This window comes from Cytophagales bacterium (assembly GCA_033344775.1).
Classification (GTDB): domain Bacteria; phylum Bacteroidota; class Bacteroidia; order Cytophagales; family Cyclobacteriaceae; genus JAWPMT01.
The window spans coordinates 346028-403698 of the sequence record JAWPMT010000007.1 but is presented as its reverse complement, the minus strand read 5'-3'; the positions used below and the strand labels follow the sequence as shown (position 1 = coordinate 403698).

General features: G+C 44.2%; 45 protein-coding genes (2 of these 45 running past the window's edge). 17 read left to right on the top strand and 28 right to left on the bottom strand.

The features are described 5' to 3' along the window. Positions 1-688, bottom strand: the 5' portion of a protein-coding gene (locus R8G66_33740; protein ID MDW3197389.1) for a patatin-like phospholipase family protein. Its footprint begins 260 nt before the window's first position; 688 of the gene's 948 nt are visible here — the first part of the coding sequence; its start codon is at positions 686-688; its stop codon lies beyond the left edge, outside the window. Positions 689-928: 240 nt separating this feature from the next. Here R8G66_33740 and R8G66_33735 point away from each other — a divergent pair, with 240 nt between their 5' ends. Continuing rightward, positions 929-1570 (top strand): DUF4412 domain-containing protein, encoded by a 642-nt coding sequence (locus R8G66_33735; protein MDW3197388.1) that lies wholly within the window; start codon positions 929-931, stop codon positions 1568-1570. A 15-nt stretch (positions 1571-1585) separates the two neighbouring features. Here the strand turns inward: R8G66_33735 and R8G66_33730 are convergent, their stop codons facing one another. Next, positions 1586-4495 (bottom strand): FAD-linked oxidase C-terminal domain-containing protein, encoded by a 2910-nt coding sequence (locus R8G66_33730; protein MDW3197387.1) that lies wholly within the window; start codon positions 4493-4495, stop codon positions 1586-1588. A gap of 3 nt (positions 4496-4498) precedes the next feature. Next, complete coding sequence (locus R8G66_33725; protein ID MDW3197386.1) at positions 4499-6511, bottom strand: alpha amylase C-terminal domain-containing protein; 2013 nt, start codon at positions 6509-6511, stop codon at positions 4499-4501. A 264-nt stretch (positions 6512-6775) separates the two neighbouring features. Between R8G66_33725 and R8G66_33720 the strand changes: the two genes are divergently transcribed. Genes R8G66_33720 through R8G66_33705 form a run of 4 tightly spaced genes read left to right on the top strand, consistent with a single transcriptional unit; the run spans position 6776 to position 9813 of the window. Beyond that, the gene (locus tag R8G66_33720; protein MDW3197385.1) at positions 6776-7300 is read left to right on the top strand and encodes a sigma-70 family RNA polymerase sigma factor; all 525 of its coding nucleotides are present in this window, start codon (positions 6776-6778) and stop codon (positions 7298-7300) included. Between the two features lie 3 nt (positions 7301-7303). After that, positions 7304-8101, top strand: coding sequence for a HEAT repeat domain-containing protein (locus R8G66_33715; protein ID MDW3197384.1), 798 nt, complete (start codon positions 7304-7306; stop codon positions 8099-8101). Positions 8102-8125: 24 nt separating this feature from the next. Then, on the top strand, positions 8126-8980 hold the full coding sequence (locus R8G66_33710) for a DUF4097 family beta strand repeat-containing protein (protein ID MDW3197383.1): 855 nt from the start codon (positions 8126-8128) through the stop codon (positions 8978-8980). Between the two features lie 8 nt (positions 8981-8988). After that, complete coding sequence (locus tag R8G66_33705; GenBank protein ID MDW3197382.1) at positions 8989-9813, top strand: DUF4097 family beta strand repeat-containing protein; 825 nt, start codon at positions 8989-8991, stop codon at positions 9811-9813. Positions 9814-9874: 61 nt separating this feature from the next. Here R8G66_33705 and R8G66_33700 read toward each other — a convergent pair whose 3' ends face one another. Beyond that, positions 9875-10465 carry a DinB family protein gene (locus R8G66_33700; protein MDW3197381.1) on the bottom strand — a complete coding sequence of 197 codons (591 nt, stop codon included), beginning with the start codon at positions 10463-10465 and terminating at the stop codon, positions 9875-9877. A 242-nt stretch (positions 10466-10707) separates the two neighbouring features. Between R8G66_33700 and R8G66_33695 the strand changes: the two genes are divergently transcribed. Continuing rightward, positions 10708-11568, top strand: a complete 861-nt coding sequence (locus tag R8G66_33695; GenBank protein ID MDW3197380.1) for a LytTR family DNA-binding domain-containing protein — start codon at positions 10708-10710, stop codon at positions 11566-11568. 537 nt (positions 11569-12105) lie between these two features. Further along, positions 12106-14040: a molecular chaperone DnaK gene (gene dnaK / locus R8G66_33690; GenBank protein MDW3197379.1), complete on the top strand. Its 1935-nt coding sequence runs from the start codon at positions 12106-12108 to the stop codon at positions 14038-14040. Positions 14041-14128: 88 nt separating this feature from the next. On the opposite strand, the gene R8G66_33685 is transcribed toward dnaK, so the two are convergent. Next, positions 14129-15277, bottom strand: a complete 1149-nt coding sequence (locus tag R8G66_33685; protein MDW3197378.1) for a hypothetical protein — start codon at positions 15275-15277, stop codon at positions 14129-14131. A 163-nt stretch (positions 15278-15440) separates the two neighbouring features. On the opposite strand from R8G66_33685, the gene R8G66_33680 reads away from it, so the two are divergent. The 5 genes from R8G66_33680 to R8G66_33660 all read left to right on the top strand — a co-directional run bounded on the left by R8G66_33680 (position 15441) and on the right by R8G66_33660 (position 23124). After that, positions 15441-15683 carry a hypothetical protein gene (locus tag R8G66_33680; GenBank protein MDW3197377.1) on the top strand — a complete coding sequence of 81 codons (243 nt, stop codon included), beginning with the start codon at positions 15441-15443 and terminating at the stop codon, positions 15681-15683. Between the two features lie 202 nt (positions 15684-15885). Continuing rightward, entirely contained in the window at positions 15886-19590 is a 3705-nt protein-coding gene (locus R8G66_33675) for a zinc-dependent metalloprotease family protein (GenBank protein MDW3197376.1), read from the top strand. 72 nt (positions 19591-19662) lie between these two features. Beyond that, on the top strand, positions 19663-20091 hold the full coding sequence (locus R8G66_33670) for a hypothetical protein (protein MDW3197375.1): 429 nt from the start codon (positions 19663-19665) through the stop codon (positions 20089-20091). Positions 20092-20155: 64 nt separating this feature from the next. Continuing rightward, positions 20156-20494: a helix-turn-helix transcriptional regulator gene (locus tag R8G66_33665; protein ID MDW3197374.1), complete on the top strand. Its 339-nt coding sequence runs from the start codon at positions 20156-20158 to the stop codon at positions 20492-20494. Next, positions 20491-23124, top strand: coding sequence for an ABC transporter permease (locus tag R8G66_33660; protein MDW3197373.1), 2634 nt, complete (start codon positions 20491-20493; stop codon positions 23122-23124). Before R8G66_33665 ends, R8G66_33660 begins: the two co-directional genes overlap by 4 nt. 50 nt (positions 23125-23174) lie before the next feature. On the opposite strand, the gene R8G66_33655 is transcribed toward R8G66_33660, so the two are convergent. From R8G66_33655 to R8G66_33600, 12 genes are all read right to left on the bottom strand, one after another. Then, the gene (locus tag R8G66_33655; protein ID MDW3197372.1) at positions 23175-23336 is read right to left on the bottom strand and encodes a hypothetical protein; all 162 of its coding nucleotides are present in this window, start codon (positions 23334-23336) and stop codon (positions 23175-23177) included. A 73-nt stretch (positions 23337-23409) separates the two neighbouring features. Beyond that, the gene (locus R8G66_33650) at positions 23410-23877 is read right to left on the bottom strand and encodes a hypothetical protein (GenBank protein ID MDW3197371.1); all 468 of its coding nucleotides are present in this window, start codon (positions 23875-23877) and stop codon (positions 23410-23412) included. A gap of 10 nt (positions 23878-23887) precedes the next feature. Then, a complete protein-coding gene (locus tag R8G66_33645; GenBank protein MDW3197370.1) occupies positions 23888-25573 on the bottom strand; it encodes a hypothetical protein in 1686 nt (561 codons plus the stop codon). After that, on the bottom strand, positions 25570-27816 hold the full coding sequence (locus tag R8G66_33640; protein MDW3197369.1) for a hypothetical protein: 2247 nt from the start codon (positions 27814-27816) through the stop codon (positions 25570-25572). The genes R8G66_33645 and R8G66_33640 overlap by 4 nt, the downstream gene beginning before the upstream one ends. Next, a complete protein-coding gene (locus R8G66_33635; GenBank protein MDW3197368.1) occupies positions 27813-28973 on the bottom strand; it encodes a BatA domain-containing protein in 1161 nt (386 codons plus the stop codon). Before R8G66_33635 ends, R8G66_33640 begins: the two co-directional genes overlap by 4 nt. Before the next feature lie 2 nt (positions 28974-28975). Continuing rightward, positions 28976-29848, bottom strand: coding sequence for a DUF58 domain-containing protein (locus R8G66_33630; GenBank protein MDW3197367.1), 873 nt, complete (start codon positions 29846-29848; stop codon positions 28976-28978). A 3-nt stretch (positions 29849-29851) separates the two neighbouring features. Continuing rightward, positions 29852-30829 carry a MoxR family ATPase gene (locus R8G66_33625; GenBank protein ID MDW3197366.1) on the bottom strand — a complete coding sequence of 326 codons (978 nt, stop codon included), beginning with the start codon at positions 30827-30829 and terminating at the stop codon, positions 29852-29854. Between the two features lie 9 nt (positions 30830-30838). Then, positions 30839-32341 carry a glycosyltransferase family 39 protein gene (locus tag R8G66_33620; GenBank protein ID MDW3197365.1) on the bottom strand — a complete coding sequence of 501 codons (1503 nt, stop codon included), beginning with the start codon at positions 32339-32341 and terminating at the stop codon, positions 30839-30841. Positions 32342-32371: 30 nt separating this feature from the next. Next, positions 32372-32617, bottom strand: coding sequence for a hypothetical protein (locus tag R8G66_33615; GenBank protein ID MDW3197364.1), 246 nt, complete (start codon positions 32615-32617; stop codon positions 32372-32374). Between the two features lie 98 nt (positions 32618-32715). Next, the gene (locus R8G66_33610) at positions 32716-33345 is read right to left on the bottom strand and encodes a DUF4159 domain-containing protein (GenBank protein ID MDW3197363.1); all 630 of its coding nucleotides are present in this window, start codon (positions 33343-33345) and stop codon (positions 32716-32718) included. Positions 33346-33406: 61 nt separating this feature from the next. Beyond that, on the bottom strand, positions 33407-34723 hold the full coding sequence (locus tag R8G66_33605; protein ID MDW3197362.1) for a TldD/PmbA family protein: 1317 nt from the start codon (positions 34721-34723) through the stop codon (positions 33407-33409). A 20-nt stretch (positions 34724-34743) separates the two neighbouring features. Beyond that, positions 34744-36387 carry a TldD/PmbA family protein gene (locus tag R8G66_33600; protein MDW3197361.1) on the bottom strand — a complete coding sequence of 548 codons (1644 nt, stop codon included), beginning with the start codon at positions 36385-36387 and terminating at the stop codon, positions 34744-34746. Positions 36388-36857: 470 nt separating this feature from the next. Between R8G66_33600 and R8G66_33595 the strand changes: the two genes are divergently transcribed. Then, positions 36858-38069, top strand: a complete 1212-nt coding sequence (locus R8G66_33595; GenBank protein MDW3197360.1) for a TCR/Tet family MFS transporter — start codon at positions 36858-36860, stop codon at positions 38067-38069. Between the two features lie 4 nt (positions 38070-38073). On the opposite strand, the gene R8G66_33590 is transcribed toward R8G66_33595, so the two are convergent. Further along, complete coding sequence (locus R8G66_33590) at positions 38074-39138, bottom strand: carboxypeptidase-like regulatory domain-containing protein (GenBank protein MDW3197359.1); 1065 nt, start codon at positions 39136-39138, stop codon at positions 38074-38076. 233 nt (positions 39139-39371) lie between these two features. On the opposite strand from R8G66_33590, the gene R8G66_33585 reads away from it, so the two are divergent. Next, complete coding sequence (locus R8G66_33585; protein MDW3197358.1) at positions 39372-41735, top strand: FtsX-like permease family protein; 2364 nt, start codon at positions 39372-39374, stop codon at positions 41733-41735. Positions 41736-41797: 62 nt separating this feature from the next. On the opposite strand, the gene R8G66_33580 is transcribed toward R8G66_33585, so the two are convergent. From R8G66_33580 to R8G66_33570, 3 genes are all read right to left on the bottom strand, one after another. After that, positions 41798-42643 carry a hypothetical protein gene (locus tag R8G66_33580; GenBank protein MDW3197357.1) on the bottom strand — a complete coding sequence of 282 codons (846 nt, stop codon included), beginning with the start codon at positions 42641-42643 and terminating at the stop codon, positions 41798-41800. 112 nt (positions 42644-42755) lie between these two features. Next, positions 42756-43463: a response regulator gene (locus R8G66_33575; protein MDW3197356.1), complete on the bottom strand. Its 708-nt coding sequence runs from the start codon at positions 43461-43463 to the stop codon at positions 42756-42758. Positions 43464-43722: 259 nt separating this feature from the next. Continuing rightward, on the bottom strand, positions 43723-44739 hold the full coding sequence (locus R8G66_33570) for a hypothetical protein (GenBank protein MDW3197355.1): 1017 nt from the start codon (positions 44737-44739) through the stop codon (positions 43723-43725). Positions 44740-44853: 114 nt separating this feature from the next. Between R8G66_33570 and mnmD the strand changes: the two genes are divergently transcribed. Further along, positions 44854-45531: a tRNA (5-methylaminomethyl-2-thiouridine)(34)-methyltransferase MnmD gene (mnmD, locus tag R8G66_33565; protein ID MDW3197354.1), complete on the top strand. Its 678-nt coding sequence runs from the start codon at positions 44854-44856 to the stop codon at positions 45529-45531. Between the two features lie 76 nt (positions 45532-45607). On the opposite strand, the gene R8G66_33560 is transcribed toward mnmD, so the two are convergent. After that, on the bottom strand, positions 45608-46714 hold the full coding sequence (locus R8G66_33560; protein ID MDW3197353.1) for a DUF4249 family protein: 1107 nt from the start codon (positions 46712-46714) through the stop codon (positions 45608-45610). 7 nt (positions 46715-46721) lie between these two features. Beyond that, positions 46722-49148, bottom strand: coding sequence for a TonB-dependent receptor (locus R8G66_33555; GenBank protein ID MDW3197352.1), 2427 nt, complete (start codon positions 49146-49148; stop codon positions 46722-46724). 433 nt (positions 49149-49581) lie between these two features. Here R8G66_33555 and R8G66_33550 point away from each other — a divergent pair, with 433 nt between their 5' ends. After that, positions 49582-52326, top strand: a complete 2745-nt coding sequence (locus R8G66_33550; protein ID MDW3197351.1) for a response regulator — start codon at positions 49582-49584, stop codon at positions 52324-52326. Between the two features lie 120 nt (positions 52327-52446). Here the strand turns inward: R8G66_33550 and R8G66_33545 are convergent, their stop codons facing one another. The 4 genes from R8G66_33545 to rimO form a co-directional block, all read right to left on the bottom strand. After that, positions 52447-53436, bottom strand: coding sequence for a YpdA family putative bacillithiol disulfide reductase (locus R8G66_33545; protein ID MDW3197350.1), 990 nt, complete (start codon positions 53434-53436; stop codon positions 52447-52449). Further along, positions 53429-54013: a 5-formyltetrahydrofolate cyclo-ligase gene (locus tag R8G66_33540; GenBank protein ID MDW3197349.1), complete on the bottom strand. Its 585-nt coding sequence runs from the start codon at positions 54011-54013 to the stop codon at positions 53429-53431. Before R8G66_33540 ends, R8G66_33545 begins: the two co-directional genes overlap by 8 nt. Then, the gene (gene bshC / locus R8G66_33535) at positions 54001-55557 is read right to left on the bottom strand and encodes a bacillithiol biosynthesis cysteine-adding enzyme BshC (protein ID MDW3197348.1); all 1557 of its coding nucleotides are present in this window, start codon (positions 55555-55557) and stop codon (positions 54001-54003) included. The genes R8G66_33540 and bshC overlap by 13 nt, the downstream gene beginning before the upstream one ends. An 89-nt stretch (positions 55558-55646) precedes the next feature. Beyond that, positions 55647-56960 (bottom strand): 30S ribosomal protein S12 methylthiotransferase RimO, encoded by a 1314-nt coding sequence (gene rimO, locus R8G66_33530; GenBank protein ID MDW3197347.1) that lies wholly within the window; start codon positions 56958-56960, stop codon positions 55647-55649. 356 nt (positions 56961-57316) lie between these two features. On the opposite strand from rimO, the gene R8G66_33525 reads away from it, so the two are divergent. After that, positions 57317-57646, top strand: coding sequence for a hypothetical protein (locus R8G66_33525; GenBank protein ID MDW3197346.1), 330 nt, complete (start codon positions 57317-57319; stop codon positions 57644-57646). Here the strand turns inward: R8G66_33525 and R8G66_33520 are convergent. Next, on the bottom strand, positions 57639-57671 hold the 3' end of the coding sequence (locus R8G66_33520; GenBank protein MDW3197345.1) for a 1-(5-phosphoribosyl)-5-[(5-phosphoribosylamino)methylideneamino] imidazole-4-carboxamide isomerase. Its footprint extends 687 nt past the window's final position; the window shows 33 of its 720 coding nt (coding positions 688-720); the start codon falls outside the window, past its right edge; its stop codon occupies positions 57639-57641. The genes R8G66_33525 and R8G66_33520 overlap by 8 nt on opposite strands.

The window sequence follows — 57671 nt, the reverse complement described above, 5'->3', positions numbered from 1 at the left end:
TCTTGTAGCCGTGCTGTTCATTAGCCGGAAAAAACTTATCCCATGTAGCCTTAACCAATTGCAGCTGATCCAGATAAGCTTTGGACGGAGGTGTTTGACCTTTCGGTTTCTTATAGGGTTGAGGTCCGTTTACGTCGCAAATCACCAACAGGTCTTTCTTCCTGCGCTTTACGAATTCTACTGGAATAGGCGTCATCACTCCTCCATCTACCAGGATTCGGCCTTTTCTTTGGGATGGAGTAATCACCGTGGGTACCGATGCCGAAGCCTTAATGGCACGATACATGCTTCCTTTTTTAAAAACCACTTCTTTACCCTTGTGCATATCCGTGGCTAATGCGACAAAAGGAATGCGCATGTCTTGAATATCCACATCAGGAATAATCGTTTCCAGGGTCTTAAACACCTTTCTTCCCCTCACAAATCCGTAAGGACTTATTGTGAAGTCCATTAACTTCAACACACTCCAGGGGTCCAACTTCAACGCCCATTGCTTATAGACATCCAATTGGCCACAAGCGTAAAATGCACCAACTAATGCTCCCATGCTTGAACCGGCAATGGAGGTGATTTCATATCCGCGCGCTTCTAGTTCTTCTATCACTGCAATATGAGCGAGCCCTCTCGCTCCTCCGCTGGAAAGTACCAGCGCTACGGTTTTCTTATTGTCTTGATCAGCAATTTGCATTTTAAGGCCTGTATTTCTCAGTTATTAGTTACGTGAGGAAATCGTTGTAGTTAAGATATTTATTGTGAAGATCATAATCCCAAAAGATGGAAGGTTTCATTCAAAAGTCCAGTCAATCATTAACCGACATGGGGAAATGCAAGTTGCATCAAACAATAAACAGTATTGATTGCTGTTTTCTTACAACAGTTTAAAGCGATTACACGAAACTGGTATATTGCGGTTCAAATTATCACTGCCATGATGAAATCAAAATTCTTCTTTTTTATTCTCTTTTCAGGTGTATTCATTTCTTTATCCGCACAGGATTTTGAAGGAGTAGTCACCTTCAAAATCAACCTGGTAAATCCCCCCAAAGAGGCACAACAAATACAGAGTATGTTACCTGAAACCATGGTTTATGTCCTGAAAGGAAACAAAACACGAATGGAGATGGAAATGATGGGAGGATCATTGGTTACCATATTAGATGGTGAAGCTAAAACCTCTGATGTTCTCATGGACATGATGGGTCAAAAAATGCATACCCAATCCAAGATGGATGATTTTGAGAAAGGCATGGACATGACTGATGTCAAAGTTCATTCCGGTGACACGAAAAAAATAGCAGGCTATTCCTGTAAAAGGATAACTGGCAAAAGTGCAGACGGCTACCCTGTTGAAATTTATTACACCGACGCTATTCAATCAGGACCATTCAACGAAATGCTGGAAAAAGTGGCTAATGTAAGTGGCCTACCACTTGAGTTTACTGTGAACAATCAAGGTATGAAGATGCTACTCACAGCAACAGAAGTGAAATCAAAGGATATCAGCGACAATCTGTTTGAAATTCCCGATGGCTACCAAAAAGTAGAAGGCAATCCCTTTGGTGGGGGGTGAAGCCGTAGCATCGGATTAAGCCAACGCCTCAAACAAGATCTCTACAGGGTGTTTGGCAATTCTGCTGGTACCATCTTTGATCTGATGGCGGCAGCTGGTTCCTGCAGCGGCAATTACGACTTCTTCCGGTTGTTTCCTAATGGTTGGGAACAGGACTAACTCCCCGATCTTCATCGAAAGATCAAAATGTTCTTTTTCATAACCAAATGAGCCGGCCATCCCACAACACCCCGAGGGGATCATCTCGACTTTGGTTCCAGGTATCAAGCTCAGCACCTTCTTACTGGGCGTCATCGAGGAAATGGCTTTCTGATGGCAATGCCCATGCAACTTGATCAACTGGTCTTGTTGCTGAAATTGATCTTTGGTCAATCGTTTATGATCCAGTTCTCGAGCCAGAAATTCTTCGATCGTTAAAACATTTTCAGCAAGTGCTTTTGCTTTTTCTTGCTCTTCATCTCGCAACAACGAAATGTACTCATCTCGAAAAGAAAGAATAGCTGAAGGCTCTAATCCGATCAATGGAGTAACCTGATTAACCAGTCCTGAAAATAGCGACACATTCTTTCGGGCGATAGCTTTTGCCTTGGTCAGCAAACCTTTAGATAGGTAAGTTCTCCCGCTCTCTTCGTGATCGATCAATAGGACTTCATATCCCAGTCGATCAAGCAGTTTAATAGCGGTTTTACCGATCCCTGCGTCATTGTAGTTCGTAAATTCATCGCAGAAGAAATAGACTTTTTTGGTCTTGTCTGCCTGATCGAATTTCTTCTTGTACCACTTCTTAACAGTCTCCTTTGCCAGCTCCGGCATGCTTCTTTTTGAAGCAAAACCCGTTATGCGCGTCGACAGGTTACTTGTAATCGGGTTACTATAGGCCCAGGGAGCGAGACTGGCTAGCTTCATCAAGCTGGAAAACTCTGAAATCATCCGGGTTCGGAAAGGAATTCCGTTTTTCTGATAATGCTGATGTTGCCATTCCGCTTTCAACTTACCCATGTCCACATTGGAAGGGCATTCGGATTTGCAGCCTTTACAGGACAAGCACAGGTCTAAGACTTCCTTGACATCCTCGGAATTGAAAGCCGAAGCCACTCCATCTCGTGTGATGGTCTCTCGCAAAATATTCGCCCGGGCACGCGTGGTTTCTCGCTCGTTTCTAGTGCCCATGTAACTGGGGCACATCGTACCGCCAGCTAGCTCGGATTTCCGACAATCTCCGGAACCATTGCACAATTCTGCAGACCTCAAAAAACCTTCATTATCCGAGAAATCGAGCATTGTCTCAATCTCAGGCGTGTCCTGATCTTTTTCAAACCGCAACGAGGTGTCCATCGGCGGCGTATCGACAATCTTTCCGGGATTAAAGATGCCTTTTGGGTCCCAGGTTTTCTTTACTTGTTTGAGCAGTTCGTAATTATGCTCGCCCAACATTTTAGGAATGAATTCGCCTCTTAGTCGGCCATCGCCATGTTCACCAGAAAGTGAACCGTCATACTTCTTGACCAAATCCGCAATCTCTTCGGCAATGAGACGAAAAAGTCCAATTCCTTCAGAAGTCTTCAAATTCAAGATCGGTCTTAAATGCAGCTCACCCGATCCCGCATGAGCATAGTGCACAGAGTACAATCCGTGTTTGGCCAAAATGGCATTGAATTCTGCGATGTAGGCCGGCAAGTCTTTGACGTCTACGGCAGTATCTTCGATTACCGGAGCGGGCTTGGCGTCACCGGGAATATTAGACAATAAGCCTAACCCAGCTTTTCTCAAGTTCCAGACTTTGGATACATCTTTCTGTGCAATGATGGGATATGAATATCCCAAACTTTCCGATTTCAACTCCGAAATCAGTGCCTCAATATCTTTTTCTAATACCTCTTCACTATCTCTTGCTAACTCCACTACCAAAATGGCTTTCGGATCACCTTCGAGGAAGAAGCGATTTTGCTTTTGCAACAAGTTTCGTTCGGTTGCCTCTAAAATGTAGTGATCCATCAACTCGCAAGCAGATGGGTTATGATTTAATGCCACGAGATTGGCCTTCAGCGACTCATCAATAGAATGGCAATGCACGACTACCAACTTCTTGTTTGGTGGAGGCAAAGGTGTCAACCTGATCTTGGCTTTAGTCACCAGGGCCAATGTTCCTTCCGATCCTGCGATTAAAGAACAGAAATTAAAAGGGTCACCTTCGTCGGCAAAGGGCTGATGTCGCAGGAGCATGTCTAGCGCATAGCCAGTATTTCTTCTCGGAATATCATGCTTCGGATATTCCTTAATAATCGAATCCTGATTGTCCTTATCGGAAAGTAATTCTCGGGTATTGAGATAAATCTCTGTGTGCAAATCACCAGAAGTGCCCAACCCATTGCAACGCGCCAAAAATGCATCCTGATCTACCGGCCCGAACCAGGTTTCGTTACCATCTGCAAGGATGGCTTCTACTTCTAGTAAGTGCTCTCTTGTACTGCCATAAACGACCGAATTGGACCCACAAGAATTGTTGCCAATCATACCTCCGATCATGGCCCGATTGGCTGTGGAAGTCTCCGGAGCAAAAAACAATCCGTATTGCTTCAATGCACGATTCAGGTCATCACGAACAATCCCAGGCTGCACCCAGGCCCATTGTTCCTCCTTGTTTACTTCCAGGATTTGATTGAAATGCTTGGAAACATCGACGACTATCCCATCTCCCACTACCTGTCCTGCCAGTGAAGTACCAGCTGTCCGGGGTATCAGGGATTTGCCATTTGCATTGGCATAATGCACCAGATCGATAAGGTCTTGCCTGGTTTTGGGGATCGCGACTGCCTCAGGGACTTCTCGGTAAGCAGACGCATCCGTTGCATATATTTTCCGGTAGGCACTGCTTGTTAAAAATTCACCTTCCAATGCAGGGATAACAGTCGTCTTCTCCATCATTGATCAATCCACACGCTTCAATACCAATGCCACCCGATTAGGTAAATAAACACTCAAAAAATATTCACCGAATAAGGACACTGCCGGATACGTCATACCATCGTCGATGCGGTTGAACCCTCCGAATTCTGAACGATCCGAGTTGAGGATCACCTGATAATCTCCTTCTTCCGGTACTTTGAACCTGTAATCAGGGACTGAATTGTTTGGACTGAAATTGAAGATAAAAATGAGGTTATTTCTTTCAAAGATCAGGGTATGATTGTCCTGATCCATGTTGATCTGCTGCGCGGGAGATGCATCTACCAAACCATTTTCATCAGCAAAATGCACCATGGCTGCCCCATAATTATTCAGGAATTTATATCTCAGCTCTTCATTATCCGCAAGATTCCACTGACGTCTTGCATAATGGTAGCTCCAGTTATTGCCTTCTCTTGGAAAATCAACCCACTCCGGATGACCAAACTCGTTTCCAATGAAATTCAACCAGCCTTCACCACCCAAACTCATGGTAATCAGACGGATCATTTTATGCAGGGCGATCCCGCGATCGATGATATGGCTGCTGTGAGCAACATGCATATTGTCATACATTTCTTTATCCATCAACCAGAAGGCCAGTGACTTGTCTCCTACAAGCGCCTGATCATGAGATTCGGCATAGGCAATGGTCCGTTCTCCGTATCGGCGATTGGTAAGGGTCTCCCAAACCTCATGAATGTTCCACTCTTCGTCACTCTTATGCTTCAGCACTTTGATCCAATAATCGGGAATGCCCATGGCAAGTCTAAAATCAAACCCTAGACCACCTTCCTCTACAGGACGACAAAGTCCGGGCATACCGCTCATGTCTTCCGCGATGGAAATAGCTCCAGGCTTTAATTCTTTGATCAGCAAATTGGCCAGTTGCAGGTAAGTCAGTACATCCCAATCTACCTCGTCGAAATACTTGCCGTAATGATCAAAAGAGATGTTGCCGTGATGGAAATACAACATAGAAGTCACTCCATCATACCGGAAGCCATCAAAATGGTATTCTTCAATCCAAAAGCGCACATTAGCCAACAGAAATTGCAGCACTTCTTCTTTACCATAGTTGAACAGTTTCGAATCCCATTGGTCATGTGTTCCTCGTCCGCCGGGATGGAAATACTGATCATCGGAACCATCAAATTCATTCAGGCCTTCCGCTAAATTTTTCACCGCATGAGAATGCACGATATCCATGATCACAGCAATACCCAATTTATGGGCCTTATTGATCAAGAATTTCAAATCATCGGGCGTCCCAAAACGACTGGAGGCCGCAAAAAAACTGCTGACATGATAACCAAATGACCCATAATAGGGATGCTCTTGAATGGCCATCATCTGGATAGCGTTGTACCCCTGATCTTTGATCCGTGGAAGTACTTGCTCTGCAAATTCCCGATAGGTCGTCACTCCATCTTTTTCGGTGGACATGCCTACATGGCACTCATATATATATGGGGCGGCATTTGCTGTCGATGGGTCGAATTTCAGATCAGTCCACTTAAACCCTTTTTCAGGAGCCCAAACTTCGGCACTGAAGTCATAGGTTTTTTCGTCCTGCACCACATAGTCCGCATAAGCAGGAATACGGTCATGACCACCCTTATCAGATACGATGTGCACCTTGTATTGGCTGCCATGCGAAAGATTGATCTCTTTCTCAGGAATAAAAATTTCCCATGTGCCATCAGCATTTTTTTCCAGCGGGTATTGGTTCCGATCCCAGTCATTGAAAGCTCCAGCCAGGAAAAGCGCTTTCGCATTGGGGGCCCACTCTCGATAATTCCAACCTTTGGCCTTCTTATCGTAATGCAAACCAAACTGTTGGTAAGCGCCAGCAAACTGCTTAAGTGAACCATATTTTTCATTGATTACTTCAAGCCGATCCGATTGCCGCTTAATCCTCGCATTGATCTCATCTGCATGAGGTTCTAGCCATGGATCATTTTTTACGAGAATAGGCAATTCTTTTTCTTTCATAGCCGTCTTTCATTGACTTCCTTGATGCAATTTATGGGAATGCCTAAAGGCTGACAAAAATTTCTTACCAAATTGACCCAATGGCTATTATAATTTCAAAAATCACAACATTTAAATATGAAATTCTTAACAAATTAGCGCTGAGGTGTGAAATAGGTAGAATTGAAAATATTTTTTCCAAGCCTATGTAACCTTCCTCATTTCGGCCGGTTTACCCGGTGACTAACAACCTGAATATTGGATTCACTATCAGATCATGCGCTTATGTTAAAGGTGAAGAAAGGAGACCTGGAAAAGCTCTCCTTGCTCTATCACCGCTACAGCAGAAGGGTATTTGGATTTTTTTACCGGTTGACGGGAGACGGAGCTACCAGTGAAGATCTGGTTCAAAACGTATTCATGCGCATCCTCAAATACAAGCATACTTACTCGGAGGATGGCAAGTTTGAAACCTGGATCTTCCATATGGCGCGCAACATCCACCACGACCATTACAAAAAATATAGCCGGTACAGCTGGCAAGAAGATATGGGAGACTGGGAAGCAAAATTGAGTGATGAAAAGAATGCGGAGGTAGCTGCGGAGAAAAGCGATGAGCTGAGCATGCTTAGACAAGCTTTGCAGAGTCTGACCCCAGAGAAAAGGGAACTGATCGAAATGACCCGGTTCCAAAAAATGAAATACGAACAGGTCGCCAATTTATTAGGAGTGACCGAAAGTGCGGTTAAAGTCCGTGTGCATCGGATATTAAAAGAATTGAGACAGGCTTATTTAAAGTTGGAGGTGTAAATCATGGAAGCGATCAATCATAATATTGCCATTGAGTGGTACATGGATTTTCTGGCTGGTGAACTGAGTGAGGAAAAAACAGGGCCTCTGAAAGGCTATTTGGAAGCTAACCCAGACTTAAAGGAGGAACTTCACGCGGACAAGACCATTTGGAACCAACTAGGCAAAATAGAAACACCGGAACCAAGCATGGCCATGGATGCCCGATTTGAATCAGCACTGGCCGGATACATGGCAGGCAGTGCTAAGCAATCCCAGCGATCTTTTCAATTGCCGGGTTGGCTGACTGCTAACCTTAGAATGGGGCTCGCTTTTTCACTAATTGGGCTGGTCATAGGGTTCGCAGTATTCCGAAATCCTGCACAACAATCAGAAATAGCCACACTCACCAATGAGGTTCAGGGCATGAAAAAGATGATGATGCTCACTTTGATCGAACAGCCCGGGGCACAGCAGCGGATCAAAGCCGTGAGTATGGCACAGGAATTTGTTGAAGTAGACGACAAAGTGATCAAGGTATTGGGAAACACTTTGCAAACCGATGACAATGTGAATGTACGGCTGGCAGCCATTGATGCCTTGCTCAGCTATTGGGACAATGCCACCGCCCGGCAGATCATGGTGGAAAGCATCGCATTTCAGTCCTCTCCTATTGTGCAATCGGCCATTGCAGATGCGATGCTGTCGCTCCGAGAAAAGCAAGCCATCGGAGAATTCGAAAAACTGATGACCGATGAGGAAATCAATGAAGCTGTAAAATCAAAAATTGAGTCTACGATCGATCAACTCAAGTCCATATAGAAAGTCAAAAACCAAAATAAAATCATGAAAAACTTAATCATTTATGTGGCCTTGCTAATTCCCATCATCGGGATCAGCGCCACCAGAGATCAAAAAGAAATCAAAAGAAGTTATGAAGTCCCGGCCAATGGCGACTACCATTTAATTGTTGACAATATTCAAGGAGATGTGATTGTCGAAGGATACGCAGGCAACACCATAGAATTAGTTCTCAACATCACGGTCAATGCGGATAATCAAAAAGAGCTGGATCAAGCGATGGAAGAACTTGAACTAGATGAACGAAAGTCAACAGATGAACTGCGTCTACGCATGAAAGCCCCTTTTGTCAAATATCTAGACAATAATCGGTTCCGCGGCGGCGGCATGCAATGTGAGGGTCCGGATTATGATTATGCGTACGATTACAAGCTACGAGTTCCCGTCAATGTAAAGCTTCATGCTTCTACCATCAATGACGGTCGGATCCGAATCACCAACATGAACATCATTGAACGATCCGGAAATATCAATGGCCCCATATTCATTGACGGGGCCAAAGAAACCGCCGACATCTCGACGATCAATGGAGACATAGACATCACTTATGCCGCAAGACCTACAAAGGATAGTCGGTTCAATACCATCAATGGGGACATTACACTGGAATTGCCTGCAGATTTCTCCGCGGAAGTACAAGCCAAATCCATGCAAGGTGACTTGTTTTCGGCTTTTGATTATGAGCGAATCCCTCCGGAAGTTAAAAAGACCGAAGATCGAAAAGGCGGAACAACTCGGTTTGAGATACAACAGACCACCTCAGTGAAAATTGGCCAATCAGAAGGCCCCAGGTTTCAATTCGAAACGCTGAATGGAGACATGTTTTTGAAAAGAATTTAAGAAGAAAAATGATGAAAAAGATATTGATAATAAGTTTCCTAATCGGGTCATTGAGTGCCATGGCTCAAACTGGGATCAATGAGAAATTAGCCGTACCGCTAAGCAGTCCCGGAGAAAGAGGACTATTAGAAGTGAACCAGATCAATGGCGACATCTATGTTGAAGGATATAATGGCCAGGAAGTAATCATAGAAGCCAGTTTTGGATCTCATAATGAGGAAGAAGAGCGCGAAAAAGATCGTTCCGCTCCTCCCGGCATGAAACGTATCGCCAGCAATCCAGCGAAAATTACAGCCAAGGAAAATGACAATGTCGTCTCCGTGAACACGGAATCCTGGAAGAAAAGAACGGATCTGACAATTAAAATTCCATCGAACTTTGACTTAAACCTGCATACCATACACGGGGTGATCGATGTGAAATCCGTCGATGGGGCCATGGAAATATCAGGTGTCAATGGAGGTGTAAACCTGGATGAAATCTCAGGCTCGGTAGTTTGCAATACAGTAAATGGTCAAGTCAATGTAAGATTTGTTAAAATGGATGACGATGCGCCTATGTCCTTTGTTACGCTGAATGGCAATGTGGACGTGACCTTACCTGCTTCCGCGAAAGTCTCAGCCAAAATGAAATCCGACCAGGGTGAGATCTACACGGACTTTGATATGGAAATGAAGTCAGGTAATAATCAGGTCAAACGCGGAAGAGATTGTGACGATTGCAACTATGAGATCACCATCAATCCCTGGGTATTCGGCGAGATCAATAACGGTGGCCCCGAATTCACCTTCAAAAACATGAATGGCGATATTCTGATCCGGAAAAGGAGCTGATCTAATTATTCGTAGCAGCAAAACAAAGGCCGATTCATCTTGAATTGGCCTTTTTGCTTTTTCAGCTTTCCAGCGCTCGAAGTATTTCTTCCATCTGACTCAGGTGCCTTTGTATGTGTCCCGGTATGAAGATCATCAACTGATAGGCATCCACCTCTCCGTAAGGTGAATTACCATAATGATTTCGGAATTCGGTTTTCTTATCACGAAGAATATCGAGGAATCGTGCTCCATGAATTCTATACTCTTCCATCATTGCTTCTTTCGATAAATCATTTCCGGTCGGTTCTAAAGGCGTTTTCACCCTTACTCCCCGATCAGCAATTTTTGACAGCAACCAACCATCTCGGTTCCGCAAATCTTTGAATTCATCAGATTTAGTCGATAGCGCTTTCTCCAAACCTTTGATTTGAGCAGTCATCGCCAGTATGACATGCTCCATTGTCTCCTGAATACTCCAGCTGCCTTTTGCAGGTCGTTTTCGCCACTGCGAATCAGGAAGCCCTTCCAGCAGTTGTTCAAGTAGAGCCGTCGATGTTTGATAATTGCCTTCTAAAAATTGAATTTCAGATTCAGAGAGTTTCTTCTTCTGTGCGGGCAACGTGTAAGTCGTCATTACAATCAGGAATAATAGTACTACTTGTTTCATCATATATAAAAATTGAGTTTCTACGATTAGCACCATGGTCATGGGCTTCTCACAGCAGTAGACGACCTGAATGGTCAGTTTGGGGATTGATTTTGAAAGAAAAACCCGGAATGGTACCTAATTCGCTACTGAATGGTACCTATATAATGAGTGATGATACTTGCTGCATAATCTGTAAATGAATTTCCGTTGGTCATTTTCTTCAAAACCCAGTCCCAGAATTACGTACACTGAAAACAAAATCATTGCTAATTGATCACTTGAACTTCATGGAATTGACAGGCACTTTCACCCGACCTATCCAAGACCTACGCGTATTTGATTTTCGTCCAAAAACAGCTGGCATCAGATATGGAGTAGCGCTGCTACTGGCATTGATCAATGCCTTACTTCGTTCAGATCATGCCATTTTTTCCAATGAATTTGAATTCCCCTGGTCCATCTTCTGGTATGGCTTTCTTTTTGTCTTTGTAGTCTGCTCAAGCTCCTGGATCGCTACCAGTATTTTGAAGAAAAGATTATTTGAAACCGGTGAGCTCAATCCTGCTACAGCTTCTAAATTTTTAGTTGTCAATGTGATTGTGGCTTTGATCGTTTATTCCTGCCTTTATTGGGCGATCAATGGTCAGATTTATCCGAGGCACTACTTTTTGTATTTCATATTGACGATTGCTGTCGTTTCCATAGAAAACCTGATCTACTTATTGTATTGCTCCTTCCAATCCCCGGATTTTTCTATAGATAAGCCGCAAACAGCATCTACAGACCTGATCATTTCTATGGGGCAAAAACAGATCATCCTCCCTCAAAGAGAAATTGAGCTGATCGAGCTCAAAAACGAACTAATTCTCTTCCACTCAAAAGGAAAAGTTATTACCTCACAATTTGAGTCGATGGAAGCATTGGAAAAATTACTTTCTGCGGAGCTATTCTTCCGAGCCAATCGTCAGGTGATTATTAACCGACATACGATTAAAGAGATCAAAAAAGGAGAAAATCGAAAATTGAGCATTCAGCTCAATGGCAGCATTCCAATACAAGGAATCTCAGTAAGTCGTTACAGACGCAAGGATTTGTTAACCTGGATCAAAACACAAAGGCCATAAAAAATCAAACCCGGGTCCTGGACCCGGGTTCTTGCGTTTTTGTTTAGTTCCCAACCTAGGTCAGGACTTCTATAACAGCCAGCGTTTCTAATCCCCCTACTTTATTCCAGCCTTCAATAAAGTGGATCAATCCGAATACTCAGCGAGAAATATAATTCTTCACTGATCTAACAGTAATTGAGTTAATTGGTTGTCTTCATCCGAAATAGTGATTTTCCAGTTCTGGATTTCCTGCCGAGGGCATGGTGAGCCATCTTAGATGGTTCTTCATTGTAGATTGGAAATGTACGCCAAATCGAAATTTCAATTTTTGAAGATGGTCTCAGAAATTCGCTAGACACAAATACGTTTGTCATAATCCGTCAAAAGGTCCTCTGAAACTGACACAGAGAGTCACCGTGTCATTAAAAAATCGACAAATTTCTGACGGTTTAAGATGCCTTTCTGTCATTATGTCATGTTGCCTAATTTGGCACAACCCTTGATCAAGGGAGGTTCGACACAGGAAAAAATTTAACAATATATACTAATCAAGAAATGGGTAAAATAATTGGTATTGATTTAGGAACCACCAACTCATGCGTAGCCGTGATGGAAGGTAACGAGCCGGTTGTTATCCAAAACAGTGAGGGTAGAAGAACCACCCCTTCTATTGTTGCTTTTTTGGACAATGGCAAGGGTGAAAGAAAGATTGGGGACCCTGCAAAACGTCAGGCGATCACCAACCCAAAAAACACCATCAGCTCTGTGAAGCGATTCATGGGGAAAAAATATTCTGAAGTTTCAAACGAAATCTCCAACACCTCTTACGATCTCGAGTCTGGATCTAACGATACTGTTCGAGTGCAGATTGGCGATAGAAACTATACTCCTCAGGAACTTTCAGCAATGATCTTGCAAAAGATGAAGTCTACTGCGGAAGATTTCTTAGGACAGGAAGTAACTGAAGCAGTAGTAACTGTTCCTGCTTACTTCAACGATGCTGAGCGTCAGGCTACCAAAGAAGCTGGCCAAATTGCCGGACTTGATGTAAAACGAATCATCAACGAGCCTACTGCAGCAGCTTTGGCTTACGGTCTGGACAAGAAGAATGCAGACATGAAAATCGCGGTGTATGACCTTGGTGGTGGTACATTCGATATCTCTATTCTGGAATTAGGTGATGGCGTATTTGAAGTGAAATCTACCAATGGTGACGTTCACCTCGGTGGAGACGATTTCGATGGCGTGATCATTGATTGGTTGGCACAAGAATTTAAAAACGATGAAGGCATTGATCTTAAGAAAGATCCTATGGCCCTTCAGCGATTGAAAGAAGCTGCAGAGAAAGCAAAAATTGAGTTGTCAAGCTCTAGCAGCACTGAGATCAACTTGCCATACATCATGCCTGTTGATGGTATTCCTAAGCACCTGGTAAGATCTTTGTCAAGAGCCAAATTCGAGCAATTGGCAGATGATCTGGTACGCAGAAGCATGGAGCCTGTAAAGCAAGCCTTGAGTGATGCGGGCATGAGCGTGAGTGAGATCGACGAAGTGATCCTTGTTGGAGGATCTACTCGAATCCCTAAAATCCAGGAGGAAGTAGAAAGCTTCTTCGGCAAGAAACCTTCAAAAGGTGTAAACCCTGATGAAGTAGTTGCGATCGGAGCAAGTATCCAGGGTGGTGTACTTACAGGAGAAGTGAAAGATGTATTGCTTCTTGATGTTACTCCTCTTTCTCTAGGTATTGAAACTTTAGGTGGTGTATTCACCAAATTGATCGAGTCTAACACGACCATTCCTAGCAAGAAATCTGAGACATTCTCTACCGCTGCAGATCAGCAGCCTTCTGTGGAAATCCACGTATTACAAGGAGAGCGTCCGATGGCAAGAGATAACAAGTCTATCGGAAGATTCCACCTGGATGGCATTCCACCAGCACCAAGGGGTGTACCTCAAATCGAAGTGACTTTCGATATTGATGCGAATGGTATCCTGAATGTTTCTGCAAAAGATCAGGGAACTGGCAAAGAGCAGAAAATCAGAATCGAAGCTTCATCCGGATTGACCGATGAAGAAATCGAGAAGATGAAGAACGAAGCGAAAGCCAATGCTGACGCGGATAAGGCGGCCAAAGAAGAGGTAGAAAAAGTGAATCAGGCTGATTCTTTGATCTTCCAAACTGACAAGCAATTGAAAGAATTTGGTGACAAGCTTTCAGAGGCTAATAAAACAGCAATCGAAGGTGCGTTGAACCAACTTCGAGAAGCACACGGTAAGAAAGACATTCCTGCGATCGATACCGCAATGGAAGCCTTGAACAAAGCCTGGGAAGCTGCTTCACAGGAAATCTATCAGGCGCAGCAAGAAGCTGCAGGTGGAGCAGGCGCTCCTGGTCCTGACGCTGGCGCCGCTGGTGATGCTCAGGCCGAAGGAGGTTCAGACGCTGATGTCGCTGACGTAGAATACGAGGAAGTGGACGATAAAAAATAAATCCATTTCCCTAGTTATAAATCAAACCCTCTTCAGCAATGAAGAGGGTTTTTTGTTGGTTTTTAGATAAGCCCTATACCCTATCTAATCAAGGTGAAGTACTAGACCTTTTCTGGATATTGAATCCAAACGAAAGACCCACCACCGTACCATCTTTTCGCGGCGAGACAAATACATTAACAGGAACATTCAAATATCCGGAGCGGAAAGTCCTGCCAGCAGCAAAAATCAAATTAGCTGAAACTTTAAGGTCTCCCCGGCTGTCTAATCGGTCTCGAATTGAATACGAATCATCCGGAACAGCACCTAGACTACCCAATTCCTCTTCCAAATACCACCGGCCTTCTATCGTTCCATTGTTCCCGTCGCCAATAAATCCCCTTGCCTCTTTCGCAATCCTAAAACTAGGCCCAAAACCAAATTCCCAGCCTGCTTTCCCAAAGCGAAATCCATTGAGAATGGACAGGGATGGAATGAGCCTTCCTGACTCCAACCCTCCAAACAGGAGAATTCCCTCAATCAAAGCCTGAAAATTTCCTGCGCTTAGGTATTGCTCTTCTTGCTGCCAGCCAAACTGAAACATGGCTGGGTACATGTCAAAGCCACCCTCACTCAATTCTGAGGTCAATATGTCTTGTGTTTCCCCAAAAGGAACAGAGAATCCCATTCTGGGACCATTCAAAGACAGTTTGGTGAGCGGGTTTTCGACCGGCACGTCATAATTGACCAGTAGATTCATGACCGCAGGATCAGGATCAACATTGAGCAATTTCTTGACTGAGACACGTATCATGCGTTGGATTTCACTTTGAAGATTGAGATACTCCATCGCACTTTGTTTTTCAATAGTTCCTGTATTTACGTCATACAGCTTTAAGGAAATGATGACCTTCTCACCAAAACGATCCACGCTTCCTGAGATTACTTTGTCCACATTCAGTGATTTTCCAGCTGCTGTGACGCAGTTCTTCCCAAAGCAGTTGGCCACATCAATGTTGTTCTGAGCTGCCACCTCTGCAACATCATATTTGTCCATAATGTAATAGACGTTAAGCTTTTCGATCTCTAACCTGACCATGTATGAGACCGCATCTGCATTGTTTGATATACCATTGCTCTCAACACCAAGCACGGCCACTGTGGGCAACGTCTGGTTTTGGGCGATCAAAGGTCTGATAAGCCCCAGGAAAACAATCATAAAAATGAATCGCGAGTAAATAGGTTTAAGTAGTTCCATGTTTTGCACTTTGTTTAGGACAAAACTTCAATGCTCGGCGCAGCTTGATGAATTGAATTTTAAGACTGGAGGCACATGGAGTAGTATAATTCCTTACAGCCTTGAGGCTGAGATCATCTAGTGCGGCTGAAAACAATTTCCTCCGTATGGAGATTAGTCTTTCATGGCTACTAAAAGTAAATACTACCGCAAATGGCTTCTTTATGCACCCCTGGGATTGGTCCTGGTAGGTGCTGGTTTATGCTTCGTAACAGAATCCTTCGGGCTAAAACAAAGTGGTGCTGCTACCATGGACTGGGTTTTGGCCGGGACCGGCTCTTTGATCGTATTCAATGCCGGATTATGCTTCTTCGGAGAAGCGGTAGTTTGCAGGGTGAGGTACCTGGCTGAAAAGAATAGTCTCTAATCCTAAAACTTAGTTATTTCAAAGACCCCTTCACGTTAAGTGCTGAAACATTTTCAACAAAATAAATTATCGCCGTTCGATTAATTGCAGAATAATCTTACATCTCTCGAAATTGACCGATTGGAATTGCTGGATATTGTTGCATAAACAAATATTTCTTCTAGATTTACTTTTTTAAATCAACCTTTAATTTTTACTGAACATGTTAAGATTACTTGCGGTAGTCTGTCTTTTGACTACCTGCGCTTTTGCTGTAAATGCACAGCATTGGCAAAGAACTAATTCCGTCAAGTCAAATCAGAGAGTGATCGTTCCAAAGGAAATGCCTTCCTCTTTTGATTTATATGAACTTGACCTTGCCGGGTTAAATGCTTCATTACAAGGCTCGCCTGTCAGAGGTAAGTTCGCATCCAGAGAAGTGACCATTCAATTTCCCTCTGTAACTGGTGTTTTTGAGCGGTATACCATCATGGAAACCAATACCCTTCATCCTGATCTGCAAGCAAAATACCCAGGTATCAAATCCTATGCAGGAAAAGGAATCGATGACCCTTCCGCAACGATCCGATTCAGTGTTTCCCAACTGGGTTTCCACGGAATGGTCATGTCGGGAAAGACAAATATGTCTTATATAGATCCTCATACTGCCGACAAGAAAGTCTACAAAGTGTATAGCCGAAGTTCTCTTAGCAGAGAAGAAGAGGACTTTCAATGCCTGGTAGATTCTGAGGTCAAGTCCATGGACGATGACCATAAAGGTCATGATCATGCGAATAAAACCAATGACAGCAAGCTCAGGAAGTACCGCCTGGCCATCGCTTGTACAGCTGATTACGGAAATATTTTTGCAGGCTCAGGAACGGACGCTCAAAAAACGGCCAATATCCTGGCACAGATGAACGTGACCATGACCCGCGTGAATGGTGTCTACGAAAGAGACCTGGCCATTACCATGGAGATTGTTCCCAATAACGATCAGATCATCTATTTCGGAGCTACAAATTCTGATCCCTGGAACAATGAATTTAATAATACCACGCAGACGGTCATTGACAATGCCATTGGTGATGCGAATTATGACATTGGACACCTTTTCCTTTCTACTCAGGACAATGGTAATGCAGGATGTATTGGCTGTGTTTGTACCTCAGGTTCAAAAGGAAGTGCATTTACTGCCAGGACCAATCCTACTGGAGATCCATTTGATATTGATTACGTCGCTCATGAGATGGGGCACCAGTTTGGAGGCTATCACGTCATGAACACTTGTTCCAGAAGTGGAAGTGGTTCAACCGAAGTAGAGCCTGCCAGTGGGTCTACCATCATGGGATATGCAGGTATTTGTTCTTCCAACGTACAGAGCAACAGTGACGCTTATTTTGCCTATGTGAATATCCGTGACATTTCGAATAACATACAAAATGGTGTGAGTTCGGGCTGTGCACAGGAAATCAACCTGTCAAACAACCCTCCTACCGCCAATGCAGGAGCAGATTACACGATTCCAAGATCTACTGCTTTCGTATTGCGCGGAGCAGGTACCGACCCTGATGGGGATGTCCTGACCTATTGCTGGGAACAAAATGATCCTGAGCGCGCTCCTGGAAACGGCTCCCCAGCGTCCACCTGGACGCAAGGCCCACTATTCCGATCTATAGAAGGCACCACTTCGCCAAATCGATACATGCCTAATTTGAATGATGTCATTGCAGGTAACCTCTCACCAACCTGGGAAGTTGTGCCTTCAGTGGCTCGAACCATGGAATTTGCACTGACCGTTCGTGACAATGCAGCGGGTGGCGGACAGACGAATGATGACTTGATGACGGTCACAGTGAATGGCAGTGCAGGACCTTTCGTAGTAAATGCACCTAATACTTCGGTAACCTGGAATGTGGGCCAAAGCCAGACAGTGACCTGGGATGTAGCCGGAACCAGCTCAGCACCAGTCAGCTGTGCCAATGTCAACATCCTTTTGAGTACAGATGGCGGATTGACTTATCCGATCACCCTGGCTGCCAACACGCCTAATGACGGATCGCAATCCATTACCGTTCCTAATAATGTTTCTACTAACTGTCGAATCATGGTAGAAGCAGCAGACAATATTTTCTACGATATTTCCAATGCGAACTTCTCTATCGAAGGAGCCATACCATGTACAGCAACTACACCAACGGGGCTGGCTGCTTCTGGTGTTACTGCCAGTACGGCTAATCTAAACTGGAATGCCGTTTCAGGAGCTACATATGATGTTCGGTATCGTGAAACCGGAACCTCGACGTGGACGGTAGTACCTTCTGGAGGGAATGCGCTCACCTTGACTTCACTTACTGCTTTGACAACCTATGAAGCGCAAGTAAGAAGTGCTTGTTCAGGTGGAAGTAACTCTGCTTATTCTGCTTCGGCGAATTTCACCACGACAGAAGTACAATTGAACTACTGTAGTTCTAATGGCAACAATGTAAGCGACGAGTATATTGGTAACGTTCAGGTCGGATCAATCAATAATTCATCCGGAGTAGACCCCAGTGGTTACACAGATTTCACTTCGATATCTACGGACCTGACCCTGAATACTTCCTACAACATTTCTGTCACTCCTACCTGGACAGGTACGATTTACTCCGAAGGATATGCTGCCTGGATTGATTACAACAAAGATGGCGATTTTGAGGATGCTGGTGAGCAGATCTTCAGCCAAAGCCCGACTCAGGCTACTCCGGTATCCGGTTCATTTACCGTTCCTGCTTCTGCCACACAGGGCGTAACCAGAATGCGGGTTTCCTTGAAGTACAATGGCATTCCTACGCCTTGTGAGTCGTTTACGTATGGAGAGGTGGAAGATTACACCGTTAATATTGTAGGAGGAACACCTGATACGCAGGCTCCTTCTACACCGACAAACCTGGCTTCCGCCAACATCACGGCTTCCTCGTTTGACATTTCCTGGACGGCTTCTACAGATAATGTTGGAGTGAATGGCTACAACGTTTACCTGAATGGTTCTCTGGATGGTACTTCGGCCACAACCAACTATTCATTCAGCGGATTGAGCGCCAATACCTCTTACACGGTAGCTGTTGAAGCCTACGATGCAGCAGGCAATACTTCAGGTCAGGCGTCCACTGGTGTGACAACCGCGGATGTCGGAAGTTGTACAAATGTCACCGTAAATTCCAATGATTTCGAAAGCGGATTTGGCATCTGGAATGATGGAGGTTCTGATTGTCGAAGAAGTGCCAATGATGCACAGTATTCAAATGGAACGTACAGCATTCGTTTGCGTGACAATACTTCCACTTCCGTGATGACTACCGACAACCTCGACCTGTCTTCATTCGAAGAAATTACCGTTTCGTTCAGTTACCTGGCCCGCAGCATGGATAATGCCAATGAAGACTTCTGGTTGCAAGTTTCAACCAATGGAGGATCTTCCTATACCATTGTCGAAGAGTGGAATCAGGGCGACGAGTTTGTGAACAATGTACGAGAAAATGATGCGGTAACCATCCAGGGCCCTTTCACATCAAATACTCGTCTACGTTTCCGTTGTGATGCATCTGGCAACAGTGATTGGGTTTATATTGACGATGTAGTAATCACAGGGTGTACAACCAGTACTTCAAGATCAACAAATACCATCGTCGAAACTCCTGTCGAGGAAGAATTGCCTGTGATCGATCTATCCGAAATCACTGTTTACCCTAACCCCGTCAGTGAAATGTTGAATGTGGTAGGTGTTCCCGAAGACGCTCACGTCAGCTTGATCTCTTTATCAGGACAGGTAATTGGTAAGGGAATCGGACAAGATGAATTTGATATGTCTGCTCTGAATCCAGGAATCTATATCCTGAAAGTAGTAGCTGCAGATCAGGTGAGAACAATGAAGATCCTGAAGCAATAATTAGCATCAATAGAAGTTTAAAAAGGGGCGCTCGAGCCCCTTTTTTCTTTATTTTAAAGCAACAAATTCGACATGCGATTGACGATCTCTTTAGTTATTCTTCTTCTGACAGGAACTGCAGGAGCACAATCCCTGGAAAACTGGTCAGAAATCATTTTCCAGAGTCAGGCTCGTTCTGGGGACTACCAGGAGATCAGAATCACTCCGGATTCGGTGCACTACCAAAGCGGAAATCGAAGAAGTGGCAGTTCTGAAGAATCCCATGCGTGTTTGAAGCGAAAAGAGAAAAAGCACTTAGGACAAATACTGACCTCACTTGGTCAACTTGATTTTAACCGTTTGGAATCCCCAACGAATAACCGGGCTTTCGATGGTGCCAGGCACTCACAAATCATCATCAAGACAGCAGAAAATCAATTGGACCACTATTTCGACGATGAATCTCCCAATGAAAAATTAAGTCCACTCCTGACATTAATGCTGAAGGTGGCCAAAGAATAACTACTAAAAACCAAACCCAATCTATACTTAATCGTATTAGGTAAAATACCTAACAGTATTAAGTATGCTTTCAAAAGAAATGATCGGGGCTTCTACCGTCCCAATTATCCTTTCCATTTTGCTTCAGGGAGAAAACTACGGTTATGAGATCATCCGCAAAGTGAAAGACTTTTCCGGTGGTACACTGGAATGGAGTGAACCCATGCTTTATCCCGTCTTACATCGGCTGGAACGAAACAACCACATCCACGCACAATGGCGAATCCTTGAAAATGGTCGCAAACGAAAGTATTACGTCATCACGCCATCAGGACGTACCTTATTGACAGAAAAGCAGTCTGAATGGACCGAAATGATGAGTGTCTTGATCCGAATGTGGAACCTAAACCCTTCTCAGTTATGAGCTTCAATCTGGAATTAGCCCTTACGCAATGGAAGCAATCGTTGATGAAATCAGGAAATTTCGAAGAAGGTGATCTTTCAGAATTGGAAGATCATTTCCGAATGACACTTGAAGCACACATCAAAAACGGCTTATCTGAAGCAGGTGCTTTTGATAAAATTTTGAAGGAGCACTATGCTGATCTTCAAGAAATTTCTTTGCAATACCACGAAAAACGTCAAGTATCTCGCTTGGCTTCAGCATTACTGCTCAATTATTTCAAGGTGGGTTATCGCACATTTGGCAGGCACCGCATATATTTCATGATCAATCTATTTGGCCTGGTTCTGGGACTTACAAGCATCCTGAGTATTATCCTGTACCTGAATCATGAATTGAACTTTGACACCTTCAATACCCAACATGAGCAGATCCATCGGGTGAGCATTCATTATGAACGTGCCTCTGGCAATATTGACTATCCGTTGATTCCTCCAGCCGCAGGCCCGGCATTCGAAGAAGCCGTCCCTGAGGTGCTTCAATCTGCACGATTGAGATATGCCTACAGTGTGCAAATGCATCATGAGGACAAGTCCTTTTATGAGGATCGGGTCTTCTTTGCCGACCCTTCTTTTCTGGAGATGTTTTCCTATGAATGGTTAACAGGAAACGAAGACGGGGCACTGGCTACCATCAATACCATTGTTCTTACGGAATCTATTGCTGAGAAATATTTCGGACGAAAAAACCCTATTGGAAAGATCATTACTTACGATAACTCTATCGATCTAAAAGTGATTGGAGTGATTCAGGACCCGTCGCAACAATCCCATCTGAAATTTGATTTTCTGATCTCCTTCGATACCTATCAACCTGGACCTGGAGGTTTAGAACCTATTACCAGCTGGCGTTGGCTAGGATTCCCCACCTATGTGAAACTTACTCCCGGAGCTAATTTGAATTCGGTCCGACAAAAAATGATCCAGGTCGCTGTGGCTCGCAATGACCGACCACCTTCCGGAACCCAGGTAGCTTATGAATTACAACCTTTAGCCGATGCATATCTGTACTCCGGCCACCTTCCTAATCCGCAAGGAGGGCTATACCGCGTGAATGATCCGGAAAATCTCAGAAATTTAGCCATTGTTGCCGTACTCATTCTGGTAATCGCCTTCTTCAATTATTACAATATTTCGGTGGCGTTGATCCGCACACGTACAAGAGAAATCGGAGTAAGAAAAGTATTCGGAGCTTCAAAAAGACGACTGATCCACCAAATGGCAACTGAATCCTTTCTTTTACTATCATTGGCTGCAATAGCGGCCTGGCTAATCATTTGGATCACCAACGAATCATTGGACCTTTTACCTCCTTTCACGCTTTCGGGTCTGATCCCGATGCTCACTTTCTCCTTGGGCATTATAGGATTGTTCACCCTATGCAGCGGATTACTTTTAGGAGGGTCTTTATCCATCTATTCCACACTTTCATTACTCCAGCAAAAATTATGGCGACGTAGCTCCAAATTCTCTCCAGCAAATCTGGTGTTGCTTCTACAATTCGGGATTTCAGCGGCATTAATCATGGTGAGCTTTGTGGTGATCAAACAGCTTTCCTTTTTTTCCGAAAAGGAATTAGGATACAATCATGAAGGAGTCATCGTGGCCAAATTTAGGGGTGAAGCCATGCACCATAAACGTGATGCATTTGTCAATGCCTTAAGCGAAGTACCTGAAATCGTTTCAACAAGCTACGGTCCCAATCTGGATGGCAGCAACAGCAGCAATCCGCTCAGGCTAAGGTCCTGGGGTACGGATGAAGTCTTACAAACTGCCTATTTCGGAGTGGACTATGAATTCGAAAACATCATTGATTTAGAAGTACTGGAAGGCCGTTATTTCTCTCGAGAAATCGGTGGAGACTCGACTCAAGCCATCATGATCAACGAAACATTGTCGGAGAAATTAGGCTTTGACAATCCTATTGGAGAAAAGGTCATATTCACCGCCGGAAATGAATTCGAGATCATTGGTGTGTATAAGAACTTCCATTACAAAAGCCTGCACCACCAAATTGGTCCAATGGCCCTGGTCATGTGGTTGGGAGTACCCAGAAATGTGTTGATAAGGTATGATAGCCCAGACATCAGTCAGGTGCTGCGGAAAATCGATTTGAAATGGAGTGAAGTTTTTCCAGGAGGAAATTATCCGTTGGATTATCGCTTCCTGGATGAGCAACTGCAATCCATGTACGGGAAGGAACAAGAATATGCGACACTGCTCAAGGTATTCACTGGCCTGGCTATTTTTATCGCCATTCTAGGGCTATTCGGCATTTCATCGGTTAACATCGACCTGAATCTGAAACAAATAGGTATTCGCAGGGTATTGGGTGCAGACCTGAAACAGATCACTCGATTGGTGAGTCGGCAATTCCTGCTGTTGGTGGTATTCGCTACACTTGGAGCGATACCGATCGTCTATTTTTTCATGGAGAAGTGGCTGGCCAATTTTGCTTATGCGATTTCGCTTGGACCAGGATTCCCGCTTCTAGCTTTGGCCATTATGCTTACGGTTTCAGTCGCTACACTTGCCTTTCAGGTGTACCGTGTGATGGTTGTGAATCCTACTTCGATTTTGAAGAATGAATGAGAGATCGTGTTGTTTTGAAGTACTGTTTAGTTGTTGGGGTTTTGCAGTTGTCAATTCCAATGAGCAGGTGTCATACCAAAAAGGCGCTTCCACCAGGGCATTTCAAGTAGATCTAACCTCTTTTTACTGATGTCTACATCTTCTTTTACCCTAAGGTTCAAGGTTTTCAACTCTTCGTTGCTTCTCATCACTTCGACAAGAAGTAATTCCATTTGAGAACGTCTGTCTTTATCATCCATATTTTATAGTTATTACGTTCAATAGAGATAAATGATTTGAAAGGAATTAATTCTGATTCCGAATTTCCCTCGCAGAAATAGTCATTCCCTGGCCTTGCACCCATACGATGACATTGAAATTCTCTTCCGTCTTGAAGAACCATTCGCCTTCATCAGAATTGGCTTCACCATAAAGCTTAATCGCTTCTTCATAGACATTGGTGCCTTCCGGGTAATTCACTTGCAGTTCGTAGAGTGCCTGATCGTTTTGGGCATCTGTGAAGTACAGTACCTCTTCAAAAGCTTTTCCACTGTGCTGTTCCCGGTAAACTACTCGGGTGGAATCAGGATCATCAGTGACAAGCTCTAAGCTCGTATCTGTCCGGGTTTTGTCCAGGAACTTACCAGGCATGCCCAGATAAACTTCCTCTAACCCTTCCGGGAAATATTTTTCCTGATGTAAGGCATATTGGGGTACCACGGCACAGCCGATCAACAAGCACATGATTATCAAGAAGCCGCTCAATTGTTTCATATCATTAAAATTAACTCAACTTCCTTTCAAGCCACAATCCAGTCATTGCCAAAAGAAAGATCAGTAAGGGAATCCATCTTGAAATCGGTTTTTCGATTTGTTTAATCGATCGCTCTTCAACCTGATTGGTAGCAAAAAAGAGCTGATTATATCTCTGTTTTTCAAAACGCTGCAAGGTCACCCAATCGTTTGAACCATGAACAAAAAAGTGTGTTGCTTCCTGTCCATCTATCTCAATAGAATGCCAGCCTTCTCTACTTGGCCAATAGCTCACCGTCCAAAAGTCCGGTCGTACAGGGGAATTGATTGGTGGAATCAACTGACCGTCAATAACAACCTGAGGCTGTCCGAAATGACTGAAAGAGATATCCGATTGATGATTTACAAAATTGAAAGATGGAATATAAAATGGATTGTCGGAGATATCAAAACCCACAATTGGCGAGAGTAATTGATCCCATAGTTGACCATAGACTTCAGGAGTACCTTGCAACTCAAGCACATGACTATTGGCAATCATACTGAATCCAATTTTTCCTATTCCTCTGGTCATTAGTGCACCTACTTCCTGCCCCTGAAAACTGAGTGAACTCCAATTTTGATCACGCACACTGAAAGGCATCTTCAAAAGTCGGATCTGCTTTTCTGAGGTAGCCACCAATACTTCACCTTCACCTCGAATCGTATTGATCCGGCTAATAGCAGCTATTTCTGACAAATCGTCGATCATCAGAAATAAGCCTACCTGCGCCAATTCCACGGCCCTGAATATTGTTCGCTTTTGACGAATATCAAGTCCATCAAAGGTAGCTCCGTCTATCAGTACTAACTTGAACTGATCCAATAAGGACGAATTGATGTTCGACAAATTGGTCTTAGGCATGTTGAGGAATTCCGTGTGAAATACCTCTTGAGATAATTGAAACCTGCTCGCCACACCAAAACCAAGATCTGCCAAATGGTTTTTCAGATAGTTCCATTCAAAGGAAGGGAAGGCACCTAACAAAAGCACATTGGCTTTCCTCGATGGGCTTACCTGAACAGGTAAGGTCTCTGAAAAAATCGTATCCTGATCACGAGTTGCAACGAATTCATACTGAAAAAGTCCGGCCGTTTTGATCACGCCAGAAAAGTGATAAGGAGCCTCTCCTACAGCAATTGATTTATTGGTTGATTCACCATCCGGACTTACCATCGTAAATGCCATTGGAGATTTTGCTTTGATTTCCAACGCCATTTCGAAGGGGATGCCCTCTATAATTTCCGGAACCTGAACGCCCATCAATCCTTCTTCTGGAGAAAGAGCCTTTAATTCAATTGGATATCCTTCAAAACGACTCATTTGCCATGCTTCCAAACCGTCTCCATGCACCAGAATGGCTTCCAAAGTATATGGCACTTCACCTGGATCTTGGATAGAGTGCATTTCAATAACGCCTTCACTCTGAAGGATACTATCCTTCTGCGATGTGGTGATCGGCTCGGTGAGAATTACCCCGGTTTTAATCGTCGCATCAACCATTACCGACGGCCGGAGATACAATAAAAACAAAGCGGCTACTGCGAATAACGAACAAACTACTCTGGGGATTCTTCGGCGACTGGGTTGGAATCGGAATTCCCAGAACAATACCAGGGCGATACCCAAAATCATCAATCCTATTTCCATCCATGTCCATTCTACCGCAAAATTCATGGACGACTCGATTGCATGGATAGTTTTTCCCTGACGCGTTGGGTCAAAGGATGTGAAGAAGCTCGATTCGGAACTGGGACCTCTTCTGCGTCTAGTAGGGACAAAAACACTTGCTTCAATTGCTCTATTTCCGACAATGCCTCCTGATCAAAAGACTCCATTTTGATCAATCGACTGATCATTCCTAGTTCCTCAAGATATTTAGAGGGATATCGGATGGCTTCGGCCGCTAACTCGTTGCCTGCTTGTTGCAGTACTTCCTGAAAATGATTAGGTACGGAATCTTTAACAGCAGTCAACGGTCCTAATTGGAAGATAGCCGCTCGGATCGCAGGAAAGGCCATAGAATCAGCCGCGTTCGCATCAAAATTCTGTGCGTTGATTTCATCCATATCTCCCGTTAAACGTTTACCATCTTCTGTAATCGGAGGCGGATCAAACCCAATTCGCTGCACGTAAATTCGGGCATGGTTCTTAATTTCTTTGAGCAGTTTCAATGCAGCATATTGATACGGTAAAGACTTCTCCGGCTCGTATAACCGCAGGTATAATTCCGAATCCCACATTTCACTAAGTGCGGTTTTCAATTTTGTCCTAAGTGAAACTTCATAAAAAGTAGCCGTTTCCGCATCATCATGGTTGTGGGCGATCTCCTCGATCGCTTTTTCTGCTTCTGTCAATTGCTCCGTTCCCTTGTCCAAAAGTTGTCCCTCCTCATCCTCGTGATCATGGTCATGTCCAAATTCTTTGAGTACGTTTTCTCCTGGCTTGTGGTCATGCTCTTCTCGCATTCTGCGCGGGTTTTGCTTTTGATCCAGTTCTTCTAATTCATCCGCATCTATTTCGTTTTCAATAGCAATACCGCTTTCCGCTTCTTCCCCAAGGAATTGACCATATTTGATGCGTAAAGTCTTCTGATCAAACCCCAGGGCATTACTTCTGGCTTTGAATGCTTCAATTGATATATCGTCCTTTTCCGCCAATAGTTTTTCTGTATCAATGATGATCTGTCGCTGGCTTCTGAAATATTCCGGCATTAGGTCCACACCTAAACTTCCAACCAAAGAAAATTCGACATTCGCTGTGTCTTCCAATACAAAAAAGTAGGTCTCTGTCCGGTTAGATTGACTGGCAGGTTCCTTATTATCAGAAGCTTCCAGATAGAAATACAGTTCATTGCCTGGCTCCATACCAAAATCACTGGCATTGAGGGTCATGCTTTCGGAAAATTGCTTTCCTGAAACCTCGGACTGAAAAGATAATCGCTCTTCTCTAAATTTGACTGACTCTCCTTCTCCTTTGGTTACCGTGGCCACAATACTGGCATCATTTAAGCCATAATCATCGAGGACACTTGCCTCGAATGTCAAACTTGCTTCAGCGCTGAAAGGCAATTCCTGATATTGAGCGATGCCAGATATTTCGACTACCGGAGGCTCATCAGGCACGACTTCTATTTTATAATAGGGTGTTCGCTGCTCTGTAATTCCATCAAAATACGTCACCCAATAAAACCCCTGATCAAGGTTTTGTGATCGCACTGATCTTATCTTCTCATTCCATAATAAAGCCAGACTGTCACCATTGGAAAAATGAAGGAAGGCGGAGGCTGGAACACCTGAAAAATCCATCGACCAGGTCACCTCGCTCCCTTCAGGCATTCGAATGTCCGCATCAGAAATATAGGCTTTCAGTCTCGTATAACCAGGAGGTTGGATATCTGGCTTAATGGATCGCAAGTTTATCAGCTCTGGTATCAGCGCCCGATCAGAAGCTTCATGTGCATTAACAATTTGCACCTGCTCTGCCGTAGTTTCTTGGGTCCCGTTCGGAACTTGTTTAATCAGGAAACTCATTCCTCCAGCAATGATCCATAAAAACAATAGCGTCCAATTCACCGGATATTTGAATCCCTTAACAGCGGCATCCAGCCGTTTCTCAATCTTCTTTTGCTGAAGCGCAGCCAGGCCTTTCAACTCCTTACCCTCAATTAGTTTGGCACTGAACTCCAATTCTGGAAACTGATGATTCAATAAAGAAATGGCCTCTTCCCGATTAGGTTTATCTCTCAGGAAAAAGGAAACGATGGTTCGAATACCCAAGGCGATCGCAACCAGAAGAACAACGGAATCAATCCATGGTGACACAACAATGGCGCTGAGCAAGAGCATCACAAAATCCCTGATCCAAAAACGAAGCACCCACTGCTGATATACTTTCGATATGGCTGCATTTAGTTTCATTCCGCAGCTCGGGTTTTAAGTGACAGGTATCTTTCGGCAACTAATATCAATAACAATAACCCCCAAAACCAGTGAGAAAGACTGCTTGTCATCTCGACAGGAACTGAATTTGCCTTGGCTGAACTGGCAGGAATTTGATCATCAGACAATGAACGCCAATCGAATGAGGCAATATCAACTTTTTCCTTTCCTAAAACCTGCTCCAGTTGAATCGGGAAATTGTAAGCTAAAAAATTCTCCAGACCGAATACTGCTATCGCGTATATATCCATAGATACCTTTCGAAGCAGTTGCTGGTCAGGTTTATTTGTTGCAAAAATCAACTTCCGTTGTTCCGGGGCAGGTTCGTTCTTCAACCAAATCAACCATTCTGCCTGGGTATCATCTACCATTTGTATGCGCAAAGGGCTATCAGCATTAATGGCCTCAATCGACAATTGGATGAACTCAGCCAGATCGGTATAAGCCTGATCAGATTGAATACTTACCGTCACTGAAAGTGAATCTAATGTAGCTCCATCCTTTTGCTCATGTGTGAAATAAGTGAAATGTTCCTCTGTAGTAGCTGAAATGATCATTGGTTGACCTCCAGTCATGAATTCACCGACTCTCCATTGTTGACCCTCCTGAGGCAAACTCACCCAATTCACATTCGATGATACAGGTCGATTACCTACAAACTGAGCCATTCTTTTTGGTGAAATGATGGTTACGCTTTCTGAGAATTTCTCTTCAAGGTCAAACAATAATTCCCAGTGAAAGACACTAGATTTATAAATGGAATCATTGATGGATGGAAACCCCTGACTGAACCAAAGCACCTCTTTTTCTTCTTGTAAAGAGTCTTTCAAAAATTCAAAATTGGAGTGGGTTTGGTAAGCTGGATCAATGAGTACCAGTCCGGATGTTTCTTTATTCATTTTCCAAAAAGGTTCACTCATGATCAACAGAAATATAACCAACATCATGACCCTTAAAAACAGTAATAACCATTCAGTTGGAATCAAGCTTTTGATAGCCTGGGTATCATCTTCGGTGAGGAATCGTATGGTTCCAAAAGAAATGGTCTTTCGCGTTTTCTTACTCCATAAATGAATGGCAATGGGTACAATCACCGATAGCAATCCAATCAAATATGCAGTGGTCCCCAAAAACATGATTAAAAAGCTAGTCGGGTTTTCTTCACAAATCGCTGCACCAACTCGCCAGGATGTTCTCCCAAATGTGCAGTTTCATACCAAATTCCCTGTTGCATCAGGCCTGACTTGAACTCGTCCAACCAACTTGAAAAACGCTTCCGGTATTCTTCTCCTTGCTGCTTCGCATTCACTTTTACTTTTTGGCTGGTTTCCAGGTCTTCAAAGGCAATAGACCCTGAAAAATCCAGTGATTGCTCTACTTTACCCAGCATATGAAAAGCAAACACTTCTGTCCTGGGGCGCTTGTAATCCTGCATTAGCCTGGCCCAATCCGCTCCTTCTCCGAAGAAATCTGAAAATACCAGGGTTACCCCGGGCTGATGACCTGCCAACATTTTGGGGTGAAAGTCTGCAACTGGCTGCAATGCAATCAGTCGATGTAACAGCCGTTGCCATTGCTTTTCCCCATGTCCGACGGGTAGCTGGTGGCCACTCATGATTAGTGAAAAACTATCTCCATTGCGCAGGGCAATGTATCCGAAGAGAGCAGCCATTAATTTGGCCTGGTTCAGCTTGGACATATCCTGCTCGGCGTAGGTCATCGAAAGTGAATGATCAATCACCAAATTGAAATGGATGTCAGTCTCTATTTCGGATTGCTTGATATAAAAGCGTTCCGTTCGTCCGTACATTTTCCAGTCCAGCCTTCTCAGGTCATCTCCCTGACTATAAGGTCGGTACTGGCTGAACTCCATGCCTGCTCCCAACCTCAGGCTATGTCTTCCTCCAAAAAGAATCCCTTTCGCCAGGGCACGAACCAGCCAGTCAAAATCCGAAATGGATACCAGCATGGAGGGGTCGAAGGACCAGACTTTTACAGCAGGTTGAGACAAAGCTTAGTATTTGAAATCTTTCAATAAATGATCAATCAGTTGATCAGTGGTCAATCCATCCGATTCAGCCCGAAAGTTTAGGGCAATTCTATGCCGTAAAGCTGGGTAAGCTACTTTTCTCAGGTCTTCAGGAATGACGGCATATCTGCCAGCCAACAGCGCATTGGCTTTGGCACAGAGTATGATCGCCTGCCCTGCTCGTGGACCCGCTCCATAAGCCACGTGATTCTTGATATAATCATCCGAGGACATGTCAGGACGGCTTCTTCTAACCAACTTGCTTACCGCTGAAATGAGCTCCTCATCGATGGTTACTTCTCTTACCAATTCCTGCAGTCGAATGACCTCCTTGGCATTCAATACTGGATTAGGCTTTTCTGTGACTTTACCGGTAGTTCTATTCAAGACTTCAGTCTCTTCTTCTTCAGTAGGGTATCCAATCTTGATGAAGAGCAAAAAACGATCTGTTTGTGCTTCAGGCAATGGAAAAGTGCCCGACTGCTCAATAGGGTTTTGAGTAGCCAACAAGAAAAATGGCAGGTCCATATGATAGTCCTTTCCTCCGTAGGTCACTTTGTACTCCTGCATGACCTCCAGCAACGCGGCCTGGGTCTTGGGTGGCGTTCGGTTGATCTCATCCGCCAGGACCATGTTGGCAAAAATGGGACCTTGCTTGTAGACAAAAGTTTTATGTCCACCCTCCTCTTCTATGACCTCCGTACCTAAAATATCGGTAGGCATCAAATCCGGCGTAAACTGGATGCGTTTATAAGAAAGGTCTACGACTTCCGACAAGGTCTTGATCAAGAGGGTTTTGGCCAGACCGGGCATCCCTTCAATCAGGACATGCCCTTTGGCCAAGAGACCGATCAGTAATTCATCAATGACCTGATCCTGACCGACAATGACTTTATGGATCTCAGTCTTCAACTGACCTAGTTTATCGACCAGTTCGTTGACTTCCGATGCTAATGCTTCTATTGGTTCCAACTAGTAATAATTAGATTCTTGCTCTTCGATGTGCTGCAGATCTTCAAGCACGGCAATGGTGAACGTTTTTACTACGATGCCTCCCAGTTCAATGTCCAAAGTCTCCTGATGAACCACCTTTTTAAAGCCTTCTTTCACTTCTTGAGGCAATCCTTCTCCTTTCTTCACCCATACACCAGTATAGCCCTGATTTTCGATCGATTCCAATCCCGGCCACAAATCCAGCTGATTTTGTCGCCGACCCAAATTGATGTTGTAAGGCCGTAAATGGTCACTGGTGTAGAAAGCAGCCTGACAGGCGACTTCATAACTATCACTGAAAAGGAAGTAAGGATCACTTACCTGCTCATCGATGATCTCCTGCAATCTTTGTCCCAATTTATCCCATCCTACTACTCGATGCACGGGATCTTTTTTGGGCGGCCATATTTTATGAAGTCCGAGCGGGTGCAGGTAAGGGGTCAGGTAAGAAAAGACCAATAACAAGCTGAAAGTCAAGGTTGCTAGATGCCAACCGAGCTTGCTATTTTTCATTTGACCAAACTGTTGTACCACAAGAATCGGTACCGAACAGTAAGCAAAAACAGCCCAGTTCACCTCTACTCTTTTCGTAAAGGAATAAATCAAGAAAAAAAGGAAAACCAAGATTGGGCCTAAAGCCAGAAATGCCTGAGAGCTGTCTTTGCTTCTTAGTGCCCGATAAATCGCAATGGCTAAGAATGGAAAGAGAAATGGTGAAACAATGGCGATCTGGCCTCCCCAATACTCACTGACAAAAGTTAGTCGCTTAGCAAAGGTCAATTCCGACTTGCCTATGGAAGCCACATGCCGAAAAGAAATGAAGTCCATTTGCAGGTTCCAGATCAAAACCGGCAATAAGAAAAATGCGGCAACTAATAAGGTGATGTATGGGCCTTTTTGAGACAAGTAACCTCTATGAAACCAAAGCATATGGATCAATACTACTGGCGCAAAAAGTACCATCGTATATTTTGACAAGAGCCCTACGCCACAGCAAACTCCTAACAAAATCCAGTGTTTCGTGTGATTGGATACGATCGCTTTCAAATAGAAATATACAGCTCCTGCCCAGGCTGTCAAAAGTGGTGCATCCGTCAGGAAAAAATTGAAAGTCGTGTGAAAGAAAGGCATGGCATAGACCAACAGAGAAGTCCAAAACGCCTCGCGATTATCCTTGAAAAATTCTTTTGCAATCAAATACACAAACAGCGTAAAGATCAGCCCCATGACGACAGCATTGAACTTGATCGCCAACTCAGTATGATCAAAAATGGAGGTACTTATAAAGTTTAAATAAGCTACGAACGGAGGCTTGGAATAATACGACCAATCCAATTCAGTCGACCATAACCAATATTGTGCTTCTTCGAGGAAAAGGTCAGTTGGTCCCAAGGTAAGGTAGAGCAACCTGAGAGCTGAAATCGTCAAATGAAATAAAATGACTTTCTTCAAATTTATTTCAGCAAGAAAGAGCTTGTTCATTAAGATTTGCGATTCCAAAACTCGAAATTATTAGAATTCCTCAACTAATGGGTAAGTGGCAATCGCATAAGAGCGAGAAGGAAACAGCCTGGATACTTCAATCAGCAAACTATCACCCTTTTGAGCTTTAGCTAAATGCCCACGTTTAACAGCTACTCCAATGTATTTTTTATCCTCAAAGAAGTATTCATATCTGATTTCAACGACAGCTGTCTTAAACCTTGCACTTCCGCGAATTGCGGTTACAAATCCCGTCATGTCTTTTGTTTCTCCCATGAATAATGGGCGGTCGCTTCTCAAACTACGACATTCGGAAACGAAAAGTAAAGTGATTAGAATTAATCCAATAGACCCAAGTATTCGAGCGTACATTACTACGCCGTAATCGCGTACATCACGATATTCACAGCGAAGCGGGTATTGTCAATCTTGTACCAGCGCTTGTTGCGGAAATCATAATCCCACTCGCACCCATAATCTTTGTTGCTGTACAAAACGCCCACTCTGCCATCTACTTCTATGGCTTTCAAATAATCATGGACAATGTCGTCACCCCAGCCATTGAGTTCCTGTGAGGTTGTAGGCGGACCATCAAATTCAAAGAAGGAACGATACAAGCGATGGTCATTGGGAATTTTTTTCAGGGAAGTTTCTCCGAAAATATCCGCCATTTGCTGCTCAAAGGATTTGGCAAACAGCCCATCAATATCATGGTTGCAATCATCCGCAAAAACGAATCCACCATTCTCAACGTACCGTTTAAAATTGGCTTTCTCTTCTTTGGTGAATTGCACCAACTTATGACCGGATATATAACAAAAAGGGCAATTGAATACTTCATCACTACCCAGTGGCACTACATTTTCGACGGTATTCACCGGAAGTGTAGTGTACTCAATCAAAGAATTCAAGAGATTGCTGGGCATACGCTGATCGGTATCCCAATCCCCAGACTCGTATTGCAATCGTGTAAAGAAGAATTCTGATCCTTTTGCGTAGCGCATCACCTCAAAGAAAAAGGCCGTGCCTAAGAGCACAGCCTTGAATATTCATTAAATCTATCAATTATACCGCATCCGACAAACTGGTGAACGTAAAGTCACGCACCTTCATGTAAGGGATCAGGTTGCCATTTACCCGTACTTGCTGCCCTAGCTCCTCCAGGTTATTCAGCATGATGATCGGGCTTTCGTTGAAACGGAAGTTTTTCACCGGGTGTTTGATCTTCCCATTCTCTACATAAAACGTTCCATCACGCGTCAAGCCGGTGTAAAGCAAAGTCTGAGGATCCACCGTTCGGATGTACCACAATCGCGTCACGACGATCCCTTTCTTCGTATCTTTGATCAGGTCTTCCAATGAAGCATCTCCACCTTCCATGATTCCATTAGATGGGAATGGTACAGGATTAACTCCTTTTTCCTTCGCCCAATAGCGCGAATAGAACAGGTTAGAGACCACTCCATCTTTCAACCAATCCATCTTTTTCACCGGAAGGCCATTTTGACTCCAGGTACTACCCGGCACCAATGAATTTTGCGGATCAGAATAAAGATTGACACGCTCATCTACAATTTTTTCACCGAGCTTGGTGCCTCCTCCTTCTTTGGACATAAAGCTTCGTCCCTCATCCGCCGTTCTGGCATTGAATGCACCAAACATGTTTCCCAGTAACTGTACAGAAGCAGCAGGTTCCAATATCACGGTGTACTTTCCAGGTTCGATGGCTTTGGCCTGACGACTTTGCAATGCCTTATCTATTGCAATCGCAGAGGCTTCTTCGGCATCAAATTGATTGACGTCATTTACATCTCGTGTCACCCATCCAGAGCCTGTACCATCGTTGGTACGCATGGTTACCGTAAAGTCTACGCTCGATGATTGGTCATAGGCGAACAAGCCATTGCTGTTCAGCATCGCCTGAAAATTGGCAGAATCTTCTAAGAACCCAGCAGCCGTAACATCCTTGGCACTAGCCGGATCAATACTACTGGAAGCTACTTTAGCCCGATACTCGGGTGTGATATCTGCTGTCGATTGGAAATATTGCCTGGATTCTCCATATTCCTGTGGCCCCATAGGCTCCATGAATTCCGGATTTTCTGGCGACAGTTTTGCCAATTCTTCTGCACGTTTTACCACCTTTTGTAAAGACGCATCATCGAATTCATCGATGGTTGCCGTCCCAACTCGCAGGCCAAAACTGGAGGTAACTACTAACTGTTGATTGGATTGCGCACCCGCTGTAGAAACCGTGTTTCTAGCGTATCGTATGTTGCCACTATTTGATCCCGTCAGGTTGACTTCACAGGTATCAGCCGAAGAGTAGCTCAATGCTTTTTCGAGAATTTGTCTCGCATCTTCTTTGGTATAAATAGCCATTGTCTTTCCTTAATTCGTTATCAAATATTTCTTCCTGTATTGATCACATTCACCCCATCAAAACGTGTTGTTGACGATCCGTGAGATACTGCACTGACTTGCGAAGGCTGTCCTTTTCCGTCAAAGAACGAACCGAACATGCGATAGTCAGATTCATCGCAGATCTTCGAACAAGAATTCCAAAATTCCTGGGTATTACTTTGGTAAGCCACATCGTCCAGCATACCCGCGATTTTTCCGTCCTTGATCTCATAGAACAGCGTACCTCCAAACTGGAAGTTGTAGCGCTGCTGATCAATGGAATACGAACCACGACCTACAATATAGATACCTTTCTCAACGTCTTTGAGCATGTCCTCAGGAGAGTACCTTTCAGTTCCTGGCTTCAAAGAAACATTTGGCATCCGCTGGAACTGCACATCATTCCAGCTCTGTGAGTAGCAGCAGCCATGCGATTCGCCCTGGTCAATCATGTGTACCTGGTCTCTGATCGCCTGGTAGTTCACCAGTACCCCATTTTTCACCAGGTCCCATTCTTTACATTTTACACCTTCGTCATCGTAACCTACCGCTCCAAGTGAGCCCACCTGCGTTTTGTCCGCGACCAGATTCACGATATCGCTACCATACTGAAACTCTTTGGTTTTCCATTTATCAATCGTAGCAAAGCTGGTGCCCGCGTAATTTGCCTCATAGCCCAGTACACGATCCAGTTCTAATGGGTGGCCTACAGACTCGTGGATGGTCAATCCAAGGTGATTGGGATCCAAGACCAGGTCATACTTTCCAGGCTCCACCGACTTGGCCGTCAGTTTTTCTTTTGCCTGCTGAGCAGCAGCTGTAGCATCTGCTACCATATCATATCGGTTTCGATACAGATCTACCCCTCCAAGTCCTTTGATGGTTTCATTAGCATCAGGCGTCATGTATTCGTATCCCAGTCCCATAGGTGCTGAGAGTCCCTGACGTGTCTTGAATTTCCCTGCTTTAGGGTCAATGGCAGTCGCACTCATAAATGGCCAGATGCGGTGCACATCCTGATCTATGTACGATCCATCGGTAGAAGCAAAATACTTCTGCTCATTCACCATAAAAAGGGCCGAATTAATGTAATTGGCACCATTTTCCATGGCCCTGGCATTGGCGGTCAGCAAAAGGTCGGCTTTTTCAGAAACCGGCACTTCCATCGAGTTTCTTACGATCGGAGTTTTCCAGGAAACTTCTCCGTAAGATTGCACCGGAGCGAGTTGTACCGGCTCTTTCTGTATTTTCGAATTGGCTCGTGCAATGCCGATGGCCAGCTCCGTGGCTTTTTTGATACCCTCGGCACTCACATCATTGGTGGATGAAAATCCCCAGGTACCATTGGCAATTACACGAATACCGATACCAAACGATTCGGTATTCACTACATTTTGCACTTTATCTTCTCGGGTAAAAACGTATTGGTTGAGGTAGCGTCCAATCCGCGCATCTGCATAGGTAGCTCCCATGCCTTTGGCGGTATTCAGTGCTACATCAGCAAGTTGCTTCTTTTGAGCGACGCTCAATCCAGGATTCAGCAACTCCTCGGCATGGATGGGATTTCCCATGATCGGTACAGCAGGCAACATCATCGCCCCTGCTCCCAATCCAGCCATTTGCATGAAATCTCTTCTCTTCACTGTAACTAGGCTTTTGGTGTGACAATCAGATATGAACCGATGAAACTATTCTCTGCTATTCACAATTCAAACCTTAAATTATTTGAGCGGCGGCTGTTTTAAGCCAATAGTAAATTTTCCCGGGAGACACTCATCAACTTTTCACATCCATCGATCGTCCCTTCTTCCGCACAGACCAACTGCCTTACCCACGACCGGGTCTAGGTTGACGGGGCATTCCTTCGAGTTGTCTATCATTATTTCCGTCATTCCCGACCTGATCGGGAATCTCAAATTCATTTAGTAGATCTGATTAAATGTCAACTTCCTCGAACCTGAGTATTAAGAGATTGCGGGGACATTTTTCGACCTTAAAAAAAGATAGGTCGAAAAATTTCACAATGACGCTCAGGGCCAGTCTTCAAATAAATTTTTCTCTCACCTAATCCGATCATTTCCAGTAGCTTCGCGTCGATATTCAACCACAACACATGAAGCGACGAAAAGCTGCACTTGGATTCATCTTTGTTACCGTCTTTGTCGACGTTCTTGGACTTGGTTTGATCATCCCCATCACGCCTGACTTAATCGAAGAATTGATTGGTGGCACCACACAAGAAGCCGCGGGTTATGCCCGTTGGTTAACTGCCTTGTACGCCTTTTGTCAGTTTATTTGTGGTCCTATCCTTGGAGGACTCAGTGATAAATACGGCCGTAGACCCGTGTTACTTATCTCCCTATTTGGCTTTGCCATCGATTATTTGTTCCTGGCGTATGCACCGACCATTACCTGGTTGTTTATAGCGCGAATTATTTCCGGCATCGGTGGCGCGAGCTATACAACTGCCTCCGCATACATCGCTGATATCTCTTCTCCAGAAGATCGTGCTAAAAACTTTGGACTGATCGGGGCAGCATTCGGATTAGGTTTTGTCATTGGCCCGGCCGTAGGTGGACTGCTAGGAGAAATAGGCACCAGGATTCCATTCTTCGCAGCAGCAGGACTCACAGGCCTCAATTGGCTCTACGGCTACTTTGTAGTACCTGAGTCACTTGCCGAAGAAAACCGCCGCCCTTTCGACTGGAAACGAGCCAACCCTATTGGGACGCTTGTACAATTGAAAAACTACCCGTTGCTTACTGGTTTATTAGTGGTGATGGTGTTCATCTTTATTGGGCAACACGCCACGCACAGCACCTGGGCCTTTTTCACCGGAGAAAACTTCGGCTGGTCACCCTTAGAAATCGGACTCTCACTGGGATTTGTTGGTGTTGTCATCGCGATCGTCCAAGGAGGACTGGTAGGAAAATTCGTGCAAAAATTCGGGCAGAATAAGGCGGTAGTTGTAGGACTATCCTTCAATGCTGCGGGGCTCTTGTTAATGGGACTAGCTACAGAAGGATGGATGGTCTACGCGATCATGCTGCCCTATGCCCTGGGCGGACTCGCGGGACCATCACTGCAAGGCATCATGACCTCACAGGTAGAAGCGAATCAGCAGGGAGAATTGCAAGGTGGCATCACGAGCCTTCAAAGCCTGACCAACATCATTGGACCGTTAGTCATGTTGAGCATTTTCTATGAATTTACCGATCCGAATGCAGCCGTTTATTTCCCGGGAGCTCCCTTCATGCTAGGGACGATTCTGGCGGTCATCAGCCTGGTTATTGCCATCAAATCACTCAAAGGCAAAACTTTCTAGTTACTTACTGGGGATTATAATTCATCGGCAAGGCATCTGCCATTTGCTCCCAGCCCATATAACCGCGAAACACCAATCCTAACGGAGGATCGATTGTGCCTGAAGGAAGGATCTTTACTTTTTGCGCAGCGAATTCCATGTCGGTGTATTGTCCTCGCCCAAACTCTTTGATGCCATTCGCTTTTAACCAGCGCACATAGTTATACTCTCGCCTTTCCGGCAAATAGATGATCCGAAACTTACCCGCACCAAATAGATATACACCTTCGTTATTGTAAACCGCAAGATTGGAAATAGGCACTTCTTTGTAGATCCAGTTGCCTCCTACGTCTGTAGCAGTTTGGAGTTTGTAGCCCTCTCGGTTGTGTTTTCCTGCCAACACGGACCGCAAAAAATGAGCAGTTGAACCATTGTACGCTTTTTCTCTCGCCTGAAAGTGCTTAGGCTTCAATTCCAAACCAGGTGTATTTTGATAAAACACATGACCCACATAAGAAGTGGTTCTAAGATTTCTGACATAGGATTTCAGGTGGTACGTCAAGTCATACCCTAAACGGTTATTCCTAATCACAATAGGTACTGAAGCAGTTACCCTCAAGGTATTTCCTCCGGCCAAATTAAAGGTCAGTACCTCCGGATTGAGGATTTCACAGTTCTCTGCATTCCTGCTGCGACCCAAAAAATCCAGCTTAAACGTGTTGAGAAATTCCTCGAGTTGTAGGGCTGTATAAGGATTGGGCGCATCTTGACTTTCTTTTGTTTGTTCAGGCTTAAAAGGTCGCTTCAGCTCAACTCGAGCTTTAGTTGACCGATTGATCGAAGTAATTGAACGCTTATAATCATCCTTGTAAGCAATCAACTGGTGAGCCCCCTGCATACCAATGATGGTAAAAGCTCCGATGGAATCCGTTACCGCATGATAGCTGGTGTTGTTCAAAAACACCGAGACCCCCTCGATAGGCTCCTGAGTTTCAGCATCAACAACCTGTCCCTGAACCGTCAGCTGTGCCCAAACCGCATGAGTTGTCACCAAACACCAAAACAAAAGCATAAAAGGTCTCGTCCTCATAGACTTGATTAATTAAGGTGGTACTTTAAAAGTAGGGATTCAACATACCTTTATAATCCATATCGTCTCGGAATAGTTTTCTCAAAGGAGATCCGAAGATAACAACGGCAATTTTGATTTTTCAATCAAGGCTATAATGTTTGGGCAATCTTCATTTTTGGGCCCGGTTATTTTTACAATTAAGCAACCTTCATGCCTGTTTTGGCATCTTATGGGTTTAATAGAAGGTCAAAATGCTCAAGAACTACCTAAAAACCTCCTTGAGGAATATCCTCAAAAATCCATTATCTGCATTCATCAACGTATTTGGACTGGCTTTGGCCATCGGAACTTGCATGGTTACTTACACTTATTTGTCCATGGAGTTTGGCTATGAAACCCAACACACCAAACGTGACCGGGTGTTCATGCTGACTAGCCTGGTCGACAGAGACGGATCTGCCGACCTTTTTGGAATCTCTCCGGCTCCTGTTGGTTTAAAGCTGCAAGAAGACTTCCCACAAATCAAAAACATGACCCGCATGTCCAGTAGAGAGGTCATCGTGAAGAAAGATGCGAATGTCTTTAGGGAAAGGGTCCGTTTGACGGATGCTGCTTTTGTCGAGATGTTCGATTTCGATGTGGTAACAGGTGATCTGTCCAAAATCACGGATCGGAACAACGTGGTGATCAATGCTACCACTGCTAAAAAATACTTTGCGGATGCTGACCCCCTTGGTAAGACCATCCAGGTGATTTTCAATGGCGGTAAAAAAGTACCCATGAATGTGGTTGCCGTAGTAAACGTAACGGAAATGAAAACGAGCTACGCGTTTGATTTCCTTGCCAACTACAATATTCTAGAGATCGCTCAGGATGAATTCAAACCCTCCGATTGGTCCCAAAATATTGGGGCAACTTTTATAGAACTGGAAGATCCGCTGCAAATTGAAGAAGTGACGAGCATTGTCAATACCTACAAGGAGCTCGTCAATGCAGCACAAGCCGATTGGCAAATCCAGGAATTTTCTTTTGAACCCTTAGCTACATTGTATGATCGGTCCAATGAGATCCGCTGGGATGTCTCCCGCGAATCCGACCGGGAAGGACATGTGGTATTGACCATCATTGCGGCCATGATGCTGGCACTGGCCTGCCTTAACTATTTGAATATAGCGATTTCCTCCGGAACGAAAAGGCTGAAGGAAATTGGGGTAAGAAAGGTAATAGGAGCCAATCGAGCAAAATTGGTAGTGCAGTTCATTACCGAAAATATCTTGTTATCAGGGATAGCCCTCGCCCTTGGATTTTGCCTGGGCACGTTCTTTTTTGTCCCTCAACTCAACCTACTGTTCGGCATTGACATGTCTTTTGAGGTATTTGAGATGCAGTTCTTTGTGTACATCATTGGCATGTTGCTGCTCACTGCCATTGCATCAGGTGCCTACCCTGCTATCTATATTTCCAAGTTCCAGGCGGTAAGTATCTTCAAAGGCAAACTCCGATTTGGCCAAAAGAATAAGCTCACCAAAGTATTCCTGACCATGCAATTTGTTTTGGCCTGTATCACCGTCGTGGCGGGCATCTCCTTCACCATGAACAATACCTGGCAAAATGAACAGCCATGGGGTTATGATCAGGACAACACACTTGTAGTAGAAGTACCGGATTTCACGACTTATGAACAATTTAAAAATCAGATAGCTGGCAATTCCAATGTAGTCTCCATTGCAGGAGGCAGACATCATGTAGGGTATGCCATTTCTTCTTCTGTCGTAGATCTGCCAGATCGAAAATTCGAGGCGGATCGCATGGACATCACTGCAAACTACACGGAAACCCTCGGTTTGGCCATCATCAATGGAAGCGGGTTCCAGGAAAATTATGAAAGCGATCGAACAAAGGTCCTCATCAACGAATCTTTTGCCAGTCAACTCAACTGGACCGACCCTTTAGGTAAAACATTCAGATATGACAGCACGAGCTATGAAGTGAAAGGTGTATTGAAAGATTTTTATGCACGTAGCTTTTGGAGTGACATCAATCCGATGTTCATGCGGGTGGTAGAAGAGGAAGACAAGCGATTGATGCTCATCAAAACGCAACCACAAACGGCTGAAACGGTATTAGAGGATGTAAAAAGTACCTGGGCAAGCTTGTATCCTGAAGCTCCTTTCGAGGGCGATCATCAAAAGGAATTATTTGCAGAATTTTTCAGAAATGCCCACGGGCATAAAATCATCATGACTTCAGTGGCCATCATGGCCTTGATGTTGTCATGCTTTGGTTTATACGGTCTGGTAGCATTGAATGTAGCTGGACGCAGAAAGGAATTCAGTATTCGAAAAGTATTAGGCGCGGACCTTCTGGCCCTGGTGAAATCCGTTGGATCGCATTTCTTTATTTTCCTGGTGATTGCACTCGTATTGGGTGGACCAATAAGTTTCTTGCTCATCGACACATTGATGGACTCCATCTATACCTTTCATATGCCTATGTCCGTCATTCCGGTGATGATGGCCATTGGATTCATTCTGTTTTCTGTGGTGCTGACCATTAGCTCACAAATCAATAAGGTGAGAAGAAGCAATCCTACAGAAGGATTGAGGATAGAGTAATAAATAAAGGCCGTCACTTCAGTTGTTTTGGTGACGGCCTTTCCACACAAGCATTTGGCGGCTTACATATTTTGAAGCTGGTCCGCTACACCACAATCAATGGTGGTTTCCGCGTCCATGCTATTGAAGAAGGTGATGCTATACCCCGAATCTGTAGATTTCACATCCCCGTAGAAGCTGTTGTACTTACAAGTAATGCCTTTTCTCGTGATGTAATAGCCATCCATTTTGAATGCCGTCTTGGCAAGGTTCTGGTACTGCTGATCGGTCAGGTGCACGGTTGTGATATTCTCAGCAGGCCATTTATTTTCCATGTAAGATTTCACGGAACGAGCAAGTGTCTTGTCATTGATGGCATTGGCTGCTAAACCGGTCTTGAATAATTTCAGGATCTCGCCGCTTGAACTTGAGAGGCTAGCTGATTGTGCATTGGATGGAATTGACAATCTGATTTCACTGATGGTCATCATTGCCCCTTTCTTGTTAGGGATGATGAGTGATGCCACCACATTTCCAGATGACGCCCAACCACATTGTTCAAATTCTCTTTCAACAATGCCGTTAATATCATCTGCATCCACTGTGAGCTCCATCGGGCTGCCAGAACCGGCCATGGAAGAAAGACTTGCATCATTATAAATGTCCTGCCAATTCCAGACATCTTTCGAACCACAGTCTCCAGCATTTTCAAAGGATACTTTTACCGCATATTGAAAGCCCTTCCTCTTGGCATTGAAGGCATTTTTAATTTCATCGGCATTGATACTGAAATTGAATTGATATTCCTTCGCATCGAAGTTAAGGGCACTTGTTTCACTTCCATCGGCAAGAGCTGCGCCACTAGACTGTCCAAATGCGGTTTGAAGAACGAGAGTCAATACAATGGATAATGATAGAATTCTGGTCATTCCTGTTTCTTTTTACGATTGATTATTGCTTGTCAGAAGCTCAAAAGAATTAAGAAACAAGGGTGAACGCCAGTAGCTACGGGTAAACAGCCCGGAGAATGAGTAAACGGAATTAAAACACCGTCAAACGATCGAAGAAAGGCTTGCGGTACGCTTTGCCGATAGGCAACATGGTCTCTTCAATAAAAACCACGCTATGTTCGATGCGATTGATCTTTTTGATGTTGACCAAAAAAGATTTGTGGATCCGGCAAAAGCCTGCAACGGTCAGCTTCTGCTCAATTTCTTTTAACGTGTGTGACACGACATGCTTTTCACCAGGTTCGTGGAACACGCAATAGTTATCATCGGCCTCCACATGCGTGACTTCTTCAAAATTTAAAGGAACGATCGCTCCTGACTTCCGAACGAACAGGTTAGGCTCTTCCGGTGTTTCAGTCACTTGTAGTGACTTCTTTTTGGTTAAGGCTAATTCGATGGCCACTTTAAGGTCCTGCTCCTTGAAGGGCTTCACCACATACGCACCAGGATTAGCACTTTTGGCCCGCTGAATCGTGTTCTCGTCGTAAAGTGAACTCAGAAAAACAAAAGGCAACCTGAACTTTTCATTGATCTCATGCGCCAGTCGAATGCCATCCTTCTCCCCTTTGATCTTGATGTCGAGCAAGATGATATCCGGTTTCCTTTCGGCAATTGCCTGAATAGCCTGCTCCGCTGAATTGACCATATCGGCCACAGCAAACCCTAAATCATCGAGGGTCATGGCAATGTCATCGGCGATGATAGGTTCATCTTCTACAATCAGCACACGTGTGCTCATAAGGAATTTTAGATAGGACTTGTGATTACAGCCTTAAGATAAAAATCAATTGGGAATTGTGGGTTGAAAAATAGCCTACGATGTTAGCGAATACTTTGTCACCTTTCCTTCCACCCTTGACATCCCTAAAGGGAAAGGACGAAAATAAATTACCTGTTTCCCTTGCCGCACCCTTTAGGGAAGGGGTTTACGGCAATTACAGTTACCCTTCTGATTATTACAATTGATTTTCTAAAGATGACAAAGTGAAGTTATTTTTTCATCCACCCTTCACCCGTTCCTCGTACGATTCTAAAAACAGTTCTGGCTCATCCAAATGAAAAGCCAATTCCGAAAAAGATCTTTTGATCCCGTAAATGCCATTAATCTTTAAAGGCTCCTTCACTTTGATCACCACATTGTGCCCTTCAAAGTCTCCAAACGGTGATAATGCACGGATTTCCTTGTTCCATTCTTTTGCAGCAGTGGAATGTTCAATCGATTCTATTTGATCAAAAGGAATAGACACTTCATTCAGGATACCGTAACGGACATCAATGCTATCACTGTTCAATCGGGTTGGGCGTTGACTCATGGAACGAACAATTCCCAGTACTTGAAAGACCGTATAAATGCTGATGGCAGAAAAGATCCAGGCGGCCACTTCACTCCAACGTTGCAATAATAAATGCAATACAAACGTCTCGACAACCGCCAGGAACATGACGACATAAAAAAGTGCGGTACTGGAGCTCTTGCAGTGATAAGTAAATTCCATCGGCGCTAACGCTCGCTTTTTCCAGTTGATCAGGCCATAGTAGAAAGTGGAAAGCTCCGTTGCCAAAAAGACACTCGCCTTTCCCGGAATCACTTCCTTAGCAGCCTCTTTCATTACTTCAAAGAAATCAATGTTGCGTTCAGCATTTTTCACAAAAGATCTCCTTAGTTTCACAAACTTCCAGATGATCACGGAAATCGCCCCTAATTCTACGAAAGGCAGGAAATACGTCTCTACAAAATGCAAAGTCGCATGATGCTGACTGGGTAACATCAACCCGGTGGAGATCATTCCCAATACGAAAACGGGAACAACCGTGATGTTCGGCAAATTTGTTTTTCGGATCAGCAACAGATACAAGATCGGACTTAATAAAGTAAGATCTACGGTAATGGCCATCGCCAATTCTTTCGGATTGGTCTGGAAGGCATCAGAAGACACGATGACAAAAGCAGTCAACATGATGCCCAGCACCAATACCGGACCGGCAATAGATCGATTGATGGAAAGTGTCTTCATAGTGGTAAGAGGTATTTGCTTATTTAGTCGTTCATCAAACTCTGATTATTACAGGATTAGTCAATTTTATTTCCGGCTTTGAAATCCGTTAATTTCGCTTACTAAATCGCAAAGATGAGCAATATTCCTGCTTTAGAAATACAAGCTACCAATGACGGGTCACACACCCTGTACCGGGCAGACCTGGATGAAACCTATCATTCGCATAAAGGGGCATTGGGTGAATCGGAATATGTTTTCATCGATAAAGGGCTGGAACACTTTTTGAATGAATCTGAGGAAAAGGAAATTACTGTTTTTGAAGTGGGTTTAGGTACTGGCTTGAACGCCTTATTGAGTGCTCAATTTGCAGCTAAACGCGGTATCAAGGTCCATTTTCATTCCGTAGAACCATTCCCGGTTCCTGAGGCAATTTACCAGCAGTTGAATTATGCCAGTGATGAGGATGATCGGTTATTGTTCCAGGCAATTCACAAAAGCTCATGGGAAACAGCAGCAGCCATTTCGGAGCATTTCCATCTTTCCAAATACGAGCAAAAACTAGAAGACTTTACCTCTCCAATCTCCGTAGATGTGGTATTCATGGATGCCTTTGCGCCAAGCAAACAAGCGGAAGTCTGGGCACTTGAAAATCTTGAAAAGTGCTACGGCCTTTTAAATAAAGGAGGAATCCTTGTTACCTACTGCGCCCAAGGTCAATTCAAAAGAAACCTGAAAGCCTGCGGTTTTGAATTGGAGGTTTTACCTGGAGCCCTGGGTAAAAAGGAAATGGTCAGGGCGATTAAGGGTTAAAAAAAGATCAGACTCCTCTTCCGAGTGACTCTGATCAATTTCTACCTTTCGAGCGCGTCCTTAAGCCTGTCGAAACTTAAAACAACACCCTTATTTCGTCCTCAGTATTCAATCTTCGGCCAGCATTCGAAACGGCTGCTACGTTGAAGAATCCCGCAACTCGATTTTCAGGAGACTCAGGAATGATGTTCGTAGACACGTTGGCCAATGGCGTAGCGAATAATGCACCGAAACCTCCGGCACGAGTCGTTTCAATGATGACCTGGTTCATGAAAAACCACGCATCATTACTGATAGAATGTATTTCCACATAAACAGAATCACCAGCCACAAAAAGACTATCATTTCGAATCGTGAATCGTTCATCTGCGAGAAGAATCGCATCAATCTCCTCAAACACATATTCGTTTTCCTCGTCAATCAGGATCACCCCGTCACTGATAACTCCATACAAATTTCCCGCTCGATCAAACACGGAATCCGTACTGATCAGAAACGTATCCGGAAGCGCGTAAGGCGATAAAATATCACCGCTATGCGCATTTTCAAATGGATTTGGGGCATCCCTGATGGGCTGAATGAACGGCAGGTTGTCGTTATCGTCATCCGCACCAAATGCAGCATCATAAGCCACGACGATTTCATCAGGTTCTCCGAGGTATTCACCGTTTTTCCAGCTTCTGATCCAGTAAGTATCATCCACACCCTCAAGGTCAGTAGCAAAGAATTCTGCGAAGATCAGGTCATCAAAGAATGCATTTCCTTCTTCCAGACGGAACGTAAGGCTGTCGATCGCAGGAACATCGCTCATGGTCGTGCGACTGGTATAAGTCACCCCATCAATCACCACTTCCAATTCGTAAGTATGTCCAACGATCCCTAGAGGATTGCCGTCAGTACTGTTCCAGGTATATCGTTCTTCATTCTCCTGAAAGACATAAGGCGCAATACCAGGATCTGTTAAATCTGTTACCGTAACCACGGCATCGGGTATTTTCGGTGGTGCCGCATCCTCGAAATAGGCTTGTGAACGCGTTACATTAATATGTTGTGTCAGTCCTTGATTTGTCAACCAGGCATCGATTACCACAATGTTTGCCGGTTCACTCAAATTCGGGTTCACTTCCGTCTCACATCCCGTGAAAATCCAAAGTGCAGCAAGTAGATAAATAAACTTTTTCATGACTTGATCAGAATTTGAAGTTGTAAGTGATGGAAGGAAGAATGAAGAATAAAATGGAGGTCTCGAAAGAGGACGTAGCCACCGGTGCCGTAGGCAATGTCAAATTGTTGAGTTGATTGTACCCAACCCGATCGCCATCTTGCGTGAAGTAAATGGCAAAAGCATTCTTCCTGTTATAAGCATTGTAAACAGAAACGACAAGATTATCCGAAGCCTTATTTTTATTGTTCTTTTTGCCCAACAGGACATTGTCGATGGTCAAAGAGAGATCGAGTCGGTGATAATCCGGGATGCGGACATTGTTGCGACTGCCATCATTCAATGGGATCACTTGCCCGGCTACTACGATCCTATCTGTAGGGTAGGTGGTAGGTGTACCAGAAATATAACTGAAAACACCTGAGAGATTTACCCTTTCATTGATCTGAAAATTGGATGTGATCTTCAGGTTATGCGTCTGATCAAATCGAGTTGGATACCAACGTCCTGCACGATCCGTGGCATTGAGTCCGACATTGATCCCATCAATGTTCAATTCGGAGCGCCCCAGGGTATAGCTGATCCATCCATTGACTCTGCCTGCGGGCTTCTTTACATAAAATTCCACTCCATAAGCTCTTCCGTCTCCGGCAAGCACATCCGCTTCGAGCGCTTCATTGATGAAGATGTCCGCCCCATCGATGTAGTCCACCTGGTTGCGGGTCCACTTATAATAGGCCTCTACAGAAGTCTCAATGGTATTATCTCTCAGGTTCTTGAAAATTCCTGCTGCAATCTGATTTCCTATTTGCGGATCGAGGTTATTCGAGCTGGGTTGCCAAACATCAATTGGAGTAGCTGCCACCGTATTCGAAATCAGGTGAATGTATTGTGACATTCTATTGTAACTGGCTTTCAAAGATGTAGATTCGTTCAGTTTGTATCTTACAGCCAATCGAGGCTCCAAATTTCCGAAACTAGCAATGGATTCGCCATCATTCACTGACTGTGTTTCCAAAACAGGCCTTCTCACACCTGGGATCGTATCCCCGAGCACCACCTGATTTCCTGGTCCCATGTTGTTGAAAAACGAATATCGCAGACCATATTGAAAACTCCAGTCTTCTCCGACCTTTTGATCATTACCGACGTAAACTGCTCCTTCAATCGCATATTTCTTGGGTAAACCAATATCAATTGGATTCCCGGAGGTCAAACCAACGGCATCAGCAGGATCAAAAACGTAATAAAGCAATTCTCCTCCGAATGAGATCTCATTATCCTTGTTCAAGAAGTAAGAGAATTGCGGCTTGAAATTGACGGTCTGGATGCGTGAACTCCAATCGAACTGATCTTCGTCCGTGTTTCCGAAAGCAAAGGCATAATCATAATTGCTGTAGAAGAAGGTGAAGTTGCTAAAGAATTTCTCCGAAAACAGGTGATTCCAACGGGCTGAGGCCGTTTGGTTCCCCCAGTTAAATCCTTGCAGTCGATCGAAACGGAATACATCCCGACCAAAGTAACCAGAGACGAATACCCGGTTCTTGTCATTGATGTTGTAGTTGGCTTTGGCCGTGAGGTCGTAGAAGTAGAGCGCCGCACCATCATCCAAAAAGTTCGTCAACAAACGGACAGGAATGTCTGCATAAGATCGTCTACCCGCGACGATGAAAGAGGCCTTGTCCTTGATGATTGGACCTTCCACCGTCAGGCGGCTGAAGATGGTACCGACACCACCGGAAACGTCGTATTCTTTGCTGTTCCCTTCTTTCATCCGAATGTCCAGAATGGAAGACAATCGGCCACCATACTTTGATGGAATACCCCCTTTGAACAGCTTGACATCTTTGACCGCATCGGGATTAAACACGGAAAAGAATCCAAACAAATGGCTACTCTGATAAACAGGCGCCTCATCCAACAAGATCAGGTTTTGACCCACGCCTCCTCCGCGCACGTTGAATCCGGAAGCACCTTCACCAACAGTGGTGACTCCAGGCAAGAGTTGTATACTTTTAATGATATCCACTTCGCCAGCGAAAACGGGGATTTTGGAAATGGTCTTGATGTCCAGTTCTGCAACACTCATTTGTACATCAGAGACATTGGCGTCTTCCTTTTCTGCCGTAACTACTACAGCCTCCAGCTCCTCTTGTCGAAAGGACAACTCAATATCAATTTTGATATTATCCGTGAGGTCGATGGTTTGGGTTTGGGTTTCATAACCGACGTAGCGGTATTTCAACGTGTATTGTCCGGCGGGCAAGGTCACCGAATAAAACCCGTAGACATTGGAAACAGACCCACCAGCAACTTCTTCCACATAAACCGTAGAGCCAATTAAGGTCTCTCCATTACTGGCATCTTTGATATACCCACTGATGGTATATTCCTGAGCACATAGTGATAGCGTACTCATGCTGACCAACAGGCCCAGCACAAGCCTTCTTAACATTCCCGTTCGTTTCATTTGACTAGCCTTCGATAGCTGATAATAGATTGGGTATTCTGTTTGTTCTGAATTTTAAGAAAGAAACTGTTTCTTCCGTGAAATAGCAGCGTAGCGGTGTAATTATCATAAAAATTGGCCGAGTATTATTTGTAAGCCCTTGTACAGGACGCAGGAAGCACATAAATGTTTCTCGATGAGCCATAATAATTGTGATCTTATTGTTAATTCCATAATTTGACCCTTTAACTTTTAGTAATCTGCCATGTATTTTCTATCTAAATTGCGAAAAGAGGGGCTGTCATAGCAGATTTTGACTATGTATAGAGGTGCTTTTAAAGCGCGTGAGTTTTTTTGGAAAACCCGCCACAGTTTATTTTTTATCGTCTTCATTTCACTGTGTTGTTCCTGTACTTCGGAACTTGCAACAGATCGTGAATTGGCAACGGCTAATGACCCTGATCGCATTTATGAAATAACGGGACCATGGGATTTCTACTGGGATGAATTGCTCGAGCCGGACAAAATTGGCCCTAAAGCAGGCTCATCGGTGCTGGCCAGTGTCTCCTGGAGCAAACAAGGTTTCGAAAAATTCGGAAAAGCAACTTACCGGATCAAGGTTTCAGCTGAAGCATTCGAACAACCTGCCTTATTGATTCCCAAAATCAACAGCGCCAGTAAAGTGTGGGTGAACGGAAAGCTGATAGCGCAGAAAGGGCAACTGGATAAAGACCAATACGAAAATTTCATCCTGGAAGAACTGGTGACCCTGGATCGTGCAGCGTCCTACGAAATCGTCATACAGGTTGCCAATTATGATATTGCTCGTGCTGGATTAAATGAGGCACCGGTCTTCGGAGAATTCCGACAACTCTATAACTACAAGAACAGCCGGGAATCGCTCCTACTTTTCTGGACAGGTTGCATCTTCCTGATGGCCATATTTCACTTGTTCATGTATGTTACTTCAAGGCCGTTCATGCCCTATTTTTACCTGGGTATCATCTGCCTTCTTCTGGTGGTAAAAATTCTCGTCTACGAGGATCATTTTGGCTACTACTTCTTAAAAGATTCTGGCTTACTCAATGCCTGGTTACAGCTTCATCTGTATCATTTCTCTGCAAGTATGTTTGCCGGGGTAGGCCTGCTGTATATCCAGTCCATTTATCCGCCTTTGAAGTTTCAGGAGATCGGAAAATACCTGTTCATCTCTTTCGGGGTATTGGGGCTATTCTTTTTGATCGCGCCAACCTCTAGCTTCGGACCGGCAATCTTTCTGGCCAAGATACTGGCCCTATTTGGATTTACCTACGCCGGATTTTGTGGTGTACTTGGCTTAAAAGAAAGAAGGAACTGGCTGCAGATCTTTGCGCTAGGCATATTGCTCATTTCGGGCGTTTTGGACACCCTTTGGTCTTTCTCTTCGATGGACTGGGTCATCCTGCCGTTTGCTATACCGCTGTTTCTGGTGGCACAGTTCATTTATCTGGCACAAGAATTTAGTGTGGCCTTCAGAAGAGCGGAGAAAATGAACCGTACACTGGATGAGACCGTCCGGGAACGTACCCGAAAAATCATCGCACAAAATGAGGAATTAGAGGCACAGGCCACCAAATTGGCGAAGTTAGACGCGGCCAAGACCAAGTTCTACGAAAATGTCAATCACGATCTGAGAACACCACTGATGCTGATTGAGGGGTATCTATCACAGATCGGTGACGATAAAGACAACTACCTCACCACCAAATCGGAAGGCTTTTTCAAGAAACTGCAACGCAACCTGGCACTGATTCGATCCTTGAATGATCAGATGAATGACCTTAGCCTGGTAGAGAAGAACAAGCTTAAGCTACAGTTTGAACAAGTAAACCTGGCTGAATTCGTTCGGGAGATCGTCGATCTGTTCCAACCTAAGGCACAAACGGAAGGTAAAGAACTGAAATTCAAAGGGAATGTGGGTGATACCATCCAGGCCCACGTAGACAAACAACAATTGTCTCGGGTCTTGTTCAATATCCTGAACAATGCCTTGCAATACACGCCTGAAGAAGGAAAGATCATCGTTATCCTACAGGGACACAAACTCAACGATGGCTTTACCATATGCATTTATAATACCGGAAAAGCCATTTCTCAGGAGGTATTGCCGCACCTGTTTGATCGGTTCTACCGGGGACAGGAAGAAGGCCTGCGCAGCAATGTAAAAGGTATGGGGATCGGGCTGGAACTGGCCAAGGAGATCACAGAACTTCATGGTGGTCATATCATGGCCGACAGCCTGAATAATTATGGCACTTGTTTCTTCATTTCAATGCCTTATAATCTGGACATTGAGGTGGATCCTGATGACATAAAAATCGAGGGCAATGTCTACGAAAAGAATGTCCCTCAAGCCATTCCGAAAAAGGACACCCAGACTATTAAAGTCGATTCGAAAAAAGCCAATGTATTGATCGTAGATGACAACCAGGAAATCCGGGATTATGTGAAGGAGATCTTATCAGATGACTATGCCATTGATGAAGCAGAAAATGGAAAGGTGGCACTTGATAAGATTGACACGGGCTATTATGACCTGGTGATCTCCGACTTGATGATGCCCTGGATAGACGGATTCGAATTGATCAAACGGATGAATGAGGAGCGATACAAAGACATTCCCATTCTGATCGTATCCGCCCGTACTTCCGAATCCGACAAACTAAAAGTACTCGATGACGGAGCCTTGGACTTCCTGACCAAACCTTTCAATCCGAAGGAATTGAGTCAGCGAGTAGCGAACATCATGAAGTACAAGAACAGCTGGAATGCCTACGACGACCTGAATCACAAACACAAAACACAAATCGAAAAGGATTTGCTGGGTAAGCTACAAAACATGGTCCATGAGCATATCGATGATCCAAAATTATCAGTGGCCATGATTGCCGACGAACTTTGCATGGCCGAACGAAGTGCCTACAGGATGATCAAAACGTTGACCGACAAAACACCTCTGGAATACATCAAAAGCCTGCGGTACGAATATGCTTATGACCTTTTGGCGAAACGAAAGGTAAACACTGCATCAGAAGCTGCCCGACTGATCGGTGTATCCAATTCCACGTATTTCTCTACACAATTCAAGAAGCGCTTTAATGTTTCTCCCGATGGCTTATTGAAGCAGGATGGGGCGCATGGGTGATCTAGAAACAAGAATCCAAAATGACTTTTTGTAAGAGCAAAGATCGTCCAAAGAGATACCGGACATTTTTCGCTTTCCTTCGGATCTTAAACCGAAAAATTCCGGCATGACGATCTTAGTTTAATCCACCAACGCTGCCTTACCCGCCTTTTCTTTCAAGTGATTCACAATCATTTCGGCATGTTCACGTGAATTCTCAATGAACCACTTATTGGTTTTTAGACCACCACAAATAACTCCTGCTAAGAATACGCCTTCTACGTTCGTTTCCATGGTCTCAGGGTTGTATGTCGGGGTGTGGTATTCATCCTCCTGAAAGGTGATACCAATACTTTTCAGGAAAGTAAAATCTGGTTGATAACCCGTCATCGCCAGCACAAAATCATTTTCGATGGTCACTTCGCCATCTGGGGTATTGACCCGAACTTCATGCTCTTTGATCTCTGCAATGGTACTATTGAAATAGGACTTAATGCTGCCTTCTTTAATGCGGTTAACCAAATCAGGACGTACCCAATATTTCACAGTAGGGGAAATCTCTTCCTCCCGAACGACCATGGTAACTTCTGTAGCCCCCTTACGATAGGTTTCCAATGCCACATCAACAGCAGAATTCGCCGCACCAATCACAATGATCTTCATCCCATAATAGGGATGTGGTTCATCGTAGTAGTGCTTCACTTTAGGAAGGTCTTCCCCAGGCACATTTAGCAAGTAAGGAAGGTCATAAAACCCGGTGGCCAATACGATATTCTTCGCACGATAAGTATGCTTAGAAGTTGTTACTTCAAACAGATCTGTCTTGTTGATGGACTGTACCTGCTCATAGAGCTTTACATTCAACTTCCATGACGATGCCACCCGGCGATAATATTCTAATGCCTCCGAACGCGTTGGCTTGGGTGTATGAGAAATGAAAGGTACCTCTCCTATCTCCAACCGATCAGAGGTAGAAAAGAAGGTCATGTTCTTCGGATAATTGAAAATGGAATTGACCAGGCAGCCTTTGTCAATGATGGCATAACTCAAGCCGGCTTTGGTGGCTTCAATTCCTGCGGCCAGTCCAATGGGGCCCGCGCCTATGATCAATATATCTAATTCCTCATTCATAGCAGTCGATCACCTGATAGGGTGTGATACAATAATCCAATTTTTGATCGTGAGGTTCCAGAAAAGAGAACTTGTCGAAACAAGGCCCCAAAGTTAGCCCGATTTTGATCACATCTGCGGTCATTTCTTGTATCAGTCGGTCATAATAGCCTTTCCCATAGCCAATCCGTCCGCCTGCTTTATCGGCTGCCAATAACGGAACAAGCACCACTTCTACTGCTTTCATATCCGCTGGCCTGGCGTTGACTGGTGTCGGAATCTTAAATTTATCCTCCTCAAACGTCAGATCAGTCTCATAAAGGAAATGATCCATGGTTTCAGTTTCGAAGTTGGTCCGGGTCAGTATGACACATTTACCAAGACTTTCTAGTGCATCAATCAATGGCCAGGTATTTACTTCCCGGTTCCTTTCAATCGGCAAAAAGCTGTGGATCGTGGAAACTTGTTGTCCCTGAATCCATTGCAAGAAATGCTGCTGGATCTCAAGACTCAGTTCATTGACCAGTTCATGAGACAGGAGCTTTCTTCGACGTAAAATTTCCTTTCTTAAAAGTGCTTTGGCTGTTATTCCTGCCATAATACGTGAAACCGCATATCAAAGGCATCGAAGTTAGCCAATAGGTCACGTACAAATGAAGGATCTTCTAAATAGAAAGTAAGGAAATTGAGGGTTCGCTCCTGCAATCCATTACCAGGAAACAGACTTTCCTTGATGGCATCAATCTGCCGCATGGCCACTTCGTTCTTAGACTCAAGGGCTTTTTTGAGCTTCCGCTGAATGTTCTCGATGTTCTTTACGGCTTTGGCCTGCTCAGCACCAATGTACCCTTCCAGGGACTTGTCAATGTTGAGTGCTTTGGTTTTCAGTCCGGCAAAAACCTGAATAACTGCCGCCATGTCTTCGTCCAGCACATGGTCCTCCCCATATTTAGCCAGCTGCCAGGATTTCAATGACTGGATATCTTTGAAAAGGTCTTCTGTCCCTAATTCCAACTTGCTGATCTTTCTGCCAATATTTCGTGAGACAACCATGCCGAAGTTTCTGGGCAACAAGATCGGAAAGCTTACTTGATGTAGATCAAATACGCCTTTGAGTTGTAACCAATAAGCAACTTCCGCCGGGCCTCCGGTATAGCCAATATTAGGCAAAATCACTTCCTGATACACCGGACGCATGATCACATTCGGACTGAACCGCTCCGGATGTTCATCAATCTCCTTGAGTATTTCCTCTTTACTAAAAGAAATTTTGGTATTTCTGACTTTGTAAACGCCATCGGTTTCTACGATTCGCTCGCGTGAAATGCCGTCGAGGTAAAAGAAATTGATCTCTCTGGAAAAAGCCTGCGAATTGTAGCCCGCTTCGATCAGTTTTTGATTAGTTGCTTCAACGATAGGCTGTGCCGATTGGCTAAGCACTTCTTCCTTGATGATCGGGGAAAACTTTGCCTTAAGGTCAGCATGATCGGCATCTACTACAACCACTCCTTGTTCACCAAACAATTCATGAACATAACATCGACAGGCTTCTGCAAGGGTGCCATGTTCCCGGTAGGCCTTCTCGAATAATTGTACCTTCTCAGGAATACCCTCCAAAAAGTCATTCATCGGAGCCGTATCAAATCTTCCAACCGGACCAGTTTGGTCACTGTTCCAGGAATATTTCTGGCCATACAGGCTGAAGTGATTGATCTCTTCGAAATCATGGTCTTCTGAAGCCATCCAATAGACTGGCACAAAATCATAATCGGGATAAGCTTCCTTCAGCTGCTTACAGGCATTCACAACCGTAGCAATCTTATAGATAAAATAAAGCGGACCCGTGTAGAGATTAAGCTGGTGACCTGTGGTAACAGTAAATGTATTGTCCTTCCCTAAAAGCGAGATGTTCTGTTCAACCGCTTCATGTTGTTCCAGCGATTCATATTGAGATTGGAGGGTCTTTACCAATACCTCGCGGCTTTGCGGTAAAAATTGCCTGCGTTTTAAGATATCTCCAAATCCTGCTATGGTTGGTTTTTCACCATAAAAAGAGGCCAGGGCAGGCACATCGTTGCAATAATTCACAAACAGTTTCGAGAAAGCCTGGACTTTTTCGAAGGGCAATTTTTCAACGCGCATCAAAGGGTTATGTTAATCTTATATATGCTCCTAAAAACAGGAAATTTTAATTCAATCCTAAATGCAACACCGATCACCCCTCAAATAGTTTATTTGACGACCTCAGCGTGCAAATCAAAAGCAGTGGCTTCAACAATTTTAGCATTCACAAAATCTCCGATCCTCAAATACTGATCCTCGGCGGGTATCAATACCTCATTGTCAACCTCGGGTGAATCATGTTCCGTTCTTCCCACAAAAAATCCTCCTTCCGCACGATCAATCAACACCTTATAAGTCTGTCCTACTTTCTTTTGGTTCAATTCTTCTGAAATTGATTCCTGTAACTGCATTACGGCATTCGCTCGCTCTTGTTTAGTTTCTTCTGCGACATTATCATCCATTGTATAAGCGTGCGTTTTTTCCTCATGAGAGTACGTAAAGATCCCTAAACGGTCGAAGCGTTGTTGCTCCACAAAGTCTATCATCTCCAGAAAATCTTCTTCTTCCTCTCCGGCGTGCCCTGCGATCAGGGTCGTTCTGATTGCGATTCCGGGGACTTTTTCCCGCATCTTGTCCAAAAGTGCCTCGGTCTTTTCCCGGGTAGTGCCTCTCCGCATCAGTTTGAGCATGCGAGTCGAAGCATGTTGTAACGGAATATCCAGGTAGTTACAGATGTTGCTGCGTTTGGCCATCACATCAAGCACATCCTCGGGAAAGCCTGTAGGAAATGCGTAATGCAAGCGGACCCAATCCAATCCTTCCACATCGGACAGTCGCTCAAGCAACTCCGCCAGATTCCTTTTCTTATAGAGATCCAAACCGTAATAAGTGGAATCTTGCGCAATCAACAGCAATTCTTTCGTCCCGTTTTTTACTAGAGAAGTTGCCTCCCTTACCAATTCTTCCATCGGTCTGGACACATGTTTACCGCGCATCAGCGGAATGGCACAGAATGAACAAGGACGGTCGCAACCTTCAGCTATTTTCAGATAAGAATAGTGTGTGGAAGTCGTTGTAATGCGCTCCCCGATTAATTCATGCTTATAATCGGCATTAAATTTTTTCAAAAGTAGCGGTAGTTCCATCGTCCCGAACCAGGCATCTACTTCTGGCAATTCCAGCTTCAATTCATCCCGGTAACGTTGCGACAAACACCCGGTGACGTATACTTTTTCTACCAGGCCTTCTTCCTTAGCATCCGCATATCTCACGATGGTATCGATCGATTCTTGCTTGGCATTATCGATAAAGCCACAAGTGTTGATGATCACAATGTTGGCATCGTCCTTTTGGGATTCGTGCGTGGCAGCTATCTGATTACCTTTTAGTTGGGTAAGCATCACTTCGGAATCCACCAGGTTTTTCGAACACCCTAGCGTTACAATATTTACTTTATCCTTCTTCGTTCCCCTGGTTTTCACTACTATTTGCTTTTTACCCTTGTCGGGGCGCAAAGCTAGTTTATTTGGTGGCAGTATGTAAAAAAGTAATGATCGTTGAAAAAAATGGATATGAGGAATCGAATCGTTGGTAGGCCATAGATTTTATAGAACTTTCAGAATCTTTTGAAACATAATTTGGTGACGCGTATGTATCTACATCTTTTATATCAAAAACACTAAAAAATCAGCATTTACAACATCATACGCAGCTAATGTCGACCTCCCGTAACAACCCAACTTTTTCAGCAGAAGTGTATGATTTTCTGAACCTTATCCTTAATTTACCGTTCCATTAAAAACTAAATCGAAGAATTCTGAGGAATATATCCATCATATTGTTTCTTCTTTGTGTCTCTTTCACACTTAAAGCTTCCGCTACAGGTGGCGGCGGTGATAAGGAAGAGAAAGTATCTCAAGATCAACAAGATCCCAATAGACAGCAAAGTCTACTGCCAAAACTCGATGGTGAGCCTGAAAATGGTGGCATTGATGAAGAGGAGGATGATTTAGAGGACGAAGCAGAGGAAGAAGAACTAACTGTAGAAAGCGATTCTACACAAAGTTCTTTCCGCAAATTCAACTTTATCTTTTACTTCTTGTACAAATTCAAGTACGAGAATGATTCCCGATTCGGGACGATTCCACAGGAATTAGAATCTAACTAGAGAATTTCTCGATTTCCTTTAGGCT

What these genes read in the sequence shown, in the direction of transcription:
- R8G66_33575 (MDW3197356.1), bottom strand. Translation starts at nt 43,463, where the DNA reads ATGAGCACACGTGTGCTGATTGTAGAAGATGAACCTATCATCGCCGAT.
- R8G66_33700 (MDW3197381.1), bottom strand. Translation starts at nt 10,465, where the DNA reads ATGATGAAACAAGTAGTACTATTATTCCTGATTGTAATGACGACTTAC.
- R8G66_33725 (MDW3197386.1), bottom strand. Translation starts at nt 6,511, where the DNA reads ATGAAAGAAAAAGAATTGCCTATTCTCGTAAAAAATGATCCATGGCTA.
- R8G66_33545 (MDW3197350.1), bottom strand. Translation starts at nt 53,436, where the DNA reads ATGAATGAGGAATTAGATATATTGATCATAGGCGCGGGCCCCATTGGA.
- R8G66_33555 (MDW3197352.1), bottom strand. Translation starts at nt 49,148, where the DNA reads ATGTTAAGAAGGCTTGTGCTGGGCCTGTTGGTCAGCATGAGTACGCTA.
- R8G66_33680 (MDW3197377.1), top strand. Translation starts at nt 15,441, where the DNA reads ATGGCTACTAAAAGTAAATACTACCGCAAATGGCTTCTTTATGCACCC.
- R8G66_33730 (MDW3197387.1), bottom strand. Translation starts at nt 4,495, where the DNA reads ATGATGGAGAAGACGACTGTTATCCCTGCATTGGAAGGTGAATTTTTA.
- R8G66_33685 (MDW3197378.1), bottom strand. Translation starts at nt 15,277, where the DNA reads ATGGAACTACTTAAACCTATTTACTCGCGATTCATTTTTATGATTGTT.
- R8G66_33540 (MDW3197349.1), bottom strand. Translation starts at nt 54,013, where the DNA reads ATGGCAGGAATAACAGCCAAAGCACTTTTAAGAAAGGAAATTTTACGT.
- R8G66_33670 (MDW3197375.1), top strand. Translation starts at nt 19,663, where the DNA reads ATGCGATTGACGATCTCTTTAGTTATTCTTCTTCTGACAGGAACTGCA.
- R8G66_33615 (MDW3197364.1), bottom strand. Translation starts at nt 32,617, where the DNA reads ATGGGAGAAACAAAAGACATGACGGGATTTGTAACCGCAATTCGCGGA.
- R8G66_33570 (MDW3197355.1), bottom strand. Translation starts at nt 44,739, where the DNA reads ATGAAGACACTTTCCATCAATCGATCTATTGCCGGTCCGGTATTGGTG.
- R8G66_33590 (MDW3197359.1), bottom strand. Translation starts at nt 39,138, where the DNA reads ATGAGGACGAGACCTTTTATGCTTTTGTTTTGGTGTTTGGTGACAACT.
- mnmD (MDW3197354.1), top strand. Translation starts at nt 44,854, where the DNA reads ATGAGCAATATTCCTGCTTTAGAAATACAAGCTACCAATGACGGGTCA.
- R8G66_33665 (MDW3197374.1), top strand. Translation starts at nt 20,156, where the DNA reads ATGCTTTCAAAAGAAATGATCGGGGCTTCTACCGTCCCAATTATCCTT.
- R8G66_33610 (MDW3197363.1), bottom strand. Translation starts at nt 33,345, where the DNA reads ATGCGCTACGCAAAAGGATCAGAATTCTTCTTTACACGATTGCAATAC.
- R8G66_33655 (MDW3197372.1), bottom strand. Translation starts at nt 23,336, where the DNA reads ATGGAATTACTTCTTGTCGAAGTGATGAGAAGCAACGAAGAGTTGAAA.
- R8G66_33580 (MDW3197357.1), bottom strand. Translation starts at nt 42,643, where the DNA reads ATGACCAGAATTCTATCATTATCCATTGTATTGACTCTCGTTCTTCAA.
- R8G66_33710 (MDW3197383.1), top strand. Translation starts at nt 8,126, where the DNA reads ATGAAAAACTTAATCATTTATGTGGCCTTGCTAATTCCCATCATCGGG.
- R8G66_33595 (MDW3197360.1), top strand. Translation starts at nt 36,858, where the DNA reads ATGAAGCGACGAAAAGCTGCACTTGGATTCATCTTTGTTACCGTCTTT.
- R8G66_33720 (MDW3197385.1), top strand. Translation starts at nt 6,776, where the DNA reads ATGTTAAAGGTGAAGAAAGGAGACCTGGAAAAGCTCTCCTTGCTCTAT.
- R8G66_33660 (MDW3197373.1), top strand. Translation starts at nt 20,491, where the DNA reads ATGAGCTTCAATCTGGAATTAGCCCTTACGCAATGGAAGCAATCGTTG.
- R8G66_33620 (MDW3197365.1), bottom strand. Translation starts at nt 32,341, where the DNA reads ATGAACAAGCTCTTTCTTGCTGAAATAAATTTGAAGAAAGTCATTTTA.
- R8G66_33585 (MDW3197358.1), top strand. Translation starts at nt 39,372, where the DNA reads ATGCTCAAGAACTACCTAAAAACCTCCTTGAGGAATATCCTCAAAAAT.
- R8G66_33645 (MDW3197370.1), bottom strand. Translation starts at nt 25,573, where the DNA reads ATGAATTTTGCGGTAGAATGGACATGGATGGAAATAGGATTGATGATT.
- dnaK (MDW3197379.1), top strand. Translation starts at nt 12,106, where the DNA reads ATGGGTAAAATAATTGGTATTGATTTAGGAACCACCAACTCATGCGTA.
- R8G66_33635 (MDW3197368.1), bottom strand. Translation starts at nt 28,973, where the DNA reads ATGTTTTTGGGGACCACTGCATATTTGATTGGATTGCTATCGGTGATT.
- R8G66_33715 (MDW3197384.1), top strand. Translation starts at nt 7,304, where the DNA reads ATGGAAGCGATCAATCATAATATTGCCATTGAGTGGTACATGGATTTT.
- R8G66_33560 (MDW3197353.1), bottom strand. Translation starts at nt 46,714, where the DNA reads ATGAAAAAGTTTATTTATCTACTTGCTGCACTTTGGATTTTCACGGGA.
- R8G66_33605 (MDW3197362.1), bottom strand. Translation starts at nt 34,723, where the DNA reads ATGGCTATTTATACCAAAGAAGATGCGAGACAAATTCTCGAAAAAGCA.
- R8G66_33705 (MDW3197382.1), top strand. Translation starts at nt 8,989, where the DNA reads ATGATGAAAAAGATATTGATAATAAGTTTCCTAATCGGGTCATTGAGT.
- R8G66_33675 (MDW3197376.1), top strand. Translation starts at nt 15,886, where the DNA reads ATGTTAAGATTACTTGCGGTAGTCTGTCTTTTGACTACCTGCGCTTTT.
- bshC (MDW3197348.1), bottom strand. Translation starts at nt 55,557, where the DNA reads ATGCGCGTTGAAAAATTGCCCTTCGAAAAAGTCCAGGCTTTCTCGAAA.
- R8G66_33650 (MDW3197371.1), bottom strand. Translation starts at nt 23,877, where the DNA reads ATGAAACAATTGAGCGGCTTCTTGATAATCATGTGCTTGTTGATCGGC.
- R8G66_33640 (MDW3197369.1), bottom strand. Translation starts at nt 27,816, where the DNA reads ATGAAACTAAATGCAGCCATATCGAAAGTATATCAGCAGTGGGTGCTT.
- R8G66_33735 (MDW3197388.1), top strand. Translation starts at nt 929, where the DNA reads ATGATGAAATCAAAATTCTTCTTTTTTATTCTCTTTTCAGGTGTATTC.